The 57267-nt window shown below is 37.5% G+C and carries 59 protein-coding genes and 3 riboswitches (2 of these 62 cut by a window edge); of the genes, 21 read left to right on the top strand and 38 right to left on the bottom strand.

Features of this window, described 5'->3' with window-relative positions; genetic code table 11:
- From ACFX4W_RS03475 to ACFX4W_RS03460, 4 genes are all read right to left on the bottom strand, one after another.
- Positions 1-19: the 5' end (the start) of a thiamine phosphate synthase gene (locus ACFX4W_RS03475; RefSeq protein WP_043981731.1), read on the bottom strand. The gene continues 605 nt to the left of window position 1, outside the view; the window shows 19 of its 624 coding nt (coding positions 1-19); the start codon lies at positions 17-19; the stop codon falls past the left edge of the window.
- A gap of 122 nt (positions 20-141) precedes the next feature.
- Positions 142-243, bottom strand: a riboswitch (TPP riboswitch).
- Between the two features lie 162 nt (positions 244-405).
- Entirely contained in the window at positions 406-621 is a 216-nt protein-coding gene (locus tag ACFX4W_RS03470) for a hypothetical protein (protein ID WP_013055279.1), read from the bottom strand.
- A gap of 47 nt (positions 622-668) precedes the next feature.
- Positions 669-1058, bottom strand: a complete 390-nt coding sequence (crcB, locus tag ACFX4W_RS03465) for a fluoride efflux transporter CrcB (RefSeq protein ID WP_043981699.1) — start codon at positions 1056-1058, stop codon at positions 669-671.
- A complete protein-coding gene (locus tag ACFX4W_RS03460) occupies positions 1059-1457 on the bottom strand; it encodes a fluoride efflux transporter FluC (RefSeq protein ID WP_043981698.1) in 399 nt (132 codons plus the stop codon).
- 341 nt (positions 1458-1798) lie between these two features.
- Here ACFX4W_RS03460 and ACFX4W_RS03455 point away from each other — a divergent pair, with 341 nt between their 5' ends.
- From ACFX4W_RS03455 to ACFX4W_RS03445, 3 genes are read left to right on the top strand one after another with little or no spacing between them, the layout of a single operon-like run.
- The gene (locus ACFX4W_RS03455) at positions 1799-2620 is read left to right on the top strand and encodes an amino acid ABC transporter substrate-binding protein (protein WP_013081647.1); all 822 of its coding nucleotides are present in this window, start codon (positions 1799-1801) and stop codon (positions 2618-2620) included.
- Positions 2604-3308 carry an amino acid ABC transporter permease gene (locus tag ACFX4W_RS03450; protein WP_043981697.1) on the top strand — a complete coding sequence of 235 codons (705 nt, stop codon included), beginning with the start codon at positions 2604-2606 and terminating at the stop codon, positions 3306-3308. Before ACFX4W_RS03455 ends, ACFX4W_RS03450 begins: the two co-directional genes overlap by 17 nt.
- 30 nt (positions 3309-3338) lie before the next feature.
- A complete protein-coding gene (locus ACFX4W_RS03445; protein WP_043981696.1) occupies positions 3339-4073 on the top strand; it encodes an amino acid ABC transporter ATP-binding protein in 735 nt (244 codons plus the stop codon).
- Positions 4074-4107: 34 nt separating this feature from the next.
- Here the strand turns inward: ACFX4W_RS03445 and ACFX4W_RS03440 are convergent, their stop codons facing one another.
- A complete protein-coding gene (locus ACFX4W_RS03440) occupies positions 4108-5052 on the bottom strand; it encodes a nucleoside hydrolase (protein WP_043981695.1) in 945 nt (314 codons plus the stop codon).
- A gap of 179 nt (positions 5053-5231) precedes the next feature.
- Here ACFX4W_RS03440 and ACFX4W_RS03435 point away from each other — a divergent pair, with 179 nt between their 5' ends.
- Positions 5232-6227, top strand: coding sequence for an NADPH:quinone oxidoreductase family protein (locus ACFX4W_RS03435; protein ID WP_043981694.1), 996 nt, complete (start codon positions 5232-5234; stop codon positions 6225-6227).
- A 52-nt stretch (positions 6228-6279) separates the two neighbouring features.
- On the opposite strand, the gene ACFX4W_RS03430 is transcribed toward ACFX4W_RS03435, so the two are convergent.
- The 3 genes from ACFX4W_RS03430 to ACFX4W_RS03420 form a co-directional block, all read right to left on the bottom strand.
- On the bottom strand, positions 6280-6711 hold the full coding sequence (locus ACFX4W_RS03430) for an Rrf2 family transcriptional regulator (RefSeq protein WP_043981693.1): 432 nt from the start codon (positions 6709-6711) through the stop codon (positions 6280-6282).
- Between the two features lie 66 nt (positions 6712-6777).
- Positions 6778-7107 (bottom strand): antibiotic biosynthesis monooxygenase family protein, encoded by a 330-nt coding sequence (locus ACFX4W_RS03425; protein ID WP_043981692.1) that lies wholly within the window; start codon positions 7105-7107, stop codon positions 6778-6780.
- Positions 7108-7230: 123 nt separating this feature from the next.
- Positions 7231-8640 (bottom strand): SpoVR family protein, encoded by a 1410-nt coding sequence (locus ACFX4W_RS03420; protein WP_013055269.1) that lies wholly within the window; start codon positions 8638-8640, stop codon positions 7231-7233.
- Between the two features lie 321 nt (positions 8641-8961).
- Between ACFX4W_RS03420 and ACFX4W_RS03415 the strand changes: the two genes are divergently transcribed.
- The gene (locus ACFX4W_RS03415) at positions 8962-9213 is read left to right on the top strand and encodes a YhdB family protein (RefSeq protein ID WP_013055267.1); all 252 of its coding nucleotides are present in this window, start codon (positions 8962-8964) and stop codon (positions 9211-9213) included.
- Positions 9214-9423: 210 nt separating this feature from the next.
- Positions 9424-10035 carry a biotin transporter BioY gene (locus ACFX4W_RS03410; RefSeq protein WP_028410248.1) on the top strand — a complete coding sequence of 204 codons (612 nt, stop codon included), beginning with the start codon at positions 9424-9426 and terminating at the stop codon, positions 10033-10035.
- Positions 10036-10069: 34 nt separating this feature from the next.
- Here the strand turns inward: ACFX4W_RS03410 and ACFX4W_RS03405 are convergent, their stop codons facing one another.
- The 10 genes from ACFX4W_RS03405 to ACFX4W_RS03360 form a co-directional block, all read right to left on the bottom strand.
- Entirely contained in the window at positions 10070-11824 is a 1755-nt protein-coding gene (locus ACFX4W_RS03405) for a phospho-sugar mutase (protein WP_047931542.1), read from the bottom strand.
- Between the two features lie 165 nt (positions 11825-11989).
- A complete protein-coding gene (locus ACFX4W_RS03400) occupies positions 11990-13669 on the bottom strand; it encodes a glycerol-3-phosphate dehydrogenase/oxidase (RefSeq protein ID WP_043981690.1) in 1680 nt (559 codons plus the stop codon).
- 187 nt (positions 13670-13856) lie between these two features.
- Positions 13857-15347: a glycerol kinase GlpK gene (glpK, locus tag ACFX4W_RS03395; RefSeq protein ID WP_043981689.1), complete on the bottom strand. Its 1491-nt coding sequence runs from the start codon at positions 15345-15347 to the stop codon at positions 13857-13859.
- Between the two features lie 67 nt (positions 15348-15414).
- Positions 15415-16242, bottom strand: coding sequence for an MIP/aquaporin family protein (locus tag ACFX4W_RS03390; RefSeq protein ID WP_025752994.1), 828 nt, complete (start codon positions 16240-16242; stop codon positions 15415-15417).
- 178 nt (positions 16243-16420) lie between these two features.
- A complete protein-coding gene (locus tag ACFX4W_RS03385; protein WP_043981688.1) occupies positions 16421-16975 on the bottom strand; it encodes a glycerol-3-phosphate responsive antiterminator in 555 nt (184 codons plus the stop codon).
- A 113-nt stretch (positions 16976-17088) separates the two neighbouring features.
- Positions 17089-18627 carry a carbon-nitrogen hydrolase family protein gene (locus tag ACFX4W_RS03380; RefSeq protein WP_013055260.1) on the bottom strand — a complete coding sequence of 513 codons (1539 nt, stop codon included), beginning with the start codon at positions 18625-18627 and terminating at the stop codon, positions 17089-17091.
- 316 nt (positions 18628-18943) lie between these two features.
- Entirely contained in the window at positions 18944-19714 is a 771-nt protein-coding gene (locus ACFX4W_RS03375) for a L,D-transpeptidase (protein WP_043981687.1), read from the bottom strand.
- A 190-nt stretch (positions 19715-19904) separates the two neighbouring features.
- Complete coding sequence (locus tag ACFX4W_RS03370) at positions 19905-20699, bottom strand: SurA N-terminal domain-containing protein (RefSeq protein WP_034654560.1); 795 nt, start codon at positions 20697-20699, stop codon at positions 19905-19907.
- 259 nt (positions 20700-20958) lie between these two features.
- On the bottom strand, positions 20959-21951 hold the full coding sequence (locus tag ACFX4W_RS03365; RefSeq protein ID WP_043981686.1) for a Gfo/Idh/MocA family protein: 993 nt from the start codon (positions 21949-21951) through the stop codon (positions 20959-20961).
- Positions 21952-22184: 233 nt separating this feature from the next.
- The gene (locus ACFX4W_RS03360) at positions 22185-22577 is read right to left on the bottom strand and encodes a YhcU family protein (RefSeq protein WP_013081630.1); all 393 of its coding nucleotides are present in this window, start codon (positions 22575-22577) and stop codon (positions 22185-22187) included.
- 154 nt (positions 22578-22731) lie between these two features.
- Here ACFX4W_RS03360 and ACFX4W_RS03355 point away from each other — a divergent pair, with 154 nt between their 5' ends.
- A complete protein-coding gene (locus tag ACFX4W_RS03355; protein ID WP_043981685.1) occupies positions 22732-23643 on the top strand; it encodes an RluA family pseudouridine synthase in 912 nt (303 codons plus the stop codon).
- A 202-nt stretch (positions 23644-23845) separates the two neighbouring features.
- On the opposite strand, the gene ACFX4W_RS03350 is transcribed toward ACFX4W_RS03355, so the two are convergent.
- Positions 23846-25864 (bottom strand): methyl-accepting chemotaxis protein, encoded by a 2019-nt coding sequence (locus tag ACFX4W_RS03350; RefSeq protein ID WP_377559235.1) that lies wholly within the window; start codon positions 25862-25864, stop codon positions 23846-23848.
- Positions 25865-26004: 140 nt separating this feature from the next.
- Entirely contained in the window at positions 26005-26880 is an 876-nt protein-coding gene (locus tag ACFX4W_RS03345) for a cation diffusion facilitator family transporter (protein WP_043981683.1), read from the bottom strand.
- 332 nt (positions 26881-27212) lie between these two features.
- On the opposite strand from ACFX4W_RS03345, the gene ACFX4W_RS03340 reads away from it, so the two are divergent.
- Both ACFX4W_RS03340 and ACFX4W_RS03335 read left to right on the top strand, forming a co-directional pair.
- Positions 27213-28169: an L-lactate dehydrogenase gene (locus ACFX4W_RS03340; protein WP_013081626.1), complete on the top strand. Its 957-nt coding sequence runs from the start codon at positions 27213-27215 to the stop codon at positions 28167-28169.
- Positions 28170-28231: 62 nt separating this feature from the next.
- Positions 28232-29812 (top strand): lactate permease LctP family transporter, encoded by a 1581-nt coding sequence (locus ACFX4W_RS03335; RefSeq protein WP_043981682.1) that lies wholly within the window; start codon positions 28232-28234, stop codon positions 29810-29812.
- 95 nt (positions 29813-29907) lie between these two features.
- On the opposite strand, the gene ACFX4W_RS03330 is transcribed toward ACFX4W_RS03335, so the two are convergent.
- Complete coding sequence (locus ACFX4W_RS03330; RefSeq protein WP_043981681.1) at positions 29908-30900, bottom strand: zinc-binding dehydrogenase; 993 nt, start codon at positions 30898-30900, stop codon at positions 29908-29910.
- Positions 30901-31313: 413 nt separating this feature from the next.
- Between ACFX4W_RS03330 and ACFX4W_RS03325 the strand changes: the two genes are divergently transcribed.
- The gene (locus ACFX4W_RS03325; protein ID WP_043981680.1) at positions 31314-31844 is read left to right on the top strand and encodes an IseA DL-endopeptidase inhibitor family protein; all 531 of its coding nucleotides are present in this window, start codon (positions 31314-31316) and stop codon (positions 31842-31844) included.
- A gap of 248 nt (positions 31845-32092) precedes the next feature.
- On the opposite strand, the gene ACFX4W_RS03320 is transcribed toward ACFX4W_RS03325, so the two are convergent.
- Positions 32093-32362 carry a hypothetical protein gene (locus ACFX4W_RS03320; RefSeq protein WP_043981679.1) on the bottom strand — a complete coding sequence of 90 codons (270 nt, stop codon included), beginning with the start codon at positions 32360-32362 and terminating at the stop codon, positions 32093-32095.
- Between the two features lie 127 nt (positions 32363-32489).
- On the opposite strand from ACFX4W_RS03320, the gene ACFX4W_RS03315 reads away from it, so the two are divergent.
- Positions 32490-33632, top strand: coding sequence for an AI-2E family transporter (locus ACFX4W_RS03315; protein WP_013081622.1), 1143 nt, complete (start codon positions 32490-32492; stop codon positions 33630-33632).
- A 35-nt stretch (positions 33633-33667) separates the two neighbouring features.
- Here the strand turns inward: ACFX4W_RS03315 and ACFX4W_RS03310 are convergent, their stop codons facing one another.
- A complete protein-coding gene (locus ACFX4W_RS03310; RefSeq protein ID WP_377559234.1) occupies positions 33668-34063 on the bottom strand; it encodes an SET domain-containing protein in 396 nt (131 codons plus the stop codon).
- A 335-nt stretch (positions 34064-34398) separates the two neighbouring features.
- On the opposite strand from ACFX4W_RS03310, the gene rarD reads away from it, so the two are divergent.
- Positions 34399-35319: an EamA family transporter RarD gene (rarD, locus tag ACFX4W_RS03305; protein ID WP_043981678.1), complete on the top strand. Its 921-nt coding sequence runs from the start codon at positions 34399-34401 to the stop codon at positions 35317-35319.
- 66 nt (positions 35320-35385) lie between these two features.
- Positions 35386-36156: a TatD family hydrolase gene (locus ACFX4W_RS03300; protein ID WP_043981677.1), complete on the top strand. Its 771-nt coding sequence runs from the start codon at positions 35386-35388 to the stop codon at positions 36154-36156.
- A gap of 32 nt (positions 36157-36188) precedes the next feature.
- Here the strand turns inward: ACFX4W_RS03300 and ACFX4W_RS03295 are convergent, their stop codons facing one another.
- Positions 36189-36326, bottom strand: coding sequence for a lmo0937 family membrane protein (locus ACFX4W_RS03295; RefSeq protein WP_013055244.1), 138 nt, complete (start codon positions 36324-36326; stop codon positions 36189-36191).
- A 194-nt stretch (positions 36327-36520) separates the two neighbouring features.
- Here ACFX4W_RS03295 and ACFX4W_RS03290 point away from each other — a divergent pair, with 194 nt between their 5' ends.
- Both ACFX4W_RS03290 and ACFX4W_RS03285 read left to right on the top strand, forming a co-directional pair.
- Positions 36521-36964 carry a YfmQ family protein gene (locus ACFX4W_RS03290; RefSeq protein WP_043981676.1) on the top strand — a complete coding sequence of 148 codons (444 nt, stop codon included), beginning with the start codon at positions 36521-36523 and terminating at the stop codon, positions 36962-36964.
- Positions 36965-37107: 143 nt separating this feature from the next.
- Positions 37108-38409, top strand: a complete 1302-nt coding sequence (locus ACFX4W_RS03285; protein ID WP_043981675.1) for a CitMHS family transporter — start codon at positions 37108-37110, stop codon at positions 38407-38409.
- A 311-nt stretch (positions 38410-38720) separates the two neighbouring features.
- Here ACFX4W_RS03285 and ACFX4W_RS03280 read toward each other — a convergent pair whose 3' ends face one another.
- The 5 genes from ACFX4W_RS03280 to ACFX4W_RS03260 form a co-directional block, all read right to left on the bottom strand.
- Positions 38721-39248, bottom strand: a complete 528-nt coding sequence (locus ACFX4W_RS03280) for a GNAT family N-acetyltransferase (RefSeq protein ID WP_052500341.1) — start codon at positions 39246-39248, stop codon at positions 38721-38723.
- 71 nt (positions 39249-39319) lie between these two features.
- The gene (nikA, locus tag ACFX4W_RS03275; RefSeq protein WP_043981674.1) at positions 39320-40861 is read right to left on the bottom strand and encodes a nickel ABC transporter substrate-binding protein; all 1542 of its coding nucleotides are present in this window, start codon (positions 40859-40861) and stop codon (positions 39320-39322) included.
- A gap of 144 nt (positions 40862-41005) precedes the next feature.
- Positions 41006-41195: riboswitch (cobalamin riboswitch) on the bottom strand.
- A 2-nt stretch (positions 41196-41197) separates the two neighbouring features.
- Complete coding sequence (gene ftsZ / locus ACFX4W_RS03270) at positions 41198-42202, bottom strand: cell division protein FtsZ (protein ID WP_013055240.1); 1005 nt, start codon at positions 42200-42202, stop codon at positions 41198-41200.
- Positions 42203-42561: 359 nt separating this feature from the next.
- The gene (locus ACFX4W_RS03265; RefSeq protein WP_013055239.1) at positions 42562-42951 is read right to left on the bottom strand and encodes a tautomerase family protein; all 390 of its coding nucleotides are present in this window, start codon (positions 42949-42951) and stop codon (positions 42562-42564) included.
- A gap of 167 nt (positions 42952-43118) precedes the next feature.
- Entirely contained in the window at positions 43119-43277 is a 159-nt protein-coding gene (locus tag ACFX4W_RS03260) for a hypothetical protein (protein ID WP_013055238.1), read from the bottom strand.
- A 260-nt stretch (positions 43278-43537) separates the two neighbouring features.
- Here ACFX4W_RS03260 and ACFX4W_RS03255 point away from each other — a divergent pair, with 260 nt between their 5' ends.
- The gene (locus tag ACFX4W_RS03255; protein ID WP_043981673.1) at positions 43538-44491 is read left to right on the top strand and encodes a TRM11 family SAM-dependent methyltransferase; all 954 of its coding nucleotides are present in this window, start codon (positions 43538-43540) and stop codon (positions 44489-44491) included.
- Positions 44492-44527: 36 nt separating this feature from the next.
- Here ACFX4W_RS03255 and rluF read toward each other — a convergent pair whose 3' ends face one another.
- A complete protein-coding gene (gene rluF / locus ACFX4W_RS03250) occupies positions 44528-45235 on the bottom strand; it encodes a 23S rRNA pseudouridine(2604) synthase RluF (RefSeq protein ID WP_025601719.1) in 708 nt (235 codons plus the stop codon).
- A 339-nt stretch (positions 45236-45574) separates the two neighbouring features.
- Between rluF and ACFX4W_RS03245 the strand changes: the two genes are divergently transcribed.
- Both ACFX4W_RS03245 and ACFX4W_RS03240 read left to right on the top strand, forming a co-directional pair.
- Positions 45575-46150, top strand: a complete 576-nt coding sequence (locus tag ACFX4W_RS03245) for a TetR/AcrR family transcriptional regulator (RefSeq protein ID WP_043981672.1) — start codon at positions 45575-45577, stop codon at positions 46148-46150.
- A 21-nt stretch (positions 46151-46171) separates the two neighbouring features.
- Positions 46172-47608, top strand: a complete 1437-nt coding sequence (locus ACFX4W_RS03240) for a DHA2 family efflux MFS transporter permease subunit (RefSeq protein WP_043981671.1) — start codon at positions 46172-46174, stop codon at positions 47606-47608.
- A gap of 56 nt (positions 47609-47664) precedes the next feature.
- Here ACFX4W_RS03240 and ACFX4W_RS03235 read toward each other — a convergent pair whose 3' ends face one another.
- The 3 genes from ACFX4W_RS03235 to ACFX4W_RS03225 all read right to left on the bottom strand — a co-directional run bounded on the left by ACFX4W_RS03235 (position 47665) and on the right by ACFX4W_RS03225 (position 49449).
- Positions 47665-48012 (bottom strand): hypothetical protein, encoded by a 348-nt coding sequence (locus tag ACFX4W_RS03235; protein ID WP_162215209.1) that lies wholly within the window; start codon positions 48010-48012, stop codon positions 47665-47667.
- Between the two features lie 64 nt (positions 48013-48076).
- Entirely contained in the window at positions 48077-48526 is a 450-nt protein-coding gene (locus ACFX4W_RS03230; RefSeq protein ID WP_043981669.1) for a hypothetical protein, read from the bottom strand.
- A 434-nt stretch (positions 48527-48960) separates the two neighbouring features.
- Positions 48961-49449: a QueT transporter family protein gene (locus tag ACFX4W_RS03225; RefSeq protein ID WP_013081607.1), complete on the bottom strand. Its 489-nt coding sequence runs from the start codon at positions 49447-49449 to the stop codon at positions 48961-48963.
- Between the two features lie 9 nt (positions 49450-49458).
- A riboswitch (PreQ1 riboswitch) is annotated at positions 49459-49503 on the bottom strand.
- Positions 49504-49699: 196 nt separating this feature from the next.
- On the opposite strand from ACFX4W_RS03225, the gene ACFX4W_RS03220 reads away from it, so the two are divergent.
- The 3 genes from ACFX4W_RS03220 to ACFX4W_RS03210 all read left to right on the top strand — a co-directional run bounded on the left by ACFX4W_RS03220 (position 49700) and on the right by ACFX4W_RS03210 (position 51926).
- Positions 49700-50110, top strand: coding sequence for an Lrp/AsnC family transcriptional regulator (locus ACFX4W_RS03220; RefSeq protein ID WP_043981668.1), 411 nt, complete (start codon positions 49700-49702; stop codon positions 50108-50110).
- 382 nt (positions 50111-50492) lie between these two features.
- On the top strand, positions 50493-51359 hold the full coding sequence (locus ACFX4W_RS03215; RefSeq protein WP_013055229.1) for a YitT family protein: 867 nt from the start codon (positions 50493-50495) through the stop codon (positions 51357-51359).
- 348 nt (positions 51360-51707) lie between these two features.
- A complete protein-coding gene (locus tag ACFX4W_RS03210; RefSeq protein WP_013055227.1) occupies positions 51708-51926 on the top strand; it encodes a hypothetical protein in 219 nt (72 codons plus the stop codon).
- Between the two features lie 255 nt (positions 51927-52181).
- On the opposite strand, the gene ACFX4W_RS03205 is transcribed toward ACFX4W_RS03210, so the two are convergent.
- The 5 genes from ACFX4W_RS03205 to ACFX4W_RS03185 form a co-directional block, all read right to left on the bottom strand.
- Complete coding sequence (locus ACFX4W_RS03205; RefSeq protein ID WP_043981667.1) at positions 52182-52970, bottom strand: 5-deoxy-glucuronate isomerase; 789 nt, start codon at positions 52968-52970, stop codon at positions 52182-52184.
- A 133-nt stretch (positions 52971-53103) separates the two neighbouring features.
- Positions 53104-54129: a LacI family DNA-binding transcriptional regulator gene (locus tag ACFX4W_RS03200; RefSeq protein WP_043981666.1), complete on the bottom strand. Its 1026-nt coding sequence runs from the start codon at positions 54127-54129 to the stop codon at positions 53104-53106.
- A gap of 60 nt (positions 54130-54189) precedes the next feature.
- Complete coding sequence (gene iolE, locus ACFX4W_RS03195) at positions 54190-55086, bottom strand: myo-inosose-2 dehydratase (RefSeq protein WP_043981665.1); 897 nt, start codon at positions 55084-55086, stop codon at positions 54190-54192.
- 84 nt (positions 55087-55170) lie between these two features.
- The gene (gene iolD / locus ACFX4W_RS03190) at positions 55171-57105 is read right to left on the bottom strand and encodes a 3D-(3,5/4)-trihydroxycyclohexane-1,2-dione acylhydrolase (decyclizing) (protein WP_043981664.1); all 1935 of its coding nucleotides are present in this window, start codon (positions 57103-57105) and stop codon (positions 55171-55173) included.
- 112 nt (positions 57106-57217) lie between these two features.
- Positions 57218-57267 carry the final stretch of a CoA-acylating methylmalonate-semialdehyde dehydrogenase gene (locus tag ACFX4W_RS03185; protein WP_043982695.1) on the bottom strand. The gene runs 1408 nt beyond the window's last position, so 50 of the gene's 1458 nt are visible here — the last part of the coding sequence; its start codon lies beyond the right edge, outside the window; it ends in the stop codon at positions 57218-57220.

Here is a 57267-nt window from a genome sequence, read left to right as displayed (position 1 = left end):
GAAATTTAGGAATATCCATATGATCGAAACCTTTCCGTTCAGAATAAAAAGAAATTTCAACCACTTCATCTTGTGTAGAGGGCTTTATTACATACAAAAAAACCACTCTACAACGTAGAGTGGTTAGCATGCATCGTTATGTAAACATGATCGCCACTTCCCTACGCTGGTACAAACCAGATCAGGTTCAAAGGGTCCGAAATACATTCGTCTCAGCTTCAAAAAGCTCCCCTAGTGATTGCTATTTATTGATTTTGTTTTCGCACTTAAAATTATAACACAACTAGATGTAAATACAATATCTCTTTATGCTCTTACGGCTCTCTTCCTTTTATAGATGTATCTTTTAAGCTTCTTTACTAAGTAAGAGGTCCGGCGCACCGCATCATTCTGCTTTTTATATGATTAGTAATCGGTATAGTCGTCAAATTCTTCCTTGTCTTTTTCCTTTTTCCGATCCCATATAAACAGCAGGAGTAACATAATAAAAGTTAGAATATAAAAACCGTAAAAAATAAATGCCGCCACAACATTTATAAATAAAAATAAAAAACCGATGATCTGACCTGCAACAGCTACAATCAACAAAATGTATTTCCAAACTTCTGCTTTTCTATCCATTCTCTACTTCTCCGTCTTTTTGTTTTTCCCTACTAGAAACGTTCTCTTTACTTAAATAAAAACGTTCCTGCCAGTAAACCGACTGTAAATAAACCAACTGTTCCCAATGCTGAAATCCCCACGTACGCCAGCATTTTCCGATAAGATTTTTCTCGAATTAACTGTACGGTTTCCACACTGAACGTTGAAAAAGTGGTAAAGGCACCAAAAAAACCAATGCCAATCATTAAAAATATTGAATCATCATAAGCATGACTCGGAACCTTTCCATAATAACTACCGTAAAAAAGACCAAGCCCAAACGCACCAAGCAAGTTTACAAACAGCATTGATACTGGAAAAGGAGGGTTTGAAACTGTTTTTGTAACTTTTAAACCCAAAAGATAACGGCATATTCCTCCAGCTGCCCCGCCAAGTGCCAAGCTCACTATGCTCATTTACTTCACCTCATGTACTTTCACTAAATTTTTCCCTGCCGCTTCACCGCATAGATAGCCTGCTAAAGCAAGAAGGATTCCACCTACTAAAGAGACCATTACATAAATGGCTCCCCAAAATAAATGGTGCTGAGTGAGAGAAATGACGTCTCCTGCAAACGTTGAATACGTTGTAAAACCGCCGCATACGCCAACTCCTAGTCCAAGCTTTATCCATTCTTTTGGCTTTTTCCACACAAAAAATCCTGTTAATAGGCCTAGTATGAAGCTTCCTAATAGGTTTTCAATTACCGTTCCTATTGGATAGCCCGTATATAATAAGGAAAGATTCAGCAAATAACGTGCATATGTACCAGCGATAGCACCAAAGGCAATTGAGATTAAGTTTATGGCTTTCATCATATCGCTCCGTTTCATAAATTCTTCTTTAAGTGTACCATAAGGAATTTATTTCTACCTTAACATTTAACTATATGTTTATTGCACCAAAAGTCATGAAAAAATGAAAGAGAAAATCGTCGCATGAAACTTCCTTTTTACTCCTCAAATCTCCCTTAAAAATCCACTTAATCCAAATTTTAAAACCTTTCTGTATCCTTATGACAAACCGTGTATAGAAGGTATATTTCCCTTATTTTAAGTCACATTAATCGTATAAGTTTTTTTTGTTGACTTTTGCTGTGTTCTTGTTTAGTATCACAGAGTATCATTTCCTATCAGAATACTAGGGGGTTTAGAAAATGAAGAAATTTGCTGCACTTTTGTCGCTACTATTAGCTTTCACAGTTGTGCTTGCCGCATGCGGTTCTAGCTCAAAAAATGAAGCAAACAATGGAGACAATAAATCTTCACAAGAGGATTTATATAATAAAGTGAAAAAAGATGGCGTATTAACAATTGGAACTGAAGGTACATACCCTCCGTTCACTTTTCATGATGACAAACAAAAGCTAACTGGGTTTGATGTAGAATTGGCTCAAGAAGTAGCTAAACGTCTTGGCGTAAAAGCTGAGTTCAAAGAAACACAGTGGGATGGCATGTTTGCCGGATTAGATGCTAAACGCTTTGACATGATTGCTAACGAAGTGGGTATTCGTGAAGATCGTCAAAAGAAATACGATTTCTCTGATCCATACATCCAGTCAGGCGCTGTATTAATTGTTCGTAAAGACGAAAAAGATATCAAATCATTTAAAGATTTAAAAGGAAAAAAATCAGCGCAGTCATTAACAAGTAACTATAAAGACATGGCTCAATCTTATGGTGCAAACATTACGAGTGCTGAAGGTTTTGCTCAAGCAGTAGAACTAATGAGCGCAAACCGTGTTGATGCTACAATCAACGATAAATTATCGTTCCTTGACTATAAGAAAAAACACCCTAACGCACCTATCAAAATCGCGGATGAAAAATCCGATGGTGCTGCAAGCGGCTTTATGTTTAGAAAAGACAGCGGTAAGTTAGTGGATGAAGTAAACAAAGCATTGAAAGATATGAAAAAAGACGGAACATACGCAAAAATTTCTAAGAAATGGTTTGGCGAAGATGTTTCTCCTAAATAATATTTTTCCTGATGGAGAGCGATTGAATCAATTGATTTCAATCGCTCAATCATCTCTCTTACCAATGCTAAAGGGAGCTATTCAATATTCTATTCCACTAACATTAATAAGCTTTGCCATAGGCATTGTGTTAGCTGTTTTAACAGCACTTGCTCGCTTGTCGTCAAGTAAGGTATTAAACATGATTGCACGTGTATATGTCTCAATTATTCGTGGAACGCCTTTGCTTGTGCAATTATTTATCATTTTCTACGGATTACCTAACTTAGATATAACAATTGATCCATTTATCTCTGCTGTTATTGGATTTTCATTAAGTGTAGGTGCTTATGCATCTGAAATTATCCGAGCAGCAATTCAATCTATTCCTAAAGGACAGTGGGAAGCTGGCTACTCACTTGGTATGACCTATTCCCAAGCGTTAAGACGGATTATCTTACCGCAAGCAGCACGTGTATCGATTCCGCCATTATCTAACTCTTTTATTAGTCTTATTAAAGACACGTCACTTGCATCGCTTATTCTTGTTTCTGAAATGTTCCGTCAAGCTCAAGAAATTGCTTCAACTAACTATGAGTTTTTACTTCTTTATAGTGAAGCAGCGCTCTTGTACTGGATTATGTGCACAATCTTATCCATTATCCAAGGACGCATTGAAATAAGACTAGATCGTTACGTATCTAAATAACCGTTTCAAGTAGCTAAAGGAGTTTTTTATATGATTAATATCAAAAATTTGCATAAATCATTCGGTGATTTGCAAGTATTAAAAGGGATTGATTTGGAAGTTGAACAGGGCAAGGTAATTGTATTAATTGGCCCTTCTGGATCCGGTAAAACAACTTTTTTACGTTGCTTAAATCTGTTAGAAATCCCAACAGACGGTACGATTGAACTTGATAAAAAAAGCATGAATTTTACCAAGCCTGTTCGTAAAAAAGACATTACTTCATTTCGAAGCCTAACAGGTATGGTCTTTCAAAACTATAACTTATTTCCTCATAAAACTGCACTTGAAAATGTTATGGAAGGTCCTGTAATTGTAAAAGGTGTTTCCACTCAAGAAGCAGAAAAAAGAGGGAAAGAATTATTAACACGAGTTGGCTTAGGAGACAAGCTCGACTTTTATCCTTTCCAGCTGTCTGGCGGACAACAACAGCGCGTTGGCATCGCCAGAGCAATGGCGATGGACCCAAAAGTTATGCTGTTTGATGAGCCTACTTCAGCTCTTGATCCTGAGCTTGTAGGAGACGTTCTTCAAGCCATGAAAGACTTGGCAAAAGAAGGAATGACGATGGTGGTGGTAACTCACGAAATGCGCTTTGCCCGTGAAGTAGCGGATGAAGTTATTTTTATGGATCAAGGCGTCATTATGGAAAGAGGGACACCAGATAAAATATTTTCAAATCCTCAACAAGAGCGGACACGTCAATTCTTGAATATGATTCATTAAAAAGGTTGCACACTTTCATGTGCAACCTTTTTCTTTATTTAGCTACTGCTTTTTTCATCAAATCTGTAATGTACGTAAAGAATGCTTCAGCTGTGACATCATATACGACATCTACAGGTCGTCCCTCTTCGGAAATTTCTGTTCTTCCTTGGCTCGGTGTTTCTGTATGCACAATACTCGAAACGGTTTTTACCTTCACAAGTGTTGAATTCCCTGTAAATGCTGTTGTGAGTACATCCCACAAATAATATGTTGAATTGGTTTCAACGTGTACAAGCGGCGGGCAAGCCGCGTAGCACTGCCCTACAAAGTCTACTCCTTCATATCTTCGAAGTGAAGCCCACATTTGACGAATAGCGGGCGTTAAGGGAACTTGATTCGTGCTTTCTAAAGCAACCATCTCAATTTTAATTTTGCTTTTCCATACTTTCGCTACTGCTTCTGGATCCCAAAAAGCATTCCACTCCGCCGTTCCATCATGTTCGGGCTCTTGCACGTTTCCTACTTCTTGAAATGTACCGCCCATCCATACTAACTTGTCAATTTTCTTTTCTATTTCCGGCGCTTTTTCCAATGCTCTTGCTAAATCTGTTAACGGTCCTGTAAACAATAAAGTTGTTTTCCCGGCTGTGTGCTGCAATGTCTCGATTAAATGATCATGAGCAGGGAGCTGACTTATTTTTGTTTGTACTTCCCCTTTTTCATTTAAAATCGGCAGTGCATCTACATAAAACGTATGCATGCGCCACTCCTTTGGAAATGGATTCATACCGCGTGAAGTAGATTTAGCGACCTCAATATCATAACTTCCAAAACGATCAATAATCTTTTGGCTTGCGCTGATACCTGGCTCTAGATATCCGTCAGCGGGAATAACAGATACCCCTGTTACCTTTACATCATCCATTTTCAGCAGTAAAAAAAGCGATACTAAATCATCAATGCCTGCATCATGGTTAAAATATATGTTTGTGCTCATTTCTCTTCTCCTCTTTTCTATGTATTGCTAACTAATAGCTATACCGCTATTTTATAATGAAATAATCTCTTTCGTAATCAAAGTATTAGGAACTTCTTTTACTATTTTCTATAATGGGTATAGAAATAAGGTAGTCTATGTATAGATATATACATCTCATTATAGAAAGGAGAAATAAAATGGAGCAATCATTTTCAGCATTAATCGTAGATAAAAAAAGTGAAGAGCAAGTGGAGGCGTCCGTCCAAGAACTGACGCTAAACGATTTGCCAGAAGGCGATGTACTTATTCGCGTTCATTATTCAGGGGTGAATTATAAAGATAGCTTAGCCAGCATCGCAAACGGAAATATTGTGACAAGCTACCCATTTGTTCCAGGAATCGACCTAGCAGGAGTTGTTTTATCTTCTGACAGCCCTGATTTTAAAGAAGGTGATCATGTCATTGCAACAAGCTATGACATTGGCGTATCACACTTTGGAGGCTATAGTGAGTATGCGCGCATACGCAGCGAATGGATTGTCCCTCTCCCTGAAAATTTAACGTTAAAAGAAGCAATGATTATCGGAACAGCTGGCTTTACAGCTGCTTTATCTGTGCATCGCTTAGAGGAAAACCATACTAGTCCATCTAATGGCTCTGTGCTTGTAACAGGCGCTACGGGAGGTGTAGGAAGCTTTGCGGTTGCCATTCTTTCAAAATTAGGCTACACAGTGGAAGCAAGTACGGGAAAAAGCTCGGAAGCAGCTTATTTGAAAGAGCTTGGCGCTTCCTCTATTGTAGCGCGTGAAGATGTTTATAACGGCAAATTAAAAGCATTAGGCAAGGAAAAATGGGCCGCTGCGGTGGATCCTGTGGGCGGAGAGCCTCTAGCTTCTGTTCTCAGTCAAATTCAGTACGGAGGCTCTGTAGCGGTCAGCGGGCTAACGGCTGGAGGCAAAGTGCCAACAACAGTCTTTCCCTTCATTTTAAGAGGGATTAATTTATTAGGTATCGATTCTGTTTACTGTCCAATGCCTACTCGAAAAGAGATTTGGAATAGACTTGCTAATGACTTTAAGCCTGAAAGCTTCGAACCTTTCATTCAGCAAGAAATTTCACTACAACAGCTCCCTGAGGTACTTCCGACTTTATTAAAAGGACAAGCTCGAGGACGAACAATTGTGAAGCTATAAAAAAACGGAGAAACCTAGGTTTCTCCGTTTTTTTACGAACAGAAGCATGTTATTATGCATCTATTTTTGCTATTAAATCCGTCACTAATTCTTTCATGGTCACATTGGCTAAGACTTGTTCCATGGCATCTTGAGAACGTTTTAAAATCAATTCAAGAACACTTTGAATATTGGCTCCTACAGGACACTCCACATTCGGATTTTCATGCATTTGAAACAATTCTCCTTCTTCCACTGCCGCCACCGCTCGATAAACGTCTAGCAACGTTATCTCTTCTAGATCTTTCAATAGATAAGCTCCGCCAGCTCCGGCTTTTACACCTACGAGTCCAGCTTTCTTTAACATCCCAATTACTCGTCTTATAACAACAGGATTTGTATTTACACTGCTAGCAATCCACTCTGAAGTACTAGGATGACTGCTATCTACTTTAATTAAAGATAGTATGTGAACGGCCACGGTGAATCGACTGCTAATTTTCATTGCTCTCACTCCTATTTTGTTGTAATCATTATAGTTACAACATTTATGAAAGTCAAGCATGCTTTTTTAGGAAAGAATGTCCTCTTCTACCGCCTCATAAAAACGCAGCGTTTTCTTGATTTCCATAGCTTCAGAAAATGCTTTCGTTTTCTTTTTATTCGCTTCTTTATGTTCGTTCACATGTTCCTCTCTTGAGATCCACGCTTGAAAGAACTGCTTGTCTTCCCACTTCGATACAAAGACATATTCAACTTTATCTGCAGAATCTTTTTTCCAGCATTCGAACGATAAATTTCCTTTGGCTGCCTCAATTTCTGTTTTGTTTTTCTTAGCTTTTTGCGTGAGCTGTTCTTCAAATTTCTTTTCTGTTTCAAAACTTGCGTTTACAACAAACATCTTATCTTCCTTTCTAAATGAAAGTAATTCTCATTCGATTATTGCATAGTAATTTTATTTTTTCAATTTATATGGATAAGTTACAGAAGCCCAAAAAGACCGCTGTTTAAGCGGTCTTCTTTTTTACAAATGTTTTCTATGCACTGTTTTTCCATCATACGTAAAGGCGATTGGCTTGCCTTCCATTACCGTTTCTAAATGAACGGGGCGGCCCCAAAGCTGATGAACGTACGGTACCACTTTTTCTAAGTATTTGACATCTAATTCAATTCCTTCATACCAATGTTTTAAATAGAGCTCTCCATTTTTTAGATAGTCTCCATTGGTTACTGTGATATAAGGAAATCCGCCGTTTACGCGCATATTAACAAGCTGATCTCTAACTTCTGTCCACTCTTTGTCAACGATTTTATAGTCTTTTCCTTGTTTTTGGAATAAGTACATATCCTCTCGCATGACTAAATCTTTTGTTAAGTAATTGCGAATAAAGGAAATATCTGATTCAACCTCACGTACCTCAAACATCTTCTCTCTTCCTGATCCCGGCTCCACGCCCCGGCGAATCATATCTTCTGTTGGATTATTGTAGCGTTCTTCAATGTCTTCAAAGATTTTTAAACCTAAATAATATGGATTGATTCCCGTCTTAGAGGGCTGCACAACTCCTGCATTTAGCTTGGCGAATTCTATCGCTTCATCACTCGTTAAGTCCATTTCTCGAATAATGCGCTGATGCCAGAAAGAAGCCCAGCCTTCATTCATAATTTTTGTTTCAAGCTGCGGCCAGAAATAAAGCATTTCTTCTCGCATCATCGTTAAAATATCCCGCTGCCAGTCCTCTAAATAAGGACTGTATTCTTCGATAAATAATAAGATGTCTTTTTCAGGCTGAGGCGGAAATTTTTTAAAAGATTTTGGAGGTTTTGGTTTTTTCTTTTCTTTATAATCCAAATTCCATAAATCATCGTAAGGAGAAATGATTTCTTCTTCCGATGATTCTACATCATCTATGCTCCAAGAAAGCTTGGCACGCATAAGAGACGGATCAATATGTTCCTGAATCGATAGGACAGCATCCAAAAACTTTTCTACTTCACGCTTACCGTGCTTTACTTCGTATTCTTTAATTCGATCAGCGGTCGCTGCCATACTTTCTACCATATCCCGTTTAGTGTTGGCAAAACGGCTGTTATTTTTAAAGAAGTCACAGTGGGCTAACACGTGAGCTACAATTAATTTATTCTGAATAAGCGCATTGGAATCCAATAAAAATGCATAACAAGGATCTGAATTGATAACTAATTCATAAATTTTACTCAATCCAAGATCGTAGTGTAATTTCATTTTGTAAAATTGTTTTCCAAAGCTCCAATGTGAAAAACGAGTTGGCATCCCATATGCACCAAACGTATAAATAATATCTGCCGGGCAAATTTCATAGCGCATCGGATAAAAATCTAAGCCGAAACCGCTAGCTATTTCCGTAATTTCATCAATCGCACGGTATAATTGCTTATAATCTGCTTCTTTCACGACAGCTCCCCCTTTCACTCCTTACTTCAATCTATGTACAAACATGCCAATTCATGTGTTTTCATCAAAAAGAAGCTTTATTTTTTCAAGAAAAGGGGATTTTTATTTAGTTGTCTTAAATAATGGATGTAATATAACTGTTATGCTGCATCATTCTTTGCCTTTCTTATCATTTATAGGGTCCTGTACGTTTATTCTTCTTGCATAATGACTACAACCTCTTTTAATTATGCACTGGTCTTTTGCCCAACATTTACAGCGTAAGAATTCCCGCAAATATCATACACTAATTTCAACTCCTCAAAAGGAGGAACGTTATTAATGGATGTAATTGATTATGATCGAGCTTTATATTACACACACCGTTCACAATGGGATAACTTATTAATTTTAATGGTTCGAACAGACGACGATTTTCTTTCAAAAAAGATTGAACATTTTTTGCACGCCTACAATTTTGAACGAAACTACCGCATCATTCAAGAAGAGCTTTATTCTTTACTACGCTACATTGATCATGCAACGGAATATTCGGAGCACAACCCGGAGCTTCTGGAAGAATCATTGTACTAGTATTTTTGATACACACACTTGGACAAAGAAGGGATGAATTCCCTTCTTTATTTTTTTATGTTGCACTAAAAATATGCATACTTTATTTCAAAAAACATCAAATAATATATGTAAACACATTTATTTTTATCGTTGACATAAAAGTGGATTCGACGTACAATCTTCAGTACATACGCTAAGATATTTCAGTACATACTGGGAGGAACATATATGAGTACTAATAAAAGGTTTCGCACATTAGATTTAACGCTAGCTGGTATGTTTGCGGCTCTTATGGCTATTGGTGCAAACATTACTTCTTGGGCACCTTTTTTACAAGTAGGCGGCGTGCCTCTTTCACTTCAGCCTTTTTTTGTTATATTAGCAGGACTTTTACTTGGGAGCAGAATGGGTTCTATTTCAATGATTGTATACGTATTAATTGGCATTGCCGGCGCCCCAGTATTTGCTCAATTTAAAGCAGGAATTGGTATTTTATTTGGAAGCACTGGCGGCTTTTTGCTTTCTTATATCGTAGCAGCATTTATCACAGGAAAAATTATGGAGATGCGCGGCAAGCCAACTTTTTCTATCTTTTTAATTTCATCACTAGTTGGTATTGCCGTTATTTATTTAATAGGTACGACGTATATGTATGCAGCGGTTAATTACTGGCTTGAAGCTCCTGCAATGACATATGCAGCCGCTTGGAAGATTATGTCGTGGTTTGCGGTAAAGGATCTTATTTTTACTGTTCTTGGGGCTATGCTTGCTCCGAAAATTTATAAAGCCCTACGATCTTCTTCGTATTTGTCAAATACGCAATCAAATAAAGTATCATAAAAGAAGCCTGCTCAAGTTTGAGCAGGCTTTACTTTTATACCGTTTTCACTTTATCTAATACACGTTCTACTTCACCCATTACAGCTGTTTGTACAGCTTCTAAATGAGCAATGCTCGTTGCTTCATCTTCTGACACGACGCCAAAATAGAACTTCACCTTTGGCTCTGTACCAGATGGACGAAGGCAGAACCAAGAACCGTCTTCTAAGATATATTTTAATACATTTGATTTTGGCAATGTAATTTCTTCTACTTTCCCTGCTTTAATATGCTGACGCTCACTTAATGTATAATCCTCTACAACCGAAACATTTAATCCTGCAATGTCAGTAGGAGGTTCATTTCTAAATGTAGCCAAAATATGCTGAATTTGCTCAGATCCTTCTTTTCCTTTAAGCGTTAAAGATTTCAGACCTTCACGATAGAAACCATATTTAGTAAACACTTGCTGAAGCGCTTCATATAGCGTCATGCCCTGCTTTTTATAATAAGCACAAGCTTCTACTGCTAGAATGGCTGCTTGTACAGCGTCTTTGTCACGAGCAAAGTCACCAATTAAATAGCCGTAGCTTTCTTCATAACCGAATTGGAATGTATACTCGCCTGTTTGCTCATATTGCTTAATTTTTTCACCGATAAATTTAAAACCTGTTAGAGTGTCAACAACTTGCAGTCCAAATGAACGAGCAATTTGTGCGCCGATTTCTGACGTTACAATCGTTTTTAACACAACGCCATTAGCAGGCAGCACGCCTTTTTCTTTCTTTTGAGAAAGCAAATAGTGAAGCAATAAAGCACCCGTTTGGTTTCCTGTTAATAACGCATATTCGCCGCTTGGATCTTTGACAGCAATTCCTAAACGGTCTGCATCTGGATCCGTTGCGATTAAGATATCTGCATCAATTTCTTTTCCTTTACGAACAGCATATTCAAACGCAGCTGGTTCTTCAGGATTCGGAGATTTAACCGTCGAGAAATTTGGATCAGGAAGTTCTTGTTCTTCAATAACCGTGACATTTTCGTAACCGATGGATTGAAGCGCGTTGCGAACTGGCTTATTAGCTGTACCATGTAGAGGTGTAAAAACCACTTTTAAATCTTTACCTGTTTCAGAAGCTAGCTCTGGATTAATTAAAATCGTTTTTAGTTTCTCATTGTATGCTTCGTCAATCGCTGAACCAATCATTTCAATAAGACCTTTTTCTTTTAGCTCCGCTTCAGATTGAACAGCTAATGTAAGTTCATTTTCCACAGCATTTACAAAGCCAACTAGTTCATCAGCTTCTTTTGGCGGCAGCTGACCACCGTCTGGACCATATACTTTGTATCCGTTATATTCAGGAGGATTGTGGCTCGCTGTAATAACAATACCTCCAAATGCGTTTAACTCACGCACTGCAAATGAAAGTTCAGGTGTTGGTCTTAGCTCTTCAAATACATACGTTTTAATTCCGTGACTTGCTAATGTTTTTGCTGCTTCCATTGCAAATTCAGGGGATTTGTGGCGAGAATCATACGCAATGACTACTCCTTGGTTAATAGCTTCTTCGCCAGCTTGTTTAATGTACTCAGCAAAGCCTTCGGAAGCTTTTCGGATTGTATACGTATTCATACGGTTTGTACCGGCTCCAATTTCCCCACGCATTCCGCCTGTTCCAAATTCCAATGTTTTGTAAAAACTATCTTCTAATTGTTTTTCATCACCTTTGATTGCGTCTAAATTTTGACGTAATTCAGGATCTAAATTTGGATAATTAATCCAAGATGTATACGTTTCTTTCCAACTCATAAAAAAAAGCCCCCTTATATAGATGTAAATATGTATGAAAAGAGAAAAACGAGTAACCGTCTTTCTCTTTTTTTAACAGTCATATTATATTTCTTCGTCAAAATTTGACTTCCTGCTATTATATTATGGCTGTATTGACAAATTTTGAGGTACTTTTTTATTTTATCATGAAATACCTGTCATACGGTTAACTTTTTCATCTACTGGTACAACTGCGTCATGAAGGTGCTGTTCTAATTCATCCGTATAAGCTTTTGTTTGCTCAGGCGTCCACTTTAACTCTTCGGCCATATGAGCAATCACTTGTTTTTTCCAGCTTCTTACCCAGTTGATATCAAAGAATAAAGCGCCCGTACGTCTAATGAAGAAGTCCACTGGTTTTGAAACCATTTCTTCTTCTATGCCATATTGAATTTGCAGAAATACACTAGCTGGAAGGTCGCTGTTTTTTAGCTGATCAGGACGTTCAATCATGTAGCGGTATACTTTATCTACGTTTGAGCCATAGCGTTTTACAAGCTTTTCAGCAGCGTCACGTGATAACCCTAGTTTGATGCCTTCTTTGACTTTTTGCTCTACAAACGTTGGGAACCCACCTGAACCGCCTACATTACCTCCAGAAATCGGTAAATGTTTAGTTTGACAGCTTTCAAATTCGCGTCCTTCTGCTTTAAAATCTTCAGCTACGCGATTTACGACAATTTCAGCCATTTTACGGTACCCAGTTAATTTCCCTCCAGCGATTGTAATTAAACCTGATTCTGATGTCCAGATTTCATCTTTACGCGAGATTTCAGAAGGATCTTTTCCTTGTTCGTGAATAAGTGGACGAACACCCGCCCAGCTTGATTCTACGTCGTCTACCGTAAGATCAACCGTTGGGAACATATAGTTAATCGCATCAATAACATATTGACGGTCTTTTACAGTCATACGCGGATGTCTAGCGTCTTCTTTATAGACCGTGTCTGTTGTGCCTACGTATGTTTTTCCATCACGCGGAATCGCAAATACCATACGTCCATCAGGTGTATCAAAATAAATGGCTTGTTTTAACGGAAAGCGTTCTTGGTCAATAACTAAGTGAATTCCTTTTGTTAATTGAAGCTGCTTGCCTTTTTTTGAATTATCTTTTTCACGCAGCGTGTCCACCCATGGACCTGCAGCGTTGACGATTTTTTTCGCATAGATATTATATTCTTTATTCGTAAGCTGATCACGAACAACCGCCCCTACTACTTTTCCTTTATCGTAGATGAAGTTTTCCACTTTTGTGTAATTGACTAAGTCTGCCCCTCTTGCTGCAGCTTCTTTAGCTACTTCAATCGTTAAACGTGCATCATCTGTTTTATATTCAACGTAGTAACCGCCGCCTTTTAAATCTTTAGATTTCACCAATGGCTCGCGGCTAAGCGTTTCTTCTGCGCTAAACATTTTGCGGCGCTCTGAGCGTTTTACACCAGCTAAAAAATCATATACGCGCAGTCCAATTGAAGTTGAGAATTTACCGAATGTTCCACCTGTATGGAAAGGTAACAGCATCCACTCCGGAGTCGTTACATGAGGGCCATTTTCATATACGATGGCACGTTCTTTACCAACTTCGGCTACCATTTTAACTTCAAACTGTTTTAAATAGCGTAGACCGCCGTGAACAAGCTTTGTTGAACGACTAGATGTTCCTGCTGCGAAATCCTGCATTTCAACTAATGCCGTTTTCATGCCTCGATGAGTCGCATCAAGTGCAATACCTGACCCAGTAATTCCCCCACCAATTACTAGTAAATCGTATTGATTTTGTGTCATGTCTACCAATTTATTCGAACGTGTTTGACTTGAAAACATACGTCATTCCCCTTTCATTTTTCAAAGATATAAAATTTTTCCAATATACAAAAAAGAGAGACCACAAATCACATATATAGTATGCCTACATATGGATCTGTGGTCTCTCCGATTCTCCAACCAATTTATTAACTTGAGTAAATTATATCATACATGCGCTTTTAATTAAAGGATTTTCATCAAATAATTACTTAAAAGCCATTGTTGCATGTACGGCTTTTTTCCAGCCGCTATATAATTCTTCACGCTTTTCTTCTTCCATACTTGGTTCGAAAGATTTTTCCATATTCCACTGCTGCGCAATTTCATCGCAATCTTTCCAGTAGCCGACCGCTAGACCCGCTAAATATGCTGCCCCAAGAGCCGTTGTTTCATTCACTTGAGGACGTTCAACCGGAACGTCTAACACATCACTTTGGAACTGCATTAAGAAATTATTCTTAACTGCTCCTCCGTCTACACGCAATGTTTTTAATGTAATTCCAGAGTCCGCTTCCATTGCACTTAATACATCTCTTGTTTGATAAGCTAGTGATTCAAGCGTTGCACGGATAAAGTGTTCTTTTTTTGTACCCCGAGTCAATCCAAACATCGCCCCCCGTACATCACTATCCCAATAAGGTGTTCCAAGTCCTACGAAAGCTGGCACAATATATACGCCGTCTGTAGACTCTACTCGCGTTGCATAGTTTTCAGTTTCAGCCGCATTTTTAAACATTCTTAAACCGTCGCGAAGCCACTGAATAGCAGATCCTGCTACAAAAATACTGCCTTCAAGCGCATATTCTACTTTGCCGTTAATCCCCCATGCTAATGTAGTTAACAAACCGTGATCGGACTTAACTGCTTTTTCACCCGTATTCATGAGCATAAAGCAGCCTGTTCCATAGGTGTTTTTCGCCATTCCTTTTTCATAGCACGCTTGACCAAATAAAGCGGCTTGCTGATCCCCGGCTGCTCCAGCAATTGGAATGTTTTTACCAAAGAAATGATAGTCTACTGTATGAGCGTATACTTCAGAAGAAGGCTTCACTTCTGGAAGCATTGATTTCGGTACCCCTAAGATGTCTAGCAGTTCATCATCCCATTTTAAATCGTAGATATTGAACATAAGCGTGCGGGATGCGTTTGAGTAATCCGTTACATGCGCCTTTCCGCCTGATAGCTTCCAAATTAACCATGTATCAATTGTTCCGAATAACAATTCACCGTTTTCTGCTTTTTCACGTGCACCTTCTACGTTATCTAAAATCCACTTCACCTTTGTTCCAGAGAAGTATGCATCAATTAATAATCCCGTTTTGTCGCGGAACGTATCGTTTAATCCTTTTGCTTTTAATTCTTCACAAATACCAGACGTTTGTCGAGATTGCCATACAATTGCATTGTACACCGGTTTCCCTGTTGCTTTTTCCCATACTACTGCTGTTTCACGCTGATTGGTAATCCCAATTCCTTCGATTTGATCCGCATGAACACCTGACTCAGATAAACAAGATGCGATAACTGCTAGGATAGATCCCCAAATTTCACTTGCATTATGCTCTACCCAACCTGGTTTTGGAAAGTACTGTGTAAACTCTTTTTGAGCTACATGTACAACTTCACCTTTTTTATTAAATAACATTGCTCGTGAGCTTGTTGTTCCTTGGTCTAAAGATAAAATAAATTTTTCCATATCAATATCCCCTATTCTCTGTATAGTGTCGTTTCTTTATTGTACATAGTTAGATGGTAAAGCGCATTCATTTTTTCGGTACTACTGCTGATTGAATCTGTGCTGCCTTTTGTTTAGAAACAGCGTAGATAACTGCTAAAACAATCAGCGCTAGACTTAAAACAACCCATAAACTGCTTGACATTTTATTTAAAAATGCCGCTTGGTAAAATACTGCCCCGATTGATCCGCCTACTAAAGGACCCACTACTGGCACCCAAGCATATTTCCAGTTCGAGCTGCCTTTGCCAGGTATGGGCAAGATAGCATGAGCAATACGAGGTCCTAAATCACGAGCAGGGTTGATGGCATAGCCTGTTGTTCCTCCTAATGATAAACCAATACTTACGATTAAAAATCCTACTACTAAAGGATTTAATCCATCTGTAAATTTATTTGCTCCAATTGCTAAGATTCCTACTACTAATACAAACGTTCCAATTGCCTCACTTAAAACGTTTGCAAATGGGTTAGCAATTGCTGGCCCCGTCGCGAATACGCCTAATTTTGTACCAGCATCTTTTGTTTCTTTCCAGTGTGGAAGATAGTGTAAATAAACAACTGTTGCGCCAAGAATGGCTCCAATAAACTGAGCTAAAATGTACACCGGTACTTGTGACCACGGAAAATCACCTGTAATAGCAAGCGCTACGGTTAACGCTGGATTTAAGTGTGCCCCACTCATATTACCAACCGCATATGCTGCCATCGCTACTGCCATTCCCCATCCCATTGTGATAACGATCCATCCTGAATTAGCAGCAAACGATTTTTTTAAATTGACGCCCGCACATACACCAGCGCCAAGGATAATTAAAATCATTGTTCCAATTATTTCTCCTAAGAATGCTTGCATATAAATAACCTCCCCTTTGTATGAAAACGATTAAAATAACAAGAAAATAAGAAAATCCACAATACATCCCCCTAATAAAATCATTAAAAGGCTATACTGTGGATCTCCTATTCTCCCTCACATCTATTAACTTATCTAGAAGTTTACTAGATGGTGAAAGCGTTGTCAAACAGTTTTTTTAAGTTGAAATACTCCACAGTTCTCTATTTGATGTTGTAACAGCAGAAGCCCCGGCTCCTAAAGCATTCAGCACTTCTTTTTCGGTTCGTATTAAACCTCCAGCTAACACTGGAATGCCTGTTTCAGCTTTGACTTCTTGGATTAAAGTGGGCACAATTCCAGGAAGAAGCTCAATATAATCGGGTTTTACTTTCTTCATTAACTCGTAGCTTTTCTTCAAAGCCGTGCTGTCTAATAAAAAGACCCGTTGAATGGCATAAATCCCTCTTTGTTTAGCTTTTAAAATGACGTTTGTTCTTGTCGAAATAATCCCCGCAGGCTTAAACTCCTGACACAAAAAATCAACCGCATATTCATCGTGCTTTAAGCCATGAATTAAATCTAAATGAATGATTAGTTTCTTTTCATGCTTATGGACCTCTTTCATAATTCCTTTTAGCATGCCCACTTGATTGTCTAAAAGAACTCCGTACTCATAATTACTTACTAAAAATTTTTCCAATTGCTTCATATCTCGAACAGCGGGTAATACCGATTGTCCATGAAAACTCATGTTTTCCCCTCTTTTCCATGGTTAGTCCACAAAATTCATTGTAATAGTTTTTATTATGGCAAAAGTTGAAATAAAAAACACCATGCATTTGCATGATGTTTTTAGAAACTGCGTTATTTTTTATATTTAATATTGTAAACGTCGTGGCGTCGGTCTTTTAATTGACGAACCGTTCCCGATTGACGCTGGCGGCGAAGAATTTCTAAATCTACGTCTCCAATAACTACCATTTCAATATTAGGATTACATTCTCCTACAATGCCGTCTCGTGCAAATTCAAAGTCAGACGGTGCAAAAATAGCGGACTGAGCATACTGAATATCCATGTTTTCTGTTTCAGGCAGGTTTCCAACTGTACCTGCGATAACCGTATAAATTTGGTTTTCGATCGCGCGCGCCTGAGAGCAGTATCTTACGCGCAAATAGCCTTGACGGTCTTCCGTACAGAATGGTGTAAAAATAATATTTGCACCTTTATCGGTAGCAATACGAGCAAGCTCCGGAAATTCGATGTCATAGCAAATTTGGATCGCAATTTTACCGCAATCTGTATCAAACACTTCAACTTTGTCTCCTGGGCTAATTCCCCACCATTTTCTTTCATTAGGTGTAATATGCACTTTGTACTGCTTTTCAATTGTTCCATCTCGGCGGAATAGATAGGCAATATTAAAAATATCTCCATTATCTTCTTCAACGAAGTGGGATCCTCCAATAATATTTACGTTATATTTAACCGCTAAATTAGTGAATAGTTCAATGTACTCTTCCGTATATTCTGCTACGCGCTGAACCGCTTTGCTTGGAATCTTTTCATTCAAGAAAGACATTAGCTGAGTTGTGAAAATTTCCGGGAATACGCAGAAGTCGGCTTTTGCGTCATAAGCAACATCTGTATAATATTCTACCTGTGTTGCAAACTCTTCAAATGAATTGATCTGTTTCATCATATACTGAACAACACAAATACGCACTGGGAATGACGTTTTAAAATGGCGTTTTGAACGGCGAACATAATCTACGTTGTTCCATTCCATCAGCGTTGCATACTTATTAGAAGCTAGATCATCAGGAAGATAACCAGGGTTTATACGCATAAGCGTAAATCCGTTCATTAGCTGAAAAGATAGGACTGGATCATAAATTTTATGATGAATAACTTGCTCTACATATTCTCTAGGCGACATTTCAGCTGAATGCTTATGGTAATTAGGAATTCTTCCTCCGATAATGATACTTTTCAGGTTCAATTCACGTGCTAAATCTTTACGCGCTTCATACAAGCGGCGGCCTATTTTCATGCCGCGATACTTTGGATGAACCATTACTTCAATTCCATACAGATTGTAGCCTTCGGGGTTATGATTTGTAATGTATCCTTCGTCTGTAATATCGTCCCACGTATGCTGATCATCGTACTCATCAAAGTTCACAATCAAGCTTGAACAAGATCCGATAATTTCCCCGTCGTACTCTGCACATATTTGTCCTTCTGGAAAAATGGCCAGGTGACTTTCAAGCTGTTCTTTTTTCCACGGATCCATTCCCGGGAATGATAGCTTTTGAAGTGCTAAAATTTCATCTATATCGTCCGGTTTGATGTTACGAATAATCATTTTTTTCTCGAATTTTGATAAATCTATTGTAGACATACGTTAAAACAACCCTTTCTCTCTCTTCATTAGGCAATTAGTTTCCCTGTTTTTTATTATAATAAACATTATTAAAAATTCAAAAAATGAGGTTGAGACATAACGAAATAAATCCAATCTAAAGACGAACAAATTGATGCATTAGCTCGTATAAATAGCTTGTGACACCGCTATTGATTTCCGTGCAACTGCTAGAAGGAACAGAACAGATGAAACCTACGTTCACCATAATAAAAAAACGAACCATGAATCAAAATATTTGATTCATGGTTCGTTTTTTACTTAGGCTAAAATACTTTTGTCCCAGCCTCATTTTCTATTTGCAAATATCTAATTTTATGGATGTTTTTTTAGTAGGATAATTTTCAATAAACCCTGGTCCTAAAGAAACTTTAATACCATCTATTTTATATACATTATAGCGTTCACCGCGATTTAACGTACGAATCTTTACCCATTTTCCTTTTTCTTCTTTTAACAAAACCATCGGTGATTCAATCGTTACAAAACCAATTTGGCCTTTTGAAAGCTTTTTCGTTTTACAAAGGTTCTGGGCGACTGGAGCACTGCTTACTTTGTATTTGTTTTTAACAGCGATTGAATCAAAACCTTGAGAATGAAATTGACCAATAACCACTTTTGTACCGGTTTGAACGCGGTCAAACAGCCAGCGTACCTCTTCATCATACATACGAATGCACCCTGAACTTGCGTAAGTTCCGATAGAACTTGGATTATTATTTCCATGAATAGCATACGTTGTTCCATATGTTCCGCGCGCATTTAATCCTAGCCAGCGATCACCTAGCGGATTCCTAGGATCTCCTCCCCGAATGTTGTCTTTATAATAAGGCCGATTTTTAATTTTATTCACAATGCTGAAGGTACCCTCTGGTGTATAACTCATCTGCCTGCCTGTCGCAACTTTGAACGTCTTTACTAATTTTCCTCCATCATAAAAAGCAAGGGTGTTAGTAGATTTATTAATAATAATAAGTTGATTTGACGCCGCAGACGCATTGCCTGTCAGGCCCATCCCCGCGAGTAAAAAAACAAGCCCAACAAAAAAAACAGCCACCTTTTTCATTTATCGACTCCCCCAATTTCTCTTATATCTATATAAGAAAAGTATAGGATGAAAGTCAAACCATCAGAACACTTTTTATCTTATAAGTCAAAATACAATAAAATCTTTCACGCACCCCTTTTTACTGACAAGAAGCAATAAATGTACATAACAAAAAAACGGCCCTTTAAAGGGACGTTTTTTTTTGTATTTAAAGCTTCACTTCAACTTTTGCATTTTTCTTAAGTTCTTCAACTTTTTTCTCTAATGCTTCTTGTTTCTTTTGTTGTTCAAGCTGCTGCTTAATTTGTGGCTTTACGTCTTCAAGCTTTGGCATTTGAGATTGTTCTTTACCGCCGCTTGCTTGACTTTGGCTTTGTTTTGCAAATTGATCGTAATAATCTTGAATTTCTTTATCTGTTACTTCTGGTGTTTGGATGTCTTTATCTACGTACTGCTGATATTTAATGCTGTCAGCCAGCTCAGACTTTAATTGTGATTGAGTTAGTCCTGCATCTTTTAAAGCCGCTTTAAACTGTTTATCTGTTTTGAACTGCTTTTTCGTTTCTTTTAACTTTTTATTTACTTCTTCATCAGTTGCTTTATAGCCTTTGTTTTCAGCTTCTTGCAATAGCAGCGTTTGACCTACTAAATTGTCAATTGTTTGCTGCTTTACTTGTTTAGCTGCTTCTTTAGATGTTGGGTCTTGTCCCATTTGTTGATATTGGGCTTGTGATGAAGATAATGCCGCATTATATTCTTCACCAGAAACTTTTTTACCGTTTACAACCGCTACGGTTTTCTTCTCATCTACTTTTTGTTTATCTAATTTCTTCTGCATTTCTTTTGCTTGCTTTTCCTGCTTTTCCTGAGCCTCTTTTTGCTTCTCAGTTTGTGCAGTTTTCTGATCATCACTTTTTGATTGCTTTGCATCATCGTTTGAACCGCATGCTGTTAAAGCTGCAGCAATTACCCCAATGAGCAATGTATACATCAGTTTTTTCATGATTAATCTCCTTTCATAATCCCAAACGATTATTAGCTATTCGAAAAAATCATCTAGGGGGCATTGTATATGATATAGGCGTAAAAAGAAACCATTTAGTCTAATTTTAAACATATGTAATAAGATTGAAACGTTCTGTAATCTTATGAAAGGTAAACAATTTCGTTTATACGACTTGTCTAATCATAACATTATTTAGTATGTTTTACATAATTTGCAGAAATTTATTCATCGTACATTCTTTTCTTTAAAGCTTTCTTTACATTAAAGATGACAGTATTTGATCACATAATTTCATGGTTTTTACATTGTCACTTCCACTGGAAAGAAGTTCTTTATCACTTGTACAACACTCAATGAAATGAGCCATCTCTCCAACAAATCCACGAAGGTAAAGATCTCGATATGCTCCTGACATTGGAGAAGCAGAAGGTGTAAACACACGGTCGCTTTCTTTTAATGACTTCCATGGTAAATCATCAAAAGTCTGAGATTCGTGAATAGTCAATGCGTTTACTTCATCAGCAAAAGCAAAGCCATTGTCAAATGTCACTAATAAGTTTTCGCTTTCGCGAGACCACGCTGTCATGCCAGTAAAATACAGGCTCCCTACAGTGCCATTTTCAAACTTCAGCGAAATACTATTTGAAATATACTCACCATGATTATTTCTGAACCCTGCCACGTGAACGACTTCGCCGAACAAGTGACGGACAAGATCAACAATATGTATGGCAGCAAGCTTCATAAACTGCTCTTCATCTTTACAAAAAGGGGTACTGTCTACAGCAAACCTCGCTTGAAATGAACGGACGTTTCCAAGTTTTCCTTCTTCAATGAGCTCTTTTAGTTTTATATAGCAAGGTGCATAGCGCTTCATAAAACCTACCATTACTTTTACGCCAGCTTCCCTAGCAGCATCTGAAATCTCTTTTGCTTCCCTTTCATTCAGCCCCAAAGGCTTTTCCACATAAACATTTTTTCCCGCTCGAATGCAATCAAGCACCAAAGCAGGATGATCTTCAGGCTGTGCCACAACTACTACTCCGTCGCACTTTTCCTGCTTCAGCATTTCCTTATAATCATCGTATGGCGTACCGCTGCTACCAAATCGCTGAAGAGCAGCTTTTGATCTTTCCATACTGCGTGTGGAAATTGCTTTAATTTCTGCTCCCGCTTCAATAACGGACGGATAAATGTTCGTTGATGCGTGAAAGCCTGCACCGATAAAACATAATTTTGCTTTTGTCATGTTTTCGCTCCTATTTGTTTTTTGTGATGGATTTATACAAGTTTGACCATATCACAAGCTCTTTTTGAATGTCCAATTGAAATCTGAAATATACCAATAAAAAGAAATAAGTTGAGACACAACTAAATGAATCCTACGTTTACCATAACAAAAAAACGAACCACTAATCAAAAATCTCGATCAATGGTTCGTTCTTCACTTCGTCTAAAATGCTTTTGTCCCAGCCTCTTTCTTTAATTTATGTATGAATTATAAAACGATTCATACGAATACGTAATCAAATTGTTTTCTTTTGCAAAACACTCAATGGAAACAGGAAATAAGAACCCGTATTTTTTTAAAATTGCAATATTTTTTTCGAATTGCTCGCAGTCGCTTTCTTCAATCGGCCGGTGTTGAATCGCTTCAATCACGGCAATTATTGTCTGAAGGCTACTAATGACTTGCAATGCTTCATCGAGTAAGCCATTATATAAATGGTCTGTACAATAATCTGGGTTTAATAATTCATCAGGATTAAGCTTATCTACAGATACATACCGAGGTAACAAGTCATAGCGAAGCTGTTCAGTCAACTCTTCTATGTAATTCTCCATTTCTGGCGGAGCTGCTTGGGCAATTTTCATGGTTACCCCCCCTTTTTCTCTTAACTTATGTCTCTTTATTTAGCATAACATAAACATAAAACGAGAACTTCAGGTAGTTATTTCCTCCTAATTATTTACAAGTTCTTTTAAAAGATTAAAGGATATTTACTAGTATGTAAGGAAGGGATTAAATATGAGTATACACGGCCAATGGCTAGAAGATAAAATCGCAAAAAATGATGCAGGGCAAACAATTGAAGAGTATTTAAAAACGAAATGGCGGATTCCTAAAAAAACGCTGCATCAGTTTCGGATGAAGAAAAATGTGCTTATAAACGGTGAGCCTTTACCATGGAGAAACACTCTTAAGGAACATGATAAAATGTCACTTCCTTTTTTTGAAGCAGAGCCTAATGAAATAACACCTTACAATGTTGATATAGAGATTTTGTTTGAAGATGAGCACGTACTAATCGTAAACAAACCCATAAACCTAGATACTCATCCTTCATCAGAACAAGACCAAAAAACTCTTTTAAACGCTGTAGCTGCTTATTTTCAAAAAATAGGCCTCAAAACAAAGCCTAGACACGTTCACCGTTTGGACAGCGATACATCAGGTGCTATCTTATTCACAAAGCATTTTGTAGCAAGCTCCGTGTTTGATCAGCTGCTGGCTGAACGTAAAATTAATCGGACTTATATTGCCCTCGTCCAAGGAATCATAAAAAAAGAGGACGGAATCATCAATGAACCCATTGGACGTGATCGTCATCACGCTACAAGAAGACGAGTATCTAGAACGGGACAAGCTGCCAAAACACGTTATCGGGTGTTAAAACGCAATACGGCAAAAAACGAAACGCTTATTGAACTTTCGCTCGAAACTGGACGCACTCACCAAATTCGTGTTCATATGAGTCACATCAACTATCCATTACTTGGTGATACTCTTTATGGAGGAAAGAGATTAAAAGAGCAGCAGCAAGCTTTACATGCCATTAAGCTTTCTTTTATACATCCGTTTACACATCAGCGCGTCTCAGCTGTTGCACCTCTAACTCAGCAAGTCTTTTTGCCTTACAGCAAGTTGCTTTCCTATTAAATATAAAAGAGAGGTTAAGACACAACCAGCTAAGGGCAAACAAATAGAAGAAGTGCGCTGAACCGCTTGAGATACCTACATGAAACCTGCGTTCACCATATCAATAAAAAAATCCGAACGAGTTGAATTCTTTATCAAGAATCTCAATTCATCGTTCGGATTTTCCTTTAACTAAAATACTTTTGTCCTAGCCTCTTTTTTTCTATTGAATTTTAAATTGACGAATCAAGTTCGCCAATTCTTCACTAATCTCTTGCAGATGTTCCGCTGATTGAGAAACAGTAGAAATAGCTCTAATTTGTTCTTCTGTGGAAGCGGTAATCTCTTCAGTTCCTGCTGCTGATTGCTGTGCAATGGCTGCTATGCTTTGAATTGCCGCTACCACGTCTTCCTTATGCTCATCGATACTGTCCATGCTGCTTGTCACATGTTCGACAGCCGCCGCCACTTGTTCAATCGTAGTTGCAATTTCATGAAAAGCTCGTTCTGTATCTCCTACCACAAAGTCTTGAGACTTTGAAAGCTCTTCTGTACGGTTGCATTCTTCACGCGCAGCAGCGACTTCACCTTGAATCGCTGCAATCGTATGGCGAACTTGTTCAGTGGCCTGAGAGGACTGTTCAGCAAGTTTTCGCACTTCTTCAGCTACTACCGCAAATCCTTTGCCATGTTCTCCTGCACGAGCTGCTTCAATACTAGCATTTAATGCAAGTAAATTTGTCTGATCTGAAATACTATTAATCGTGAAAATAATAGATTCAATTTTTTTCATCTTATTTGTTAACTCTTCCATTACAGCTTGAACAGCGTGAATCGTTTGAGACGATTCAGTGGTTTGGTTGCGAAGGAGCTGCATCTGTTTTAAACCTTTTTCATTGATGCTTACAGCTTCAATCGTCATTTTATTAATCTGTGCATTTTGTTCAATGACTTCTTCAATTTGCGAAGATAAACTCATCGTTTTATGATTAGTAGAGTCAGCGTCAGAAGCTTGCTGCGTGGCACCGCTGGCAATCTCATGGATAGCCCGGCCGATTTCCTCACTGGATGCAGTTGCTTCTTCAGATACGGCACTCAAGTCTTCAACAGACGTTTTTACTGTCTCAACAGACGTCTGAACCGTGCCAATCAATGTTTTCATTTTGACTACCATATCATTAAATAAATGAGTAAGCTCACCAATTTCATCTTTTGACTTCGTCTTCACCTGAACCGTTAAATCGCCAGCTGTTACTTTGGCTACTTCATTTTTCAAGCGGCGAATTGGATTAGTAATAATTCTTGAGAAAAAGATGGTTAACACCACTGATAATAAGATTCCAATTAACGCAATCCAGACAATAACAGTCAGTAAATGATGAGCGCTTGAGAGCATTTCATTATAAATAAAGGCATTTCCTATCTTCCAATTCGTCCCTTCGAGAGTATCATATGCCATGACTCTCTCTTCACCTTGAAAGGTATACTTCATGAAATCTCTATTCCGGTCTGCTTCGTACATTTTTTTCATAAATGGCTGATTCATCAAATTTTTCCCAGCTTCTGTTGGATGAACGAGCGCTGTGCCATTTTGATCAAATAAAAATGCATACCCACCGTGATTTACTTCTGCTTTACCTACAATGTTTTTTAATGCATCTAAGTCTAAATCAGTAGCTATAACGCCCAGTACATTTTTAGTATCTGGATCTAAAATAGCCTTTGCAATTGTCACGACCGTCTTTTTTGTTGCTGCATCTTCATATGGATCCGTATAAACAACATCATTAGGTGATTCTACTGCTTGTTTGTACCATACCCTTGAAGTCGGATCATAGTTTGAACCAAACTCTCGTTTGGGAACAGAATACATTCCTTTATTTTGAGTGCCTATGTATTCAAGTGCTAGGTTTGGATACTTTTCTTTAAACTGCGTAAACTCTTTTTGAACTGTGTTCCATGTAAAATACGGATTTTTCTCTTGGTTTGTTTGATCTCCTTCCTGCTTAACAAAATTAACAATTACATCGTTTTCACTATACGTCAGCAAAGAACGACTATACATGTCTAAGTATGTATGAATGGTTTCTTTTAACTCTTTCACTTGACTTTGAGACTGAACTTCTACATCTTTTTCTATTTGCGTTTTGGTAAATTGATAAACAGCCCCTGAAACAACTAATAATAAAATAGCTATAAAAATACTAAAAAATACTACGAGCTTTGCACTTAACCTCTTCATTCCCTCACCCTTCTACAAAAATCTTTATATTACTAATAACGGCTTTTCATTTTCATTTTTGAAGAAGTTTTTGTGATTTATTTCAAATTCCCGCAAAATAAAACCAGCGCATCCTTTCATAACGAAAGAACGTGCTGGTCTTATTTTTGCTTTTCGTATGCATCAGGTTCAATATGAACAAGCGTATCTTTAATTTGATGCTCATCGTTCATCATATGTTCAATTTGATCGGCAATTTCATGGCTTTTGATAACATTTAAATGGGGATCTACTTTAACAGTTACATCAATCACAACTTGATTACCAAGCTTGCGCGCTTTCACATCTTCTACTTCTTTTACACCTTCTACAAGCTCGATGCTTTCTTTGTAGTGCCCTAACTTTTCTTCATCAAATCCGTCCGTTAAGGAATGAGCCGCTTCTTTAAAAATCTCAATGGCTGTTTTACAAATAATAATTCCCACAGCAAAAGCAGCTACCACATCCAGCCATGGCAAGCCGAATTGTGAGCCGAAAATTCCCACAACAGCCCCTATACTCACAAGTGCATCAGACAAATTATCTTTAGCAACCGCATATAAAGACTGGCTATCAAGTTTTTTAGCAAGCTTAATATTATATCGGTAAACACCACCCATAATAGCAGCCGCTCCAAGACCTACCCAAGCAGCCAGTAAATTAGGAGCTTCAGATTTGTCCATAAATAATGACTGACCCGCATCAACCAATACTTCTAGTCCGATGACCATCATGATAAAAGAAGCAATAAGTGAAGAAATATGTTCCGCTCTGGAATGTCCATAGGGATGATCATTATCACGAGGTTTTTTAGAGATTTTTAAGCCGACCAAGACGGCAATCGATGCAATAATATCTGTAACATTATTAAGACCGTCGGCTTTTAATGCAGAGGAAGCGGTGACACCCGCAATGATAAGTTTACATGTTGATAAAAAGATATATGATAAGATACTAACCCAAGCGCCTTTTTGGGCTTGCTCATAGTAGTTCTCCATCCCTTCCACTCCTTTATTCAAAATAAGCAAACTTAGTGTAACAAATGGATTTCGTGTGGGTCTATAGAAACATTATTGGCTGCTAACATACAAATAGAGAATGTTAAACTCTTTAGCTTTCTGCAAAACAAGTTGCCTTTACTCAACACTTTAAACGTTTAAGATCTTTCTAAATGTGGCACTTCATGTAGAAGGACATTTTTTAAAATCGCCCTGTAAAATTGTTTACTATTTTTTAAAGGGTGTGATTTTTATCACAGCTGAAGCAATTTATTCTTGTTACACTAACATTGTGAAAAACATCACAAAATAAAATTCAAAGGATGATACAAATGAAAACACAATTCACACCAAAAACACGAAAAGTTGCTGTTATCGGAACTGGTTTTGTTGGCTCAAGCTACGCTTTTTCAATGGTGAATCAAGGTATTGCCAATGAATTAGTGTTAATCGATATGAACAAAGAAAAAGCAGAAGGTGAAGCACGTGATATCAATCATGGAATGCCATTTGCCACACCGATGAAAATCTGGGCTGGAGATTATAAAGACTGTGCTGACGCTGATTTAGTAGTTATTACAGCGGGCGCTAATCAAGCTCCAGGGGAAACACGCTTAGATCTAGTTGAAAAAAACGTTAAAATTTTTGAATGCATTGTAAAAGATATTATGAACAGCGGATTTGACGGCATCATTTTAGTGGCAACAAATCCAGTTGATATTCTCGCACATGTTACACAAAAAGTATCAGGATTACCAAACGAACGGGTAATTGGTTCAGGAACGATTCTTGACACAGCTCGCTTCCGCTACTTGTTAAGCGACTATTTCGAAGTAGATTCTCGCAACGTCCACGCTTATATTATGGGGGAACATGGAGATACGGAATTTCCTGTTTGGAGCCACGCGCAAATTGGCGGTGTGAAGCTCGAACATTTTATCAATACTGCCGCTATTGAAAAAGAACCGGATATGCAGCATCTATTCGAACAAACCCGCGATGCGGCTTACCATATTATTAATCGAAAAGGAGCGACTTATTACGGAATTGCAATGGGGCTTGTACGCATTACCAAGGCTATTTTAGATGATGAAAATTCTATTTTAACAGTATCTGCTTTATTAGAAGGACAATATGGTATTTCTGATGTGTATATCGGCGTACCAGCTATCATTAATAAAAACGGCGTGCGTCAAATTATTGAATTGAATTTAACCCCTCACGAACAGCAGCAGCTCGAGCACTCTGCTAGCATACTTAAGCAAACTCGCGACAGAGCTTTTGTGTAACATCTAAAGATTTTTGCGGGGGACTCCCCCGCTCCCTTGTTTTAAATATGTAGTAGAGGTGTATGAATATGACGTGGACTCAGGTATATAATCCGTTAGATAATATTTGGCTTTCTGCACTAATTGCACTCATCCCCATTATCTTTTTCTTTATTGCTTTAACTCTTTTGAAATTAAAAGGACATATTGCTGCTGGTATTACGGTGCTTCTTTCTATGATTATTGCTATTTATTTTTATGATATGCCTGCCTCAATGATCTTAGGAGCCACAGGCTATGGGTTTCTGTATGCACTTTGGCCCATCAGCTATATTATTATCGGAGCGGTGTTCTTATACAAGCTAACTGTCAAAAGCGGACAGTTTACTACCATCAGACAATCTATTATTTCAATAACGGATGACCCCCGCTTACAAATGCTGCTTGTTGCTTTTTCCTTTAATGCTTTTTTAGAAGGGGCAGCGGGATTTGGAGCTCCAATTGCCATTACAGCAGCGCTTTTAGTTGGACTTGGGTTCAAACCGTTAAAAGCAGCGGCGCTATGTTTAATTGCTAATACAGCTTCAGGAGCGTTTGGCGCCATGGGGATTCCTGTTATTGTCGCAGGACAAGTATCTGGCATAGATCCAAAAGAAATTGCTCATTTTCTTGGCACGCAGCTTCCGATTATTTCTTTTCTTATCCCTTTTTTACTTGTCTTTATTATGGATGGGATAAAAGGATTAAAAGACGTATGGAAAGCAACGAGCATCACAGCCGTTTCCTATGCACTGACACAGTATTTAACTGTTACATACATCGGCCCTGAACTTCCAAATATCACATCTTCTATTGTGAGTTTACTTGCTCTTGCTTTTTATATTAAACGAACAAGCCCGGCAGCAGCTAAAAGCTTCAGCCTGTCACCAAAACAGATTTTAAAGGCTTGGTCTCCTTTTATTCTATTAACGATACTCGTTACGGCTTGGAGCATTTCTTTTGTCAAAAAAATGCTTGAACATATGAACCTGCTTATTAACGTCCCATTTTTACACAATCACGTAATTAAAGCAGCGCCTTTAGTAAAAGATCCTACGCCTTACGCTGCTATCTTAAAAATAGACGTATTTGCAGCAACAGGTACAGCGATTCTTATTGCTTGTATCCTTTCAGTTTTCTTGCTTAACGTATCGCCAAAAGTGGCATGGACCACTCTTTTAGAAACCGTAAAAGAATTATCAAGACCTATTATTACTATTATGATGGTCATTGCTTTTGCTTTTATTTCAAATTATTCAGGACAGTCTTCTACACTTGGATTGGCGCTCGCTACATCAGCCGCTTATTTTCCATTTTTATCTCCATTTCTTGGCTGGATCGGCGTATTTCTAACGGGGTCTGTCGTATCAAATAATGCGCTGTTCGGCAACTTGCAGCTAACTACAGCTCAGCAAATTAATGTCTTGCCAGTTATTCTCGTAGCGGCCAATACTGCCGGCGGCGTGATGGCTAAAATGCTTTCTCCTCAATCAATTGCCGTCGCTGCCGGAGCAGTGGGACTGGCTGGAAAAGAAGGTGAACTGTTTAAATACACGCTCAAATACAGCATGGGATTTTTGATACTAGGAGGGTTGGTTACTTTTTTATTGGCTTGGTGGTTATGATAAAAAGCGCTAAAAAGCTGTTATTACCGTGTTTCTTTCATTTAAACAAACGTTTGATTATATAAAAAAGTCCCCAGTTAGCGCTGGGGGTTTTTTTATTCCGAAATAAGTAAACCTATGTTGCCAAATTGTTTCCCTTTATCTAATCGTTCGCAGGCTGCAACTGCCTCTGACAGCGGATAGAATCGATCGACGATTGGTTTAATTTGATGTTTCTCTATAAAATCCATCATGTCCACGAATTCTTCCTGACTTCCCATAGACGTACCAAGTATGTTGAATTGAGGATAAAAAATGGTTCTTAGAGGTAGTTCAACTTCATTTCCAGAACTTGCACCAAAATTAACAATTCTTCCATTTGGCTTTAATATTTCAAAATAAGCAGGAAATAAAGCTGCCCCCACACTATCAAGTATGATATCTACTTTTCTATTGTTGGTTTCTTCTTTTAGGTTGCTTCCGCTATCTAATGCATAATTCGCTCCATGCTTTAGAGCTTGCTTTCTTTTTTCACCACTTCTAGAAGTGACTGTTACGTTAGCTCCGATAGCTTTTGCGAATAACAATCCATAGGTCGCGACTCCGCTTCCTATACCGGGAATAAGGAGGTGCTCTCCTTTTTTTAATTGGCCTTTTGTAAATAGAGCTCTATAAGCAGTTAAAGCGGATAATGAAAGAACTCCCGCCTGTTTCCAAGATAGATAAGATGGCTTTTGTACAACGTTATTCGCTTGTATGATTACATACTCTGCAAATGTTCCATGTGATGGACCGCCTAAAATTTTAGGTGTAAGTGGAACGTGTTCTACACAATCCCACTCTAGACTTGGATTAATAATTACTTCCATTCCTTTTTTTAAACCTTTTACGCCTTCTCCCAATTCTTCTATAATGCCTGCACCGTCTGAACCGGGGATAAACGGCTTATCTCCTTTGCCTCGATTATTCATAACGAATAAATCTCTCCGGTTTAAACCTGCTGTTTTTAGTCTTACTTTTACTTCTCCTCTTTCAGGGAGCATCTCCTGAAGATTTCTGTACTTCATGCCTGCTATTCCACTTTTTTCACTATGTATAATACCTTTCATCATTTCGCCTCCTTTTAATCTACTCTACTAAAAACCTCAAAACCCAAAAAGAAATATGCCTAAAAAAGGAAAACAAACTTTTAGAATCGATCTTTCACTGTTTTATCTTTATTTTTCTGTATCGTAAAGGTATTAAGCTTCTTTTATTACATTTTTGTTACAAACAATCTTTTTTTGAAAAAAAGATTAAAAAGTAGAAAGAAACGCCTGAAAACGTTGATAAATCAACCTTTAACTGGTAATTCCCTTACTATAACTAGTTTAGAAACTAGTAAAAAACTAAAAAAATTTAAGAAAAAAAGACAAAACACTTTCTTTTATTACAAATTTATTGTAATATAAATGTAACAAAAGAAATATAAAACACATAATTGTTACATAAATAAGGTTAATTAATTAGGAGTGAGTTAGAAATGAAAAAAATTGGACTAGTTTTATCATCAATCGCTATTTTCTTTACACTAAGCACTGGAGTTACAGCACAAACAACATCTACAACACTAACGGATGCAAATGCTGTCAAAATTGCAGCTAGTGCCAGCAATCATTTCTGGAGTGCTCTGCACGGTTATAAAAACAAACCATGTACAGAACGTACATTTGAATATAAAGGAACTGAGTACGTGTATCTTTGCCCTGAATTTGATACAAAAGCTGAGCTATCAAGCTACTTATCTGAGACATTTACAAACAGTGCAGTAGAAAAAGGATTAACAAATTACGGCTATATGACATATAACGGCAAACTTGCACATCCAATCGGCGACGGATTCAGCATGTTAGAGTGGTCAAAAGCAAAAACAAAGCTTGTGTATCAAACAGCAACAGTTCGCTCTTATGAATTCACAGTTCCAACTGTAGATGGCGGCAGCGTAAAACGAACTGTCACATTCTATAAATCTAGTTCTCAGTGGAAAGTAAATAAATTTGACGCTGTTCAATAATAAAAAAAGCAGGCCTGCTTGAGCAGACCTGCTTTTTTCTTTTTGATCGATAACATAAATAAAACTTCTACTTACAGCGCTCTAATAGCTGTAAATAGAAGTTGAGATCACAAGTTTAAGTAAATCAAATTTTGTCGAATCCTGTAGAAACAGTGATAAGTTACGTTTTATATTACAGGCTAAATTGCTTATTGTCAACATAATTCAGCAAAAAGATAGGGCAATATATTCAGAGCATAATAAAGACATTAACTTGGATTTTGTTCATGTTCCTCTGGGTTATCATGTACAGGATGAGCGCCTGGAAATAATCTTTGCGCTTTTTCATGAAGATTTTTGTTTTCATAATTAAATGCGCTATACGTTCGCTGCCCTTCTTCCCATGAAGTAGATTTCCCCAGTTTTTGATTAACAGGAGAGCCGAAAGGACCGTCTGGAAATTCTTCAGCGGTTATATACTCATGGCTTTTTTCTACTGTAGAGAACTCATCATACGATGGTTGCTTGTCTTCTTTCAATGATTTTACCCCTTCTTTCTAGAAGATTTTCTACTAGTATGCACACTTCTTTGTAAAAAACCCTCTTAAATTAGTCTAAATCAGGGTATGATAACTATACATTTATTTTTAAAAGGAGTTGAACAGCTTGGAACCTAGACCTCAGAAAGGAACTTTTTTCCGAGAGAAAATCTTAAATAATAAATTTGTTGTATATACAATTATTATTTTTATTCTCAGCATGACTATTTTTTCGTTATCAAAAATCGGATTTATTTTAATTCCTATCTCTATTTTTATTAAAACAATCGCACTGCCGATTATCTTAGCAGGAATTTGCTTTTATTTATTTAATCCGCTTGTTGACTTTTTAGAACGAAAAGGTGTAAAACGAATTATTTCCATTCTTGTTTTATACATAGTGATTATCGGCGCGTTAGCCATTATTATTTCATCGGTTATTCCACCTCTAAAAAATCAAGTTGACCGTCTTATTGATAATATCCCAGAGCTGACGCATGACGTTCAGCATGCGGTGACGAACCTTTCGAATAACCGATATGTCGAACAAGGTCTTCAGTCGGCTAACACGGACCTAGATAAGATTTCAAAAGATGCATCAAAACACTTGAGTAAATATGTTTCTGGATTTTCAAGCGGTATTGTGAACTTTGTCGGCACCATTACAGAAATTATATTATCGGTTGCCGTTTTACCCTTTATTCTTTTTTACTTGTTAAAAGATGGGAAAAATTTACCTAATTACATTGTAAAACTGCTTCCAAACCGCTCTCGTTCTGAAGCTAAATTCATTTTAGCCGACATGAACCACGCATTAAGCGCATATATTCGCGGGCAAATTTTTGTTGCGATTTGTATAGGTGTACTGCTTTTCATTGGCTATCTGATTATTGGGTTAGATTATGCATTACTTCTAGCGATTATCGCCATGGTAACCAACGTTGTGCCTTACCTTGGTCCTATTATCGCCATTATTCCAGCCATTATTATTGCGTTTATTACCTCTCCTTTCATGCTTGTAAAACTAGCCATTGTCTGGGCAGTTGTTCAATTGCTTGAAGGTAAAGTAATATCTCCGCAAATTATGGGAAGAAGCCTAGACATTCACCCGATTACCGTCATTTTTGTCATTCTAACCGCCGGAAACTTATTCGGAATCATCGGTATCATTTTAGCCGTCCCTGGATATGCCGTTTTAAAAGTTATTATTACGCATATTTACCAATTCATCCGTTTGAATTCTACTATGTATCCAGATAAAAAAGCATAATAAAAAGCCCATCGATTTTCGATGGGCTTAACTTTTTACTTTTGTTCTTCTTCATCTTCACGATCAAACCAAAGGAGCTCTTGATCATTTTCATCTCCATTATAGTTGATGAGAATTTCTTCTCCTGCTTGGATATCCGTATATGCATAAAAATCAAAGGTATGATTGTCAAAATTAATTTCATACGTAGCATTGGGTGTATACGAGTGATTAAACAGCATACCGTATCCCAAAAGAATAGCCGTATGATTCACTCCATATTCAAAAGCATAATCCGCTAGTGTTGTTTTCTCAATAAAATCATGCTCTTTATTAGGATAAGCGATAACAGGAGCTTCGTGAATAAGCGTTCCTTTTTTAATATCTTGCTTAGCAAATACACCCCTGTTAAATTCTCCGTCGCTTATCGCAGACGCTTTTATTTCGATCATATTCGTCACCTATATATTCTTTCCTCTAAGATTTTTTTCTTCCTTAAGCTTGACAGTTTCTAATGGGGAAATCAACTGTTTTTCATAACCACTTGAATATAAGCTGAAAGAGCGCTTATCATGCACACTTGTGTAAGCACTTACCTTGTTAGAAACTCGCAATTTGATTTTATTTTAGACATGGAAAAGCAATGACCTTGCGCATAGCGCTTTTTTGAGCCATTCAACATGTGAAGAATCGTTTTTCTCTGTGATATAATCGTTTATGCTGCTTTTTTATGTTAATCTATCACTCTTATTACCAAATTTATCTCATGTTAGAAAGAAGGTTTTAAATGAACTTAAATCATGACAAAGAGGGTGTAACGTATGCAGTCCTTTCTTATCTTATGTGGGGGCTCACGCCAATTTATTGGAAGCTGGTCCACCACGTAGCACCGGGGGAGATTTTAGCTCAGCGCGTTTTTTGGTCTTTTATTTTTATGCTTATTCTTTTATTGATAACAAAGAAATGGCGTACATACATTACGTTTGTAAAAGAAATAATGAAAAAACCATCCTTATTCTGGGCCCTTTTTACTGCGTCTGTACTTATTAGTGCAAATTGGGGCATTTTTATGTGGGCTGTCATTGATGGAAAAATAGTAGAAGCGAGCCTTGGACAATATATTAATCCCCTAACAAGTGTTTTATTAGGTGTTATTGTCTTAAAAGAGAGATTAAGCGGGGCTCAAATTTTTTCATTTATACTAGCAGCGATCGGGGTATTAACACTCAGTCTTCATTATGGTGTGGTTCCTTGGATTTCGCTTAGTTTAGCTCTTACTTTCGGATTATATGGTTTGGCAAAGAAAAAGATTAAAGCTGATTCAACAATCGGATTAACTCTTGAAACGATGGTCATCTCCCCTATTGCATTAGCATACATAGGCTACCTCACGTTTCAATCACACTTGCAGTTTTTTGATTCTTTTTCAACAAGTCTCTTGTTAATCGGAAGTGGAATGGTCACAGCTCTACCACTCTTATTATTCACAAAAAGTGCTAAAAAAGTATCATTATCAATGCTTGGTATTCTTCAATATATTTCACCAACCTTATCTCTGCTAGCAGGAGTAATTCTGTACCATGAATCGCTAACAAAAGCTCATGTTATTGCTTTTAGTTTGATTTGGTTAGCTCTTATTGTTTATACGTTTTCATCTATTGCTAAATGGGGGAACAAAAAATACATAAAAAATAAAATGGAAGCCTAACAGAAGCATACATTTTCTTACGTATTATTTCTAAACAAATTGGGCTGAAAGGAGCGAGCGATATTTATGAAACAAATCATTGACGCTCATATTCATCTCGATCAATATGAACCGAAAAGCTGGAAAGACATAATAGAGAAGGATCCTTCGTTACAAGCGCTTATTTCTGTATCTTCCACATTACAGTCTTGCCAACTTAATCAAAAAATCAGCCAATTGTATTCCTGTGTGAAACCTGCCTACGGATTTCATCCTGAACAAATGCTGCCTTCTTCAAATGAATTAGCGGAGCTGTTTGCCTGGATTGATCAAAACAATGAAGAAATGATAGCTGTTGGGGAGGTAGGTCTACCTTATTACTTAAGTCAGACCTATACTCTTTCTCTAGAGCCCTATTTGGAGCTGCTTGAAGCTTTTATTATTCATTCAAAAAAATGGGGAAAACCATTAATTCTTCACGCTGTATATGAAGACGCTGAAATTGTGTGTGACTTACTGGAAAAACATTCCGTGTCTAAAGCTCACTTCCACTGGTTCAAAGGAGCTAAAAAAACCGTTGAACGAATGAAAAACAACGGTTACTATATTTCAGTTACACCTGATATTGTATATAAGCCTAAAATCCAAGCGCTTGCCATGGAATACCCTCTTGACTACTTGATGGTCGAAACAGATGGTCCGTGGCCATTTGAAGGACCTTTTCAAAACCAGATAACGGTTCCATCAATGATACATCAGTCCGTTGAGGAAATAGCACGTCTCAAAGGAGTTTCTGAAACGGAAGCATATGATTTTTTATATCAAAATACGTCTTGTTTTTATAATATCTCCATATAAAAGGCCTTTCCCTAAGGAAAGGCCTTTTATATCTAAATTCGTTTCACAAGTTTTACGATTAGCACAATCACTGCAATGACAAGAAGAATGTGAATGATGCCGCCGCCAATATGAAAAACTAATCCTAATAACCAAAAAATAAATAAAAGTCCAATAATCGTCCACAACATAATTTTTTCTCCTTTTTTTATATGTAGTATTTGTTATAATTTTATATTTCCCTAAATGTGCATAAATAAACGTATTTCATATACATCTTTTCACTGAGGAAGGTTCACATAATGTACAAAAAGCAATCATGTTCTCTGTGGTAAAATAAGTATGTAATCTTATTTCATTTAAACTATAGCGGAGATGATTAACTATGACGTGGATTGTATTACTTTCCATCATTCTTGTAAGTGCACTCAAAATATTAATAACGTGTCTTCCAACTCCAGTGGTCAAATGGCTTATGACTAAATTTCAATTACACCCAACACTTGATGACCAAAGCGTTACTGTCACAGTTGATGGGAAACATTTAGAAGGCAAAGACAAAATGCAAGTGATTGATTATTTTAATAAAGCAACATTTTTAAAACAATATTATGTCCATGACGGAAATAAGGACTATTATAAACACCTAGAAGACAGTGAAACTCCACTGGTTATCGATACGAAAAAAGGAAAAAAAGATGTTCGATTATGCGTATACAGTTATGATGATCATGTCGATGTCGTAAAACAGTATAAAAAGAAAATTATTGCTTACAGCCTGCTGTCTGATCACCTTCAAAAGCAGTCCATAACAGCTGACCTAGCTTAAACCAGTCGCCTATAAGGCGGCTTTTTTGGTTTTTAGTTTTAGTTTGAAGCTATCTTATTTAAAAATACCAAACTTTAACAGTAATTCTAATGCTATAATGTAAATTAATATAATTTTCTAACTCTTATAAGAGGTGATGGATAATGCTTTCTTTGTTAGGGTTTGGAATGATTGCGACTTTTCTATTTCTTGTCATCAGTAAACGCTTGTCCGTGGTTGTTGCTTTTATTTTTGTCGCTATCCTCTTTGGTATAATTGGAGGTTTTAGTGCCCATATGGGCGATATGATGATGAATGGTATTTTAAAAGTAGCTCCTACGGCCATTATGATCGTTTTTGCTATTTTATATTTTGGACTAATGATTGACGTCGGTTTATTTGATCCTATGATTTCTCGTGTCCTAAACATTGTGAAAGGCGATCCTTTAAAAGTCGTAATGGCAACTGCCGTTATTACAATGCTTGTTGGCTTGGACGGAGACGGCTCTTCTACATTTTTAATTACAGTTTCCGCCTTGCTTCCTTTGTACACAAAACTGGGAATGAACCGACTAATACTGGCTTGTGTTATTAGTTTAAGCGCAGGTGTTATGAATATGATTCCTTGGGGAGGTCCTCTCGTAAGAGCCGCAGCAAGTTTGCAATTAGAAGTATCAGATCTATTTAACCCTCTTATTCCAGCTATGGCAGCGGGATTGATGTGGACTTTATTTTCAGCATATCTACTCGGAAAGAGAGAGAAAGCGCGCTTAGGAACCATTCATTTAAAAGGTTCATCAATGGCTTTTGCTGAACAGCTTTCAGTTCATGAGACCCCTGGGAAGCCACCTAGACTCTTTTGGTTTAATGCCTTATTGACACTGTGCTTAATGACTCTCTTGGTCGTAGACATACTCCCTATTCCTATTTTATTTGCTATTGCTTTTGCCATTGCTTTATTTGTTAATTTTCCTCATCCAAAAGAACAGCAGGAAAGAATCTTAAGTCATGCAAACAGCTTTGTAATGGTTAGTACGTTGGTTTTTGCAGCCGGAATCTTTACAGGCGTTTTTACAGAAACAAAAATGATGGATGCCATGGCTAATACCATTGTCAGCCTCACTCCTGAATGGCTGGGCTCTCACCTTCCCTTAGTTGTAGCAATAACGAGCCTTCCTCTTAGCTTTGTATTTTCACCTGATGCTTATTATTTTGGCATTTTACCTGTTATTAGCCATACAGCAGCTAATTTTGGTGTAGACCCTGTAGAAATAGGACGAGCAGCTTTATTGGGACATTCCACAACTGGGTTTCCCCTATCTCCTTTAGTACCCGCTACTTTCATTCTGATTGGGCTGGTTGAAGTAGATTTCGGGGAGCATCAAAAGTTTCTTTTCAAGTGGGCCTTTGGAACAACTATTGTGATGACAATTACAGCCATTTTAACGAATGCTATTTCCTTTTAGACTCTACCATAAAAAAGGAAGCCGACTACCATAAGGCAATCGGCTCACACATGTAGGATATTGATTTAACACTAACAAAGTACAACACAACATTAGTAATTATATAATATATTTCATTATTTTGAAAGCGATTTCATAGATATTTTTAAAAATATTTTGTTATTTGTTTTTCGTAGAAAAAAACCACGTTTCAGCCAATTCGAAACGCGGTTCTTTTCTGTAAGGACTTGCCCTACAGGCTATAAATGTAAGTACGCTCATTATAGCATGAGCTCTTATCTAGATTCTATGGTAATTACTGTATAATATCGTTACATTACGACCGGTTGTATTTTTCTGTCCATGTGCAGCGTATTCCATGGCTCATCCTGTTCAGCAAGCCTTTCGATAAAATCTTGTGAAGTCCAGAATGGAATAGCCCCCGGTAAAAAAGGATGAGTATGCAGATACAACGTGTCATAAAAATGACTTTGAGCAAATTGTTCCACTGCCTTTAACAGCTGCTGTCCAATGCCTAGACGCCGGTATGCTGGATCGACATAGCATTTTACAATCTCGGCTGCAGTTTTATGTTCATATCGCTTTTTTAATGCATGAAACCTTCCATCGTAAGCGTATAAACCAATTGTTCCAATTACTTGTTGATTTTCCGTGACAGCTGCAAAAAAAGCAGCGCCTTTCGCTTGAACATAATATTCATTAAAATGAAGCAAATCCACAGGAAGCTGATTTTTTTCCATCATAGGAAATAGCTCATTCCGCATATTCATGACAAACTGAATCACTTCAGCATCCTTTTCTTTTACTTCTTTAATTTGATACATTGGTACTTCTTGCACGTTTACTGTCACATCCTTTGATCTATCATTGTATACTTTCTCTTTTTCCTATAGGAACAACACAATATTGACTATGGCGTTACGTCTAAATGCTGAGTCAGCATATAATACTCGCTTGGATTTGTGGTCCAGTTTTTCACCTTTTGATTATAAGCAACAACAATGTTTGGATGTACAATCGATGACGTCAGCATTTCTGCATTAATCAAAGCGGTTGCTTGCTTAGCTAACTGATCTCGCTTTGCGTCATCTACGGTTAAATTTAACTGCTGAATCATTTTTGTTAGCTTCTCATCATCAATCCGGCTGGCATTTAAACCACCGCCCGGCAAATAGTTCGTACTTAAATAATAGCTTGCATCTCCTCTAGGTGCAGTGATAAGACTGTACAGTGCTAAATCCCAATCGTCTTTTGCCATTACATATTCATCGCTGTCCTCAACGAGATGAATCTTAATAGTAATTCCTAACTCTTTCGCATTAGACTGTATAAGCTGAGCAATCAAAGGAAGTTCTGGCAGAGAGCTGTATGTGACAAGAGAGAGCGATAATGGCTTTCCATTTTTGATTGTTTTGTCATTTTTAATTTGATAGCCTGCTTTCTCTAAATATTTTTTAGCAGATGGCATACCTCTTTGCTCATTAGCATTATTATCAGCAAAAGGAAATTGGGATAAAAATGGACCTCGAGCTGCTGCCGCTTGATTGTTCATGATGCTGCTGACAATTTCTTTTCGGTTCAGTAAGGTATCGATAGCTTTTCTTACATTTTCGTCTTTTAATGCGTCATTGGTTTGATTATAAAGTAATAAATGTGTACGCACACTGGGTACTCCACTTACCTTAAAAGACGGATCTGTTTGTAAAGTGCCCAAACTTTCTAAAGGCGGACGATAAATAATATCGGCTGTTCCGGACTGAAGAGCCGCAACTCGCGCATTAGCATCTTCGTTAAATGCAAAGATCGCATTTTTCAATTTTACTTTCCCATTCCAATAATGTTCATATCTTTCTAACTTCACTTGATTTCCTTGATCGAAAGTCAAAACTTGAAATGGACCTGTGCCAATAGGCTTCTTAGCTATATTAGAAACATCAACATCTATAATAGCTGTGTTTGGATGCACTAACTCAGAAGGAAATTTAGGCATTGGTTCTTTTAATGTAATTGTCAGCGCATGACCGTTCGCTTTGATTTCTTTAATATTTAAAGCGTTTTTCATCGCATAACTTTGATCTATCGTTCTTTGAAGAGAAGACTTAACGGCATTTGCATCTAGCGCTTTACCATTTTGAAACGTAATATTCTTTCTTATCGTAAATGTCCACGTAAGACCGTTATCTTCCGTTTTCCACTTTTCAGCAAGCCAGGGCTTTATTTTTAAATCATTGCTGATTTTAACAAGCGTCTCCCCTACTCCCGCACGAACTGCTGTATAATTATCATCCGTATGAGGATCAAGCGTTGCAGATGTAAAATTAAATAAAAACGTCACACTTTTATCCGTTTTCTTTCTTTCTTTTATACTTATGCTCTCTTCATTAGGAGCGCAAGCAGTGAGGCAAAGTAACACAAGAAATATCATAGATACGAGTTTTTTATTATTTATCATTGATTTTTCCACCTTCTATTTTAATACACAAAAAAAGCACTTCTAAAAAGAAGTGCTTGTCTTCAAAACAAATTCAGATAAACGTATCCCTTGTTTATCTTATTTTTGATTCTGCCAAAACACCTCCCTATCCTCGTAGGTTATTGTGTGCTGCGATTTATGGCAGGTCTCCTGGCTTCAAGTCATTGCCTTATACCGCCTTCCCGTCTCTAAATAGACAGTGGCTTTTTGACATAAGGCTCCTTGTTACAGTGGCGGGACCGCTCCGGATTTGCACCGGATTCCCTTTTAAGGCAATTGAAAAACAATTGCCACCATAAAAACTGGTTATTTAATTTAGTAGCGTGCTCTTGAAACTCTAGAAGTAGAAGCTGATGGTGAAACATCTTCATCATCAAATCCAGTAGCAATAACGGTTACCATCATTTCGTCCTTTAAATCTTCATTAATCACGGACCCAAAAATCATATTTAAGTCCTGATCAGAAGCAGACGTGACAATATCTGCTGCTTCCTGTACTTCGTAAAGACTCAGGCTGCTGCCGCTCGTAATGTTCAACAGCACGCCTCTTGCTCCATCAATCGATGCATCTAGCAGCGGACTAGAAATCGCTTTTTTCGCTGCTTCAATTGCCCGGTCTGATCCAGAAGCTCGTCCGATACCCATAAGCGCAAATCCTTGATTAGACATGATTGTTTTTACATCAGCAAAGTCAAGGTTAATCAGCCCCGGAACAGCGATTAAATCTGAAATACCTTGAATACCTTGGCGAAGAACATTATCTGCTTCACGGAATGCTTCAAGCATAGGCGTCTTTTTATCGACAATTTCAAGCAAGCGGTCGTTTGGAATCACAATAAGGGTATCTACCGATTCATTCATCGCAGTAATACCGCCTACTGCTTGCTTCGTACGTTTATTTCCTTCAAACTTGAACGGGCGAGTGACTACTCCAATTGTTAAAGCATTTAGTTCACGGGCAATTTGGGCAATAACCGGAGCTGCTCCAGTACCGGTTCCTCCGCCCATGCCAGCTGTTACGAATACCATATCTGCGCCTTGCAGTACTTCTTGAATTTGTTCTCTGCTTTCTTCGGCTGCTTCTCTTCCCACTTCTGGATTAGCTCCTGCACCTAATCCTCGCGTTAAGGCCGCACCAATCTGCATTTTCACATCTGCTTTAGATAAGTTAAGCGCCTGAGCATCCGTATTAACGGCGATAAATTCTACTCCTTGTACACCGTGTTCAATCATACGGTTAACGGTGTTATTTCCTCCACCGCCGACCCCAATTACTTTAATTCGCACTAATGGCGATACATCTGCATCAAATCCAAACATTCTAAGTTCCTCCTCAATGATCAAAATTACTTTCTCTTATTATCCGAAAAAACACGTGAAGAACCTTTTACTCCTATGTTTAACGCGTAACTGTTCTTTTGTTTTACAGATTTTATACACTTCTCTTTTAACCTTTAAATCTTTACATCTTTATGTAAATTTATTGTTGTTCTAAAATTAGTACGCCGAACTCTTTTATGGTTTTTCCACTCAAAATGGCATATAAGCTTATTGTATCATTCATTTGACAGATGTCTGTATTTAATTTTGAGTAAGATGTGACTAAGAGAATAATATTTTTATAGACAAAATGAGAAAAAGCCCTTAGAAATAAGGGCTTCTCTAGATAATAAACCGTTTTATAATTTCCCAGTTAAGAATTGAGCCTCTCCCATGCCAAAGCTCCAGTCAGCATTACCGTTTTCAACAATCGAAATCATAATGTCGTTTGGCTGAATGCCGCAACTCTCTCCAAGCTCTTTTACAATTAATCTGTAAAGTGCTTGCTTTTGCTCTTCTGTTCGCTGTTTACTCGTTACACTTATAATAACCAAATCCTTGCTTCTCTCAAAGCCAAGACCTGTATCTTCAATAATCATTTCATGAGCAGGATGCTGATGTACAATTTGATAACGGTCGCGCTCCGGGACGCCAAAGGCTTCTAGCATCGCTCGGTGAGCAGCGTCTAGTAATGTTTTTAACTCTTTTTCATCTCTTCCTTCTATTACATCAAATCTAAGTAATGGCATACTAAGTAACCTCCAGCTTTTTGTCTAATATATTATTGCCTCATCATATCACAACTATCATTTGTAAAAAAAAGATATGCTATTCACAATGTGCTCTCTAGTGAAAGAGACCTCAAATGCTTCAATAAAAGCTCAACTTAACAAAAAGAAATGAGCAGTATAACGGCTCATTTCATTAGTACAAAAACATTTATAATAAGAGCTAAAATACATACAGATACAATGGCAATGAGTACGTTCATCACAAGGTTTTGCGAGGATGTTTTGGCTTGTTTTTTCATATCAGCCCGACTCATCTGTTGCTTTTCATGATCACTTTTAGACATCACGTAGCCTCTCCTATTCATCAAAATGTCAGCAGTGTGTAAATGATTTTTGAGAAACCTTGATCCAGTTCTTTTGTATAGACAGCAGCACATGCAGGTTATCACCAGTTATTTTAGCATGTTTTGTCAAATAAGTGGACTATGTAGCGCTTCAATTTATTATTCACAGCCAAATATATTTAAATTCGTTGCTTTTCTCTTCTTTTCTCGCTATTGTTTGAGAAGAAGGATAATTAGATACGATAAAGGATGATACGATATTGAATAACCATACGCAGCTGCCTCAGTATATCTACACATACGCATGCAGCGAAGAGGAACTCTCACTATGTCAATTAGAGAGACGCTCTCTTTTTGAAATTGAAACTGAGAAACCTATCATAAAAAGTGCCGTTAAACTTGATCCAAGCAGAAGCCCTTTTATCAAAGAGCGATTAGATATTATGTATGAATCAGATGACCTTGCAGATATTTGTAAGCAAGTAGAAGATATTGACCTCGGAGACAAAACATTTAAACTCATTTTTATGAAAATTAATGACTTGGAAAAAGATCAAAAAATAAGTTATAAAGGTCAGCGTGCTATTGAACGTGATGTGGGTTGGCATTTTGTAGCAGAAGCAGACTTGCATAACCCTGACCATTTGTTTGGCATTGTTCCATTTGAAGGACGCTGGTATTTTGGGAAATATCAAAAAAGCGAAGCAGTATGGCTGCATCATTTGAAAAAACCGCGTGAATACTCTACAGCACTCAGTACCCGCCTTGCAAGAGCTGTAGCTAACATTGCCGTTCCAAACCCCGAAGGAATCAAAGCGATTGATCCATGCTGCGGTATCGGTACAGTCCTTGTAGAAGCCCTTTCAATGAGCATTGATATTGTAGGACGCGATATCAATCCACTTGTGACTGACGGATCTCGTGAAAATATTGCGCATTTCGGCTTAAGCGGTGATGTCAAAACTGGACCGATTTCAGATGTTACAACTCACTATGATGTAGCTATCATCGACATGCCTTACAATCTCTACACCCACGCGACGCCTGAAGATCAGCTTTCTATTTTAAAACACGCGCGCCGCTTTGCGGATAAAGTAGTCGTGATTACAGTAGATACGATTGACCATATGATTCATGAAGCGGGCTTTTCTATTTCAGATCGCTGCGTAGCGCGCAAAAGCGTTTTTTCTAGACAAGTAGTTGTATGCGAATAAAAAAGACACCAGTCTAACAGGCTGGTGTCTTTTGATTTACCACTCTTTAGGTTCATAGTCTAATTCTTTGAATAGCTGCGTACGCTCTTTTTTCGTTAAATCTCTCCATTGCCCAACAGGTAAGTTATTTAAATGGATATTCATAATACGAGTGCGCTGAAGGCGGTACACTTCATATCCGAGCACTTCACACATACGGCGAATTTGACGATTTAAACCCTGTGTTAAAATAATTTGAAACTCATACTTAGACAGCTGTGTCACTTCACAAGGAAGCGTTTTTGTGCCTAAAATTTTTACTCCCTCAGACATGTTTTTGATAAACTCTGGTGTAATTGGCTTATCTACTGCAACAATATATTCTTTTTCATGCTTGTTTTCTGCACGTAAAATTTCATTAATAATATCGCCGTCATTTGTAAGTAAAATTAAGCCGTCTGAATCCTTATCAAGTCGTCCAACGTGGTGAATACGCAAAGGGTGATTGACTAAATCAATGATGTTTCCCTTTACTTTTTTTTCACTCGTACTTGTAATGCCGACTGGTTTATTAAGCGCAATATATACATTATTTCGAGCAATCCGAAGCTGTTGTCCGCTTACTCGAATATCATCGCCAGGCTTAACTTGATCTCCGACTTTTGCAACCTTTCCATTAACGGTTACTCTTCCTTCACTAATTAACTTATCTGCCCCGCGTCTTGACGCCTTTCCAGATTCGCTAATAAATTTATTCAGTCTCAGGTGAATCACAACCTTACATTTAAAAATTTTAAAATTTGTCTCTTCTATTAGAAACAGACATATGCCAATTTCTATACCGTCCCTATCGTAACATGCTATACGCTTCTCGTCTTCTTTTAATTTCATTACTTAATCATATTTTTTTAACAGTAATAGAAGTATAGGTCCAAAATACTTTGTAACCTTATTCTTAACATTTCAATCAATGCTTACACCTGTGAAACTTGCATCAATCTTTACTTATATACAAGACCTAGACGTCTGGATTGACTGATCAGTATAGAGTTGCTACCATTATACTGACCGATCAACTAGTAATTATATCAGGGAGCTGTTTTCATGGAACCAACCAATTCAAAAGAAAAAATTTTAAGCGCAGCTGCTAAACTTTTTCGCAAAAAAGGCTATCACGCCACCAGTCTAAGTCAAATTACAAAAGAAAGCAGCGCTCCGAGAGGATCTATTTATTATTATTTTCCGGATGGAAAACAACAGTTAGCAAAAGAAGCTATTCAAAAAACGGGAGAAAGAGTCAAAGCTTATATCGAAAAATCCCTCGCTTCTCATGAAGATGCCGCGTCAGCTATTCAATATCATATAAAACTGATGGCTGATCGAATGTTTGAACAAGTGGAAAATGAAGCGGATATCTCTCTCGCTGCTATGTCGAGTGAAGTATGGTCATCAAACGAAACGCTTCGCATGACCTGTGAAGCCGTGTATAACGAGTGGGAGCAAGTTTATGCAGATAAGTTAGTTTGTTCAGGTTATGAACAAGAGGAAGCAAGACAGCTAGGTTCAGCTATACAGTCTTGGATTGAAGGGGCTTATACTCTTTCATTAACTAAAAATAGTACAGTCCCTATGCAAATTGCAGCTGACCAAATTGGCAAGCTGTTTGCAAACAAAAATTAATTTAGTAAAAGGAGGTCACTTATGACACAAACAGAAGAAAAAATGAGTACACAAAGTAAGCTTATCCTTTTCATTTTGATTCTAGGGAATTTTTTATGCTTAATTAGTGAAACGGTAATGAACGTGGCCTTGCCAAGTATCATTTCAGATTTTCACATTAGAACGAGCTCAGCTCAGTGGTTAACTACCGGATATATGCTTGTAATCGGCATCTCTGTTCCGGTGTCTGCTTTCTTAATTCAACGATTCACATTAAGACAGCTGTTTGTGACGGCTATGAGCTTTTACTTAATTGGGTCCTTCATTGGATTTACTACTCCCTGGTTTTCTCTGCTTTTTGTGGGCCGTATGATTCAAGCGTTAGGGACAGGCATTATTTTACCTCTTGTGATGAGCACAATGTTAACACTCGTGCCTGTTAGCAAACGCGGCACCGTAATGGGAATTTTTAGCGTAGCTATTTTATTTGCACCGGCAATAGGACCTGTTCTTTCAGGATTAATTATTCAATATTATTCGTGGCAAATTATATTTTTAGGTCTTTTAATTGCAGCAGCGCTTATTTTCCTATTTGCTCTTTTCAAGCTCAGTAACGTTTCTGAAACATCTAGACCAACAATTCATATCCCATCTGTGATTCTTTCTACAATTGGGTTTGGAGGAGTTGTTTATGGATTTAGCGCAGCTGGTGAAGAGACGGGATGGAGTAATCCTATCGTATGGCTTACGCTCATAATTGGCGTCATAGCTCTTGCTTTATTTGTCAGACAGCAAAGCAAGCTGAATTCTCCTATGATTAATATGAAGCCTTTTAGATCGTCTGTGTTTTCAAAATCGATTTTCTTAATGTTTCTTATTATGATGATTCAGTTTTCAATGATGTTAATTTTGCCGCTATACTTCCAAACGGCTGCGGGACTGTCTCCTTTGCAAACAGGGTTTCTTATGCTTCCAGGCGGCGTAACGCTGGCTCTAACAGCTATGGTGGGAGGACGTTTGTTTGACAAAATCGGATTTAAACCGCTGCTTTTAACGGGCTTAGTCCTTTTAACAATTATCTTAAGTTTGTTCACTACTATTTCAAGCGGAACAAGCACGACGACTGCAGCCATCTTATACGCAGCCTTTACAATTGGCGTAGGTTTAAGCATCGGTCCCGTGATGACGCTTGCTTTAAATCAAGTGCCAAAACCGCTTCATGCCCACGGTTCAGCTATTTCAAATACGATTAACCAAGTTTCAGGTGCGATTGGACCCGCTTTGTATACAAGTATTATGACCATGGCTTCTCAGCACTTTATTCAACAATCAAACGAAACGAATAAAACGCTGTTACAAATAAAAAGTATGACAAGCGGGGTCCATACCGTCTATTATGTAGCCATCGCTTTCGCCGTCGTTTCGTTCCTGCTCGCTCTTACGTTAAAGAAAAAAGACCAGCAGCTCGAAACGCAATAAATAAGAAACTGATAAGAGCTGCTCATAATTTGAGCAGCTCTTGTTACATGCAGAATTTATATTACAAATGTAAAAGCAATCATAGATACTATTAAAACAAGGATAACAACACTTTTCTTTCTTTCCGTTTTCCATGCTTCAACAGCGCCCACGATACCGCCAATAGCTAAAATAAAAGTACCTATAACGTGGAGAGGCAGCAGAGATAATACTCTACCTAAACTCGCCATCACTCCTCCAATCAATATAAATCCTGTTGTTGCAATAGATTTTAAAGATATTAAGTCTCGTATCGCTTCTTTTTTTTCAGTTTTACTCAGTTTACAGTACTCTACTATACTAAAAACAGCGGGTGTTCCCCATAAAATAAAGAAGCTAATCAATCTATCCGTGTCTACACTCACTGTTCATTCACCGCCTTTATCAATCCCTTACGCTCAGTTCCACCATTTAACAAATAGTTATATATTATTCTTGCTTCAAGGATCCTCCAAAAGAAAATTGATGGTAATCATCAAGCTTATTCCAATACCCTATGCACTTTACGTCAGGCTCATCAGTAGCTAACGCTTCTTTATTAGTTCCTTTATAAGGAAGAAATGCCGTTAACTTCACCTTTTGTTTTGGCTTGATATTTAATTTATTTCCTTCTGCTAACACCTTAAATTTATTATCAGAATAACCGTTTTTCATTTTTAAGGGATAGGATAAAAATACATTATTTTGTTTGATGGTCAAATCGCTCTTGTTTACTAATTCCATTTCATATGAAATTCCTTGCTTCATTTTTTGTTCTTTGATTACGTTAATACTTATCTTTTCTAGTTCTCTTAAAGGAACGTTGTCTTCTTCTTTTGAACACCCGACAAATAAGATGGCTAAAGCTAATAAAACAAGAATTCCTAACTTTCTATTCAAAAAACAATCCCCTCTCTAGTAACAAAGATTATTTTACAATTATAACTCAAAAAAGTTATTTAATGGAAAAATACAATTAAAAAAGCAAACCGTCATTGGTCTGCTTTTTTAATTGCTACGCATAGGTAATGTGTTGTTGTGCGAAAAACTTTTCGATAAGGAGTTTGCCAACTATATGTATATCGTAACAAAAGAAAAAAGAACGCGCTGTGAGATTTGTCACTCCTTCTTTCAAAATAATCTAACCGGATACTTCCTATTGCCTTACGCAAAAAGAGCAGACCGCAAACGCGACCTGCTCTTTTCACATGCTAGATATGGGTAATTTGTCCATGCGTGAAAAGCTCTTCAATAATAAGGGGTTTATCACTACACTTATAGAATAACAAAGAAAAAAAGACGGGGCTGTGAGATTTATCACAGCCCCATCTTTTTTATCCAACTAGCTTATTAAATTGTACACGTTTATTAATTGCAGCCATAATTGGTGCTCCAACAAGCATAACAATGAACTCACCAACAGCCGTTGTTAACCATGTAAAGAAAAATGGTAAATCAAATGCTAAGTGCAGTTCAAACGCAATAATAAACATCGTGAACGTAAATACAAGTGTATTAACAAGCATACGAGCCCACATATTTTTAATGTAGCGCATAGAAAAAATGGTAATGAGTAATGATAGCACGGATTGTCCTACCCCAAACACCAGATCATAAGCGACCATTGGTGAAAAAAACAAATTCGTCAGAAATACTCCTAGCACAATGCCGTACACGTACTTTTTATTAAACACAATTAAGTGATTGAACATTTCCGATATACGAAATTGGATATTGGTGAAGCCAAACGGCTGGATTAACATGCTGACAGCAATATACATAGCAGCTAAAAGACCGTTGACGCAAAGTGTTCTTATATTCATCTTACTATTCTCTCCTTAGTTTTTTAACGTGGGATGGTTACGAACCACGTAAACACTCAAAGAATCATACAGCAAGCTTAAGCTTTCGTCAATCTAGCTGTTTACAAACTACTGCTGCTTTCTATATCTTGCATATTGACTGCTCTTTTTTCTTACTTTCCTTTAGTATAAAATAGAAGACGTATCAGTATACATATGTGACATCAAGTAGTTAAGCCTTTTGATTTGAAATACGAAAGGATTTGTAGCGATGTTAGATAATACAGATAAGCGCATACTAGAAGAACTATCAAAAAATGGACGTATGAAGATGAAAGAATTAGGAGAAAAAGTGCATTTAACCGGACAAGCCGCTTCTGCTAGAGTATTAAAGTTAGAAGATGAAGGCATTATCAAAGGCTATACAATTAACATTGATAAACGAAAACTCGGCTACATCATCCATGCATTTTTAAATATCTATACGCAGAGCATTCATCACCACCCCTACCTTACATTTTTAGAAAGTCAGCAGGAGCACGTTATCAACAACTTTAAAATCAGCGGCGATGGCTGCTACTTATTAGAATGCAAATTTCATTCAAATGAAGAACTAAATGATTTTTTGACAGAGCTAAATCAGCATGTGAATTACAAACTTTCAATCGTCATTAACAAATAAATTTTTTTGAAAAATTAAGGTATATTAATTTATGAAAATGGTAATCCTAATAACGTATTCCCCCTATTCCAATAAATTTGAAAATCCTTTGCATCGTCGCAAAGGATTCTTTTTTTATGTAGGAAACCGCCTTCTATTTTTTGAAAAGTTGAACATCTCTCATAGCGTTGACATAGCGGTCAGAGGTTTATATAATCGGTGACATCGAAGCATAGAAAAGCCGGATCAAGACCTATACACGTATCGTAATTCTTCGTCTTAGAAGTTGATCAGTTTTATAACTAGACAATTTCTAAGACGTTTTTTATTTTATCATTTGTGAAACACTATTAAAAACAAGATTACACATGAAAATATCCTAATAATCAAGGAGGTTTGCATATTGAAAACAATCTATAAAGACATCATCTTAATTATTGTTGGAGCACTTTTAGTTGCTGCATCCATTGATTTTTTCGTCATTCCAAATAAATTAGGTGACGGAAGTACAGTTGGTATTGCTCTTGTTTTATATTATTTATTTCATATCCCTACAAGTATCAGCACATTTCTTGTAAACCTTATATTTATTGCCTTAGCCTATAAATTTCTAACAAAAAAAACGATTCTTTATACGATTCTAGGAGCCGTCATGACGTCCGTTTTCCTCGGTCTAGTCAGCTATATTCCTTTTCACGTTCACGACATGATTTTAGGAATTGTATTCGGGGCTTTACTAATGGGAACAGGACTTGCTCTCATTTTTATCGCAGATGGATCTACCGGTGGAACAACGCTTTTAGCTTATTTATTAAACTATACAAAAGGCTATAATATTTCTAAAAGCATGTTCTATATGGACAGCGTCATTATTTTAGCATCGGTTTTTGCTATTGGCGTCAACAACACACTCTATACTTTTATATTCGTCTATCTTTGTGCCAAAATCGTAGATGTCGTTATCGAAGGTTTCCACAACAAAAAAGCAATGACGATTATGTCCGATCAATACAAAGACATAGCACAAGTTATTACCAGTGAATTTGGAAATGCAGCCACCATCTTTTACGGATACGGATACTACGCCAACAAAGATAAACGCATTATCTACGTTGTTATTAAAAAGAACGAGTTATTAAAAATTAAAAAGAAAATCCAGCAAATTGACCCGAATTCTTTTATTGTCATCCACGAAGTAAAAGAAGTTGTCGGCGGAAAATTTGGATTTATCGGCAATTCGCCTCATGAAACAAAAGCCGCTGCTAAATAAAAAATCCACCTCTTGGTGGATTTTTTTATGAAAAAACCGTTAAGAAAAACGAAAAGATACCTGCTAAAAAGTAAACCGACCCTAACGCAATTGCTCCTGTAACGACCGTAAATACACTTAATCCGATAGCCACCTTCATTTTCATCCACATCCCTTTTTAGATTAGTAGTATAAGTATGTCCAAGAATAGAAGATTTATAACTATGCCATCCTATTTATTTCATATATCGATGTAACAATTGTCTATTCAATGTGTTCTAAAACCACCCCTGGCGACATAATGTATAGGAAGGATTTCATATACACATCTTTGTATCACACATATCATATGAAATTAGGTGAGATAAAATGGTGGCTGTCCACTTTTTTGAAAACAGAAAGCTTCTATTAAGCCAGTTGAGGGAAAACATTCCTTCTACGGGTGATGATTTAAAGATTAAAGGACGAAAAGGAACCGTCGTGCTTGTGAATGACATCGATGAAAAAAATGTTCACGTGGAAGTTGCTTTAGAAAAAGTAGTGAAAAAGAACTTAGCATTAGATAACGCTAAAAAGAAAAGGAGATAAGCGTAAGCTGCTTATCTCCTTTTCTTTTTAATTTATATACGAATCGTCTGTATCTGTTGCTTCCGTTTCCAAAAAAAAGAGACTCCTAAAAAGGAATCTGCAGCAAAGAGCGATATCATCGCCTGAATATTAATACAAGCTATATTTTAACATATAAAAACATATTTTACAAAAATAAACTATTATTTTACGCATAATTATTTTTTTTTCGAGGTTTTTCAACATTTGAAACCCATTTCTTATATAGAGCTTTATTTATTTTTCAGGCCAAATTTTTGCATCCGCCTCTAATAACCACTTATGCTCTTCTTCCATAATACGGTCTGTCCACGGATTATTGTCGAGATGGCGAATCATCCAGCAGAAGTACATCGCATAGCCAGGAGCCGTTGCTTGAGGATGATCCAATTCACCAGGAATTGTAATAAAACTATTATCAACTACACGGTACGCATCTTCTCCAACCATTGCGCAGCCAAATCCTTGTGGCTTGTCAAAACGATAGTAATACACTTCGGGCTGGTCATGATGATGAGGCGGATAACTCGACCATCTTCCTGGATAAGAAATAACTTCTCCAATAACAAGGTTAGAGTAAGGAGCGTTATTGTAGTCAAAAATTGTTCGGATTACACGCTGAGCAGTACCTTCCCATACTCCTTCACCAGCCACTGTGTTTTGACAATCTTCGGGCGTATATAATTTTGATGAAAACTCTTTTTCATTATCCGTTTTTTGAACTAGTACTTCACTATCGGCAAGTCCGGTAATTTTGACCTCCACATTTTTTGAAACGTGCAAACACCAAGGCTCTTCTTCAAATAGGGACTGGCGCTGAATTTCTTTCGAATGGCCTTCCCACTCTAGCTTTATCTTTCCTTCTAGTAAAAGAATAGCGGTTTCACTGCTGCTGTCTAGTAAAGTTTCCTCTTTTCCTTGGGCCATTTTATAAATCCCAATATCCATCAGCATATCTTTGTGCTGACCGGTCATTTCTGTAAGTACGTTGTATCCGTTATTTAATTCACCTAATTTACCTAGCATGCTTGAATTCCTCCTTTATGTAGTAGCGCGATAAGAATTTACTAATTACTCATTTTTCTTCATAGACTCTCTAAATTATTTTAAATATGTGACTATGAGGATTTTTTATTAACGGCAATATTCTTGATTGTGTTCAATTATTTGTAGATGCTGTGGCTTCCCTTCGTAACGGAGCCGTTGATTTCCGAACAATCAATTTTGGCTCAAGAAGCAAATGTTCTTTATGCATCGCTGGATATTTCATTTCTCTAACCAGCAAATCCACTACGTTTACAGCCATTTCTTTTGTCGGCTGTGCTACTGTCGTCAACATGGGCGTAATGGTAGTAGAAAGAACCGTATTATCAAAGCCAATCACTGATAAGTCTTGCGGTACATCAATTTTGAATTCTTTTGCAGCTTGGATAACTCCGATAGCCAGTAAATCGTTACAAGCAAAAATAGCCGTCACTTTCTCCTTCATTGAAAAAATTTGCTTAGCACTTTCATATCCTTTTTGAATACTTGCTTCGGTCGTAATAACGTGCTGAGGCGGCACGATGATTCCATTTTCTTGCATAACGTCTCGAAAAGCATCTAAACGGGCGTGATTGCTTTTTGCATTTTCTGTAATAATCGCAATTTTTTTATGATGCAAAGACAGCAAATAATCAGTCGCTAAATAGCTCCCTTTGTAGTCATCCACTGTCACTGTATTAACGGATATGTGAGGAATTTCTGAAGCAATAACGCTAATCGGTATATCTTGCTTAAGCATATTTTTTAAAAGATTAGCATTGCGAAAAGCAGAAGCTACAATTAAACCGTCGATTCTCTGACGTATTAACAGCGATAGATACTTTTTCTCTTTTTCCGCATCGTTATCGGTATTGCACATTACAACATGGAAACCTCGCTCATGACTTCGGTCTTCTATGCTTCTTGCCAAATCGGCAAAAAAAGGGTTGGAGATGTCAGGTACGAGAAGCCCAATCGTTTTAGTGGGTTTTCCTGTTAAAGCAGATGCTACGACGCTTGGATGATAATTCAACTGCGCCATAACCTCAATTACTTTTTGTCTTGTTCTTTCACTAATATGACCGGTTTGATTGATGACTTTTGATACCGTAGAAATTGATACACCTGCTTCTTCAGCCACACTATAAATGGTTGGCTTCATTTCCTCTCCTCCTTTCCTTTCATAAACACATAAAAGGCGTAAAATCTTTTACAATGGAAATTAAAGACCGCTTTTTTCTTTAATAAAGTTTCTTGCTTTTAACGCATATTCAAAAGGATTAGCAAGGGCTGGATCCTGTTCTGCTTCTACGACAAACCATCCGTTGTAATCCGAAGTGGCAAGCGTAGTAAATACTTCATCAAATTCAATAGCTCCGTCACCTGGAACAGTAAAGGCTCCTTCTTTTACCGCTTGCAAGAAACTTAGGTCTTGTTCTTTGATTCGATCAACTACTTCTTGACGAATATCCTTTAAATGAACATGCTTAATACGGTGCAGATATTTTTTTAAGATATAAAGAGGTTCTGCTCCTGAAAAGACAAGATGACCGGTATCAAATAGCAGCGAAACAAGCTCCGGATTGGTAAGCTCCATTAGCTGCTCAATTTCTTCTGTTGTTTGTACACCTGTTCCCATATGATGATGATAGACAATATGCATATCTTTTTCTCGTGCCAGTTTCCCAAGATGGTGCAGGCCTTCTGCAAGTCTGCTCCACTCTGTTGGCGTGAACACAGGCTTTTCTTTAAATAAAGGAACATCCATCAACCCTTGAATGCTGTGCCCTTGTTCAGACACAACAATTACTTTTGCTCCCATTTCGTATAAAAAATCGCGATGTTCAATGAATGGCGTTACCGTTTCTTCCAGCGGCTTTGTTGTTAAAAATGTACTAAACCATGCACTTGCAATTTCCAAATTCCGAAGCGATAATGCCTTTTTTAAGATTGAAACATTTCGCGGATATTTGTTTCCGACCTCACTTCCTTTAAAACCGGTTAAAGCCATCTCACTGATACACTGTTCGAATGTATTTTCAGCTCCCAGTTCAGGCATATCATCATTTGTCCAAGCAATTGGAGCAATCCCCAGTTTGACCGTATTTTCCTTGAACATCTCTTCCTCTCCCTTATATGAAATTAAAACCTCTTTTATATTTATCGAATGTTTCTCTTCAACAACCTCATTTTCTCCTGCTCCTTAATAAACTCTTGCCATTTCAAGGTTTTTCACCTTATCTTCATAAGCTTCCTGTACATGCTGATTTTTAGATACCTCTGCTACTCCTACATGCCACCATGATTCATAACCGTTCGTCATAGTTTTTGGCAGTACTTTAATATCAATTAGCGTAGAAACCTCTTGTTTTTGTGCATCTTCTATCGCCGTTTTTAATTCTTCAAGAGAACTTACGCGATACGTTTTTACACCGTAGCCTGCGGCGCTGGCTGCAAAATCAATTTTCATCACGTTTCCGTTTAGTTTTCCTGTTTCATCGTTTCGATAACGAAACTCTGTGCCAAAGCTCCCCATACCGTTTGACATTTGAAGGTTATTAATGCACCCGAAGCCTGAGTTATCAAACAGTAAAATGTTTATCTTTTTTCTTTCTTGAAGGCTTGTAATAAGCTCTGAATGAAGCATTTGATAGCTTCCATCTCCAACCATCGCATACACTTCTTTAGCTGGTTCTGCCAGCTTAACTCCAAGTGCGCCTGATACTTCATATCCCATACATGAATATCCATATTCCATATGATAGGTATTAGGTTTAATAGACTTCCACATTCTCTGTAAGTCGCCTGGAAGACTTCCTGCTGCACCAACAATGACGGAGTTGTCATCAAGGAGCTTATTCACCTCTCCAATTACTTCGGTTTGCGTTAATTGAGTACCAAGTGATTCTACATATTCAGCTAAGCTTTCATCTAAATGACCTTGTATTTCCGGAACAAAATCTGCACCAGTAAAACGTATGTTATGCAGACGCTCTAATTCTGTTTCCCATGCGTCTTTAGCATTTGCAATTTCTGTTGTATAACCAGACTGATAGCCAATTAATTTTAGCTCTTTCATAAGAGCAAGCAATCCTTCTTTTGCATCAGCTACAAGTTTCACAGCATCAAGTTTATTTGCATGAAATTCAGACGTGTTAATGGTAAGAAATTGCACGTTGGGATTTTGAAAAAGCTGTTTAGATGCTGTTGTAAAATCAGTAAATCGAGTGCCTACTCCAATTACTAAATCTGCTTCTTTAGCGATTGTATTAGCAGCTGAGTTCCCTGTTACACCTATTCCGCCCAGATTATAGCGATAGTCACTTTCAACGGCACTTTTCCCTGCTTGAGTTTCTCCAAATGGAATATGGAACTCACTAGCAAATTGTTTTAACTCTTTTACAGCTTCTGAATACCGAACGCCTCCTCCACAAATGATGATTGGCTTTTTCTTTGTTTTCATTAATTGAATTGCATCTGCTAGACTGTCCCTAGTCGGAAGGCGGCGCTCAATGCGGTGAACGCGCTTTTGGAAGAAATAAGCTGGAAAATCCCATGCTTCCCCCTGCACATCTTGAGGCAAACAAATAGTTACAGCTCCCGTATCTGCTGGATTCGTTAATACACGCATCGCATTAATCATAGCTGTCATCAATTGTTCAGGGCGGCTTACGCGATCCCAGTACTTACTCACTGGTCGAAAAGCATCGTTTGTAGAAATAGATAAATCATATGACTGTTCAATTTGCTGCAAAACGGGATCCGGCTGTCTAGTTGCAAATACATCACCAGGAAGCAGCAAAATTGGAATATTATTAGCTGAAGCAGTGGCTGCCGTTGTAACCATATTTGCTGAACCTGGCCCCACTGAAGATGTGCAAGCCATAATTTGCTTTCGATGTTTTTGTTTTGCAAAAGCCATCGCTGCATTGGCCATTCCTTGTTCATTACGTCCTTGATATACATCTAGATTTCCTGGATCTTCTTCCAAAGCTTGCCCAAGACCTACCACATTTCCGTGCCCGAAAATTGTAAAAATCCCTTTAATAAACTGATGCTGCTTTCCATCAAATTCAACATACTGCTGATTTAAAAACTTCACTAATGCTTGTGCCGTCGTCATTCTAACTGTTTCCATGCTTCTTTCTCCCTTCTAGTACTAGATTGCGATTTTAAAAAAGGAAGCATAAGGAATATCTTTAATTCCTGATACTTCCTTTAAAAATGAGATGCGATTTTTAATGAATTACTTACCAGCGCGTTGTTACCATTTTCTTTCTTGTATAAAACTCCACGCCAT

Source organism: Priestia sp. YIM B13489 (assembly GCF_042787645.1).
Classification (GTDB): domain Bacteria; phylum Bacillota; class Bacilli; order Bacillales; family Bacillaceae_H; genus Priestia; species Priestia megaterium.
This window is presented reverse-complemented; position numbering and strand designations above follow the sequence as displayed.

What these genes read in the sequence shown, in the direction of transcription:
- glpK (WP_043981689.1), bottom strand. Translation starts at nt 15,347, where the DNA reads ATGGAAAAATTTATTTTATCTTTAGACCAAGGAACAACAAGCTCACGA.
- ACFX4W_RS03460 (WP_043981698.1), bottom strand. Translation starts at nt 1,457, where the DNA reads ATGAAAGCCATAAACTTAATCTCAATTGCCTTTGGTGCTATCGCTGGT.
- ACFX4W_RS03285 (WP_043981675.1), top strand. Translation starts at nt 37,108, where the DNA reads ATGCTTTCTTTGTTAGGGTTTGGAATGATTGCGACTTTTCTATTTCTT.
- ACFX4W_RS03440 (WP_043981695.1), bottom strand. Translation starts at nt 5,052, where the DNA reads ATGAGCACAAACATATATTTTAACCATGATGCAGGCATTGATGATTTA.
- ACFX4W_RS03240 (WP_043981671.1), top strand. Translation starts at nt 46,172, where the DNA reads ATGACACAAACAGAAGAAAAAATGAGTACACAAAGTAAGCTTATCCTT.
- ACFX4W_RS03325 (WP_043981680.1), top strand. Translation starts at nt 31,314, where the DNA reads ATGAAAAAAATTGGACTAGTTTTATCATCAATCGCTATTTTCTTTACA.
- ACFX4W_RS03455 (WP_013081647.1), top strand. Translation starts at nt 1,799, where the DNA reads ATGAAGAAATTTGCTGCACTTTTGTCGCTACTATTAGCTTTCACAGTT.
- ACFX4W_RS03415 (WP_013055267.1), top strand. Translation starts at nt 8,962, where the DNA reads ATGGATGTAATTGATTATGATCGAGCTTTATATTACACACACCGTTCA.
- ACFX4W_RS03205 (WP_043981667.1), bottom strand. Translation starts at nt 52,970, where the DNA reads ATGCTAGGTAAATTAGGTGAATTAAATAACGGATACAACGTACTTACA.
- ACFX4W_RS03290 (WP_043981676.1), top strand. Translation starts at nt 36,521, where the DNA reads ATGACGTGGATTGTATTACTTTCCATCATTCTTGTAAGTGCACTCAAA.
- ACFX4W_RS03390 (WP_025752994.1), bottom strand. Translation starts at nt 16,242, where the DNA reads ATGCAAGCATTCTTAGGAGAAATAATTGGAACAATGATTTTAATTATC.
- ACFX4W_RS03360 (WP_013081630.1), bottom strand. Translation starts at nt 22,577, where the DNA reads ATGAAAATTGCCCAAGCAGCTCCGCCAGAAATGGAGAATTACATAGAA.
- ACFX4W_RS03385 (WP_043981688.1), bottom strand. Translation starts at nt 16,975, where the DNA reads ATGAGTTTTCATGGACAATCGGTATTACCCGCTGTTCGAGATATGAAG.
- ACFX4W_RS03245 (WP_043981672.1), top strand. Translation starts at nt 45,575, where the DNA reads ATGGAACCAACCAATTCAAAAGAAAAAATTTTAAGCGCAGCTGCTAAA.
- ACFX4W_RS03425 (WP_043981692.1), bottom strand. Translation starts at nt 7,107, where the DNA reads ATGTTTGTTGTAAACGCAAGTTTTGAAACAGAAAAGAAATTTGAAGAA.
- ACFX4W_RS03365 (WP_043981686.1), bottom strand. Translation starts at nt 21,951, where the DNA reads ATGACAAAAGCAAAATTATGTTTTATCGGTGCAGGCTTTCACGCATCA.
- ACFX4W_RS03380 (WP_013055260.1), bottom strand. Translation starts at nt 18,627, where the DNA reads ATGTCTACAATAGATTTATCAAAATTCGAGAAAAAAATGATTATTCGT.
- ACFX4W_RS03450 (WP_043981697.1), top strand. Translation starts at nt 2,604, where the DNA reads ATGTTTCTCCTAAATAATATTTTTCCTGATGGAGAGCGATTGAATCAA.
- ACFX4W_RS03400 (WP_043981690.1), bottom strand. Translation starts at nt 13,669, where the DNA reads ATGTTTTCAAGTCAAACACGTTCGAATAAATTGGTAGACATGACACAA.
- iolE (WP_043981665.1), bottom strand. Translation starts at nt 55,086, where the DNA reads ATGTTCAAGGAAAATACGGTCAAACTGGGGATTGCTCCAATTGCTTGG.
- ACFX4W_RS03410 (WP_028410248.1), top strand. Translation starts at nt 9,424, where the DNA reads ATGAGTACTAATAAAAGGTTTCGCACATTAGATTTAACGCTAGCTGGT.
- rarD (WP_043981678.1), top strand. Translation starts at nt 34,399, where the DNA reads ATGAACTTAAATCATGACAAAGAGGGTGTAACGTATGCAGTCCTTTCT.
- ACFX4W_RS03330 (WP_043981681.1), bottom strand. Translation starts at nt 30,900, where the DNA reads ATGAAAGGTATTATACATAGTGAAAAAAGTGGAATAGCAGGCATGAAG.
- ACFX4W_RS03345 (WP_043981683.1), bottom strand. Translation starts at nt 26,880, where the DNA reads ATGGAGAACTACTATGAGCAAGCCCAAAAAGGCGCTTGGGTTAGTATC.
- ACFX4W_RS03295 (WP_013055244.1), bottom strand. Translation starts at nt 36,326, where the DNA reads ATGTTGTGGACGATTATTGGACTTTTATTTATTTTTTGGTTATTAGGA.
- ACFX4W_RS03375 (WP_043981687.1), bottom strand. Translation starts at nt 19,714, where the DNA reads ATGAAAAAGGTGGCTGTTTTTTTTGTTGGGCTTGTTTTTTTACTCGCG.
- crcB (WP_043981699.1), bottom strand. Translation starts at nt 1,058, where the DNA reads ATGAGCATAGTGAGCTTGGCACTTGGCGGGGCAGCTGGAGGAATATGC.
- ACFX4W_RS03355 (WP_043981685.1), top strand. Translation starts at nt 22,732, where the DNA reads ATGAGTATACACGGCCAATGGCTAGAAGATAAAATCGCAAAAAATGAT.
- ACFX4W_RS03435 (WP_043981694.1), top strand. Translation starts at nt 5,232, where the DNA reads ATGGAGCAATCATTTTCAGCATTAATCGTAGATAAAAAAAGTGAAGAG.
- ACFX4W_RS03405 (WP_047931542.1), bottom strand. Translation starts at nt 11,824, where the DNA reads ATGAGTTGGAAAGAAACGTATACATCTTGGATTAATTATCCAAATTTA.
- ACFX4W_RS03210 (WP_013055227.1), top strand. Translation starts at nt 51,708, where the DNA reads ATGGTGGCTGTCCACTTTTTTGAAAACAGAAAGCTTCTATTAAGCCAG.
- iolD (WP_043981664.1), bottom strand. Translation starts at nt 57,105, where the DNA reads ATGGAAACAGTTAGAATGACGACGGCACAAGCATTAGTGAAGTTTTTA.
- ftsZ (WP_013055240.1), bottom strand. Translation starts at nt 42,202, where the DNA reads ATGTTTGGATTTGATGCAGATGTATCGCCATTAGTGCGAATTAAAGTA.
- ACFX4W_RS03370 (WP_034654560.1), bottom strand. Translation starts at nt 20,699, where the DNA reads ATGAAAAAACTGATGTATACATTGCTCATTGGGGTAATTGCTGCAGCT.
- ACFX4W_RS03445 (WP_043981696.1), top strand. Translation starts at nt 3,339, where the DNA reads ATGATTAATATCAAAAATTTGCATAAATCATTCGGTGATTTGCAAGTA.
- ACFX4W_RS03340 (WP_013081626.1), top strand. Translation starts at nt 27,213, where the DNA reads ATGAAAACACAATTCACACCAAAAACACGAAAAGTTGCTGTTATCGGA.
- ACFX4W_RS03350 (WP_377559235.1), bottom strand. Translation starts at nt 25,864, where the DNA reads ATGAAGAGGTTAAGTGCAAAGCTCGTAGTATTTTTTAGTATTTTTATA.
- ACFX4W_RS03200 (WP_043981666.1), bottom strand. Translation starts at nt 54,129, where the DNA reads ATGAAGCCAACCATTTATAGTGTGGCTGAAGAAGCAGGTGTATCAATT.
- nikA (WP_043981674.1), bottom strand. Translation starts at nt 40,861, where the DNA reads ATGATAAATAATAAAAAACTCGTATCTATGATATTTCTTGTGTTACTT.
- ACFX4W_RS03310 (WP_377559234.1), bottom strand. Translation starts at nt 34,063, where the DNA reads ATGATCGAAATAAAAGCGTCTGCGATAAGCGACGGAGAATTTAACAGG.
- ACFX4W_RS03335 (WP_043981682.1), top strand. Translation starts at nt 28,232, where the DNA reads ATGAATATGACGTGGACTCAGGTATATAATCCGTTAGATAATATTTGG.
- ACFX4W_RS03265 (WP_013055239.1), bottom strand. Translation starts at nt 42,951, where the DNA reads ATGCCATTACTTAGATTTGATGTAATAGAAGGAAGAGATGAAAAAGAG.
- ACFX4W_RS03260 (WP_013055238.1), bottom strand. Translation starts at nt 43,277, where the DNA reads ATGTCTAAAAGTGATCATGAAAAGCAACAGATGAGTCGGGCTGATATG.
- ACFX4W_RS03300 (WP_043981677.1), top strand. Translation starts at nt 35,386, where the DNA reads ATGAAACAAATCATTGACGCTCATATTCATCTCGATCAATATGAACCG.
- ACFX4W_RS03430 (WP_043981693.1), bottom strand. Translation starts at nt 6,711, where the DNA reads ATGAAAATTAGCAGTCGATTCACCGTGGCCGTTCACATACTATCTTTA.
- ACFX4W_RS03470 (WP_013055279.1), bottom strand. Translation starts at nt 621, where the DNA reads ATGGATAGAAAAGCAGAAGTTTGGAAATACATTTTGTTGATTGTAGCT.
- ACFX4W_RS03220 (WP_043981668.1), top strand. Translation starts at nt 49,700, where the DNA reads ATGTTAGATAATACAGATAAGCGCATACTAGAAGAACTATCAAAAAAT.
- ACFX4W_RS03225 (WP_013081607.1), bottom strand. Translation starts at nt 49,449, where the DNA reads ATGAATATAAGAACACTTTGCGTCAACGGTCTTTTAGCTGCTATGTAT.